Source organism: Asanoa siamensis (assembly GCF_016862555.1).
GTDB classification, from domain to species: domain Bacteria; phylum Actinomycetota; class Actinomycetes; order Mycobacteriales; family Micromonosporaceae; genus Asanoa; species Asanoa siamensis.
Genome location: NZ_BONE01000055.1, coordinates 1 through 53,785, shown reverse-complemented (window position 1 = coordinate 53,785; position 53,785 = coordinate 1). Strand labels below are relative to the sequence as shown.

At 68.5% G+C, this 53,785-nt stretch carries 54 protein-coding genes; 41 read left to right on the top strand and 13 right to left on the bottom strand.

Annotation, left to right across the window (positions count from 1 at the left end; all coding sequences use genetic code 11):
* Positions 1-636: 636 nt before the first annotated feature.
* The 14 genes from Asi02nite_RS28625 to Asi02nite_RS28560 all read left to right on the top strand — a co-directional run bounded on the left by Asi02nite_RS28625 (position 637) and on the right by Asi02nite_RS28560 (position 11,971).
* Entirely contained in the window at positions 637-1,539 is a 903-nt protein-coding gene (locus Asi02nite_RS28625) for a hypothetical protein (RefSeq protein ID WP_203717090.1), read from the top strand.
* A gap of 896 nt (positions 1,540-2,435) precedes the next feature.
* Positions 2,436-3,038 carry a GTP cyclohydrolase I gene (folE, locus tag Asi02nite_RS28620; RefSeq protein WP_203717089.1) on the top strand — a complete coding sequence of 201 codons (603 nt, stop codon included), beginning with the start codon at positions 2,436-2,438 and terminating at the stop codon, positions 3,036-3,038.
* Positions 3,039-3,043: 5 nt separating this feature from the next.
* Positions 3,044-3,757, top strand: coding sequence for a 7-cyano-7-deazaguanine synthase QueC (queC, locus tag Asi02nite_RS28615; protein WP_203717088.1), 714 nt, complete (start codon positions 3,044-3,046; stop codon positions 3,755-3,757).
* The gene (locus tag Asi02nite_RS28610) at positions 3,758-4,138 is read left to right on the top strand and encodes a 6-pyruvoyl trahydropterin synthase family protein (RefSeq protein ID WP_203717087.1); all 381 of its coding nucleotides are present in this window, start codon (positions 3,758-3,760) and stop codon (positions 4,136-4,138) included.
* A gap of 5 nt (positions 4,139-4,143) precedes the next feature.
* The gene (locus Asi02nite_RS28605; protein WP_239127188.1) at positions 4,144-4,851 is read left to right on the top strand and encodes a 7-carboxy-7-deazaguanine synthase QueE; all 708 of its coding nucleotides are present in this window, start codon (positions 4,144-4,146) and stop codon (positions 4,849-4,851) included.
* 160 nt (positions 4,852-5,011) lie between these two features.
* A complete protein-coding gene (locus Asi02nite_RS28600) occupies positions 5,012-5,800 on the top strand; it encodes a reverse transcriptase family protein (RefSeq protein WP_203717085.1) in 789 nt (262 codons plus the stop codon).
* 15 nt (positions 5,801-5,815) lie between these two features.
* Positions 5,816-6,379 (top strand): formylglycine-generating enzyme family protein, encoded by a 564-nt coding sequence (locus Asi02nite_RS28595; protein WP_203717083.1) that lies wholly within the window; start codon positions 5,816-5,818, stop codon positions 6,377-6,379.
* Positions 6,376-6,840 carry a hypothetical protein gene (locus Asi02nite_RS28590; RefSeq protein WP_203717076.1) on the top strand — a complete coding sequence of 155 codons (465 nt, stop codon included), beginning with the start codon at positions 6,376-6,378 and terminating at the stop codon, positions 6,838-6,840. The genes Asi02nite_RS28595 and Asi02nite_RS28590 overlap by 4 nt, the downstream gene beginning before the upstream one ends.
* 3 nt (positions 6,841-6,843) lie before the next feature.
* Positions 6,844-7,884, top strand: coding sequence for a glycosyltransferase family 2 protein (locus Asi02nite_RS28585; protein WP_203717074.1), 1,041 nt, complete (start codon positions 6,844-6,846; stop codon positions 7,882-7,884).
* On the top strand, positions 7,881-8,813 hold the full coding sequence (locus Asi02nite_RS28580; RefSeq protein WP_203717072.1) for a radical SAM protein: 933 nt from the start codon (positions 7,881-7,883) through the stop codon (positions 8,811-8,813). Before Asi02nite_RS28585 ends, Asi02nite_RS28580 begins: the two co-directional genes overlap by 4 nt.
* Entirely contained in the window at positions 8,810-9,391 is a 582-nt protein-coding gene (locus tag Asi02nite_RS28575) for a phosphoribosyltransferase (RefSeq protein WP_203717070.1), read from the top strand. Before Asi02nite_RS28580 ends, Asi02nite_RS28575 begins: the two co-directional genes overlap by 4 nt.
* Positions 9,388-10,488 (top strand): glycosyltransferase family 4 protein, encoded by a 1,101-nt coding sequence (locus tag Asi02nite_RS28570; RefSeq protein ID WP_203717068.1) that lies wholly within the window; start codon positions 9,388-9,390, stop codon positions 10,486-10,488. The genes Asi02nite_RS28575 and Asi02nite_RS28570 overlap by 4 nt, the downstream gene beginning before the upstream one ends.
* The gene (locus Asi02nite_RS28565) at positions 10,488-11,360 is read left to right on the top strand and encodes a 5'-3' exonuclease (protein WP_203717066.1); all 873 of its coding nucleotides are present in this window, start codon (positions 10,488-10,490) and stop codon (positions 11,358-11,360) included. The genes Asi02nite_RS28570 and Asi02nite_RS28565 overlap by 1 nt, the downstream gene beginning before the upstream one ends.
* On the top strand, positions 11,354-11,971 hold the full coding sequence (locus Asi02nite_RS28560) for a PIG-L deacetylase family protein (protein ID WP_203717064.1): 618 nt from the start codon (positions 11,354-11,356) through the stop codon (positions 11,969-11,971). Before Asi02nite_RS28565 ends, Asi02nite_RS28560 begins: the two co-directional genes overlap by 7 nt.
* A 324-nt stretch (positions 11,972-12,295) precedes the next feature.
* Here the strand turns inward: Asi02nite_RS28560 and Asi02nite_RS28555 are convergent, their stop codons facing one another.
* Positions 12,296-13,999 (bottom strand): AIPR family protein, encoded by a 1,704-nt coding sequence (locus Asi02nite_RS28555; RefSeq protein WP_203717062.1) that lies wholly within the window; start codon positions 13,997-13,999, stop codon positions 12,296-12,298.
* A 196-nt stretch (positions 14,000-14,195) separates the two neighbouring features.
* On the opposite strand from Asi02nite_RS28555, the gene Asi02nite_RS28550 reads away from it, so the two are divergent.
* The 3 genes from Asi02nite_RS28550 to Asi02nite_RS28540 all read left to right on the top strand — a co-directional run bounded on the left by Asi02nite_RS28550 (position 14,196) and on the right by Asi02nite_RS28540 (position 17,860).
* Entirely contained in the window at positions 14,196-15,917 is a 1,722-nt protein-coding gene (locus Asi02nite_RS28550) for an N-6 DNA methylase (RefSeq protein WP_203717060.1), read from the top strand.
* A 61-nt stretch (positions 15,918-15,978) separates the two neighbouring features.
* A complete protein-coding gene (locus tag Asi02nite_RS28545; RefSeq protein ID WP_203717058.1) occupies positions 15,979-16,824 on the top strand; it encodes a hypothetical protein in 846 nt (281 codons plus the stop codon).
* Positions 16,825-17,236: 412 nt separating this feature from the next.
* Complete coding sequence (locus Asi02nite_RS28540) at positions 17,237-17,860, top strand: hypothetical protein (protein WP_203717056.1); 624 nt, start codon at positions 17,237-17,239, stop codon at positions 17,858-17,860.
* Between the two features lie 116 nt (positions 17,861-17,976).
* Here the strand turns inward: Asi02nite_RS28540 and Asi02nite_RS28535 are convergent, their stop codons facing one another.
* The gene (locus Asi02nite_RS28535) at positions 17,977-19,722 is read right to left on the bottom strand and encodes a hypothetical protein (RefSeq protein ID WP_203717054.1); all 1,746 of its coding nucleotides are present in this window, start codon (positions 19,720-19,722) and stop codon (positions 17,977-17,979) included.
* 593 nt (positions 19,723-20,315) lie between these two features.
* Here Asi02nite_RS28535 and Asi02nite_RS28530 point away from each other — a divergent pair.
* The gene (locus Asi02nite_RS28530) at positions 20,316-21,656 is read left to right on the top strand and encodes a hypothetical protein (protein ID WP_203717052.1); all 1,341 of its coding nucleotides are present in this window, start codon (positions 20,316-20,318) and stop codon (positions 21,654-21,656) included.
* Between the two features lie 64 nt (positions 21,657-21,720).
* On the opposite strand, the gene Asi02nite_RS28525 is transcribed toward Asi02nite_RS28530, so the two are convergent.
* Genes Asi02nite_RS28525 through Asi02nite_RS28510 form a run of 4 tightly spaced genes read right to left on the bottom strand, consistent with a single transcriptional unit; the run spans position 21,721 to position 24,413 of the window.
* A complete protein-coding gene (locus Asi02nite_RS28525) occupies positions 21,721-23,193 on the bottom strand; it encodes a hypothetical protein (RefSeq protein ID WP_203717050.1) in 1,473 nt (490 codons plus the stop codon).
* Positions 23,183-23,674 carry a hypothetical protein gene (locus tag Asi02nite_RS28520; protein WP_203717048.1) on the bottom strand — a complete coding sequence of 164 codons (492 nt, stop codon included), beginning with the start codon at positions 23,672-23,674 and terminating at the stop codon, positions 23,183-23,185. Before Asi02nite_RS28520 ends, Asi02nite_RS28525 begins: the two co-directional genes overlap by 11 nt.
* Positions 23,671-24,132: a hypothetical protein gene (locus tag Asi02nite_RS28515; protein WP_203717046.1), complete on the bottom strand. Its 462-nt coding sequence runs from the start codon at positions 24,130-24,132 to the stop codon at positions 23,671-23,673. Before Asi02nite_RS28515 ends, Asi02nite_RS28520 begins: the two co-directional genes overlap by 4 nt.
* A complete protein-coding gene (locus Asi02nite_RS28510) occupies positions 24,129-24,413 on the bottom strand; it encodes a hypothetical protein (RefSeq protein ID WP_203717044.1) in 285 nt (94 codons plus the stop codon). The genes Asi02nite_RS28515 and Asi02nite_RS28510 overlap by 4 nt, the downstream gene beginning before the upstream one ends.
* 128 nt (positions 24,414-24,541) lie before the next feature.
* On the opposite strand from Asi02nite_RS28510, the gene Asi02nite_RS28505 reads away from it, so the two are divergent.
* The 8 genes from Asi02nite_RS28505 (at position 24,542) to Asi02nite_RS28470 (ending at position 31,294) form a co-directional block, all read left to right on the top strand.
* A complete protein-coding gene (locus Asi02nite_RS28505) occupies positions 24,542-24,913 on the top strand; it encodes a helix-turn-helix domain-containing protein (RefSeq protein WP_203717042.1) in 372 nt (123 codons plus the stop codon).
* 8 nt (positions 24,914-24,921) lie between these two features.
* Positions 24,922-25,842, top strand: a complete 921-nt coding sequence (locus tag Asi02nite_RS28500; protein ID WP_203717040.1) for a hypothetical protein — start codon at positions 24,922-24,924, stop codon at positions 25,840-25,842.
* Between the two features lie 297 nt (positions 25,843-26,139).
* Positions 26,140-26,610, top strand: coding sequence for an Hsp20/alpha crystallin family protein (locus Asi02nite_RS28495; protein ID WP_203717038.1), 471 nt, complete (start codon positions 26,140-26,142; stop codon positions 26,608-26,610).
* An 11-nt stretch (positions 26,611-26,621) separates the two neighbouring features.
* Positions 26,622-27,161 (top strand): type 1 glutamine amidotransferase domain-containing protein, encoded by a 540-nt coding sequence (locus Asi02nite_RS28490; protein WP_203717095.1) that lies wholly within the window; start codon positions 26,622-26,624, stop codon positions 27,159-27,161.
* Positions 27,162-27,233: 72 nt separating this feature from the next.
* Positions 27,234-28,853: an MDR family MFS transporter gene (locus Asi02nite_RS28485; protein WP_203717036.1), complete on the top strand. Its 1,620-nt coding sequence runs from the start codon at positions 27,234-27,236 to the stop codon at positions 28,851-28,853.
* Between the two features lie 39 nt (positions 28,854-28,892).
* Entirely contained in the window at positions 28,893-30,512 is a 1,620-nt protein-coding gene (locus Asi02nite_RS28480; protein ID WP_203717034.1) for a fatty acid--CoA ligase, read from the top strand.
* 36 nt (positions 30,513-30,548) lie between these two features.
* Positions 30,549-30,800 carry a type II toxin-antitoxin system TacA family antitoxin gene (locus Asi02nite_RS28475; protein WP_203717032.1) on the top strand — a complete coding sequence of 84 codons (252 nt, stop codon included), beginning with the start codon at positions 30,549-30,551 and terminating at the stop codon, positions 30,798-30,800.
* Positions 30,797-31,294, top strand: coding sequence for a GNAT family N-acetyltransferase (locus Asi02nite_RS28470; RefSeq protein ID WP_203717031.1), 498 nt, complete (start codon positions 30,797-30,799; stop codon positions 31,292-31,294). The genes Asi02nite_RS28475 and Asi02nite_RS28470 overlap by 4 nt, the downstream gene beginning before the upstream one ends.
* Positions 31,295-31,459: 165 nt before the next feature.
* On the opposite strand, the gene ku is transcribed toward Asi02nite_RS28470, so the two are convergent.
* Positions 31,460-32,431: a non-homologous end joining protein Ku gene (gene ku / locus Asi02nite_RS28465; RefSeq protein WP_203717029.1), complete on the bottom strand. Its 972-nt coding sequence runs from the start codon at positions 32,429-32,431 to the stop codon at positions 31,460-31,462.
* A 114-nt stretch (positions 32,432-32,545) separates the two neighbouring features.
* On the opposite strand from ku, the gene ligD (Asi02nite_RS28460) reads away from it, so the two are divergent.
* Together ligD (Asi02nite_RS28460) and ligD (Asi02nite_RS28455) are read left to right on the top strand one after the other, a co-directional pair.
* Positions 32,546-33,490 carry a non-homologous end-joining DNA ligase gene (gene ligD, locus Asi02nite_RS28460; RefSeq protein WP_203717027.1) on the top strand — a complete coding sequence of 315 codons (945 nt, stop codon included), beginning with the start codon at positions 32,546-32,548 and terminating at the stop codon, positions 33,488-33,490.
* Positions 33,483-34,448: a non-homologous end-joining DNA ligase gene (gene ligD, locus Asi02nite_RS28455; RefSeq protein ID WP_203717025.1), complete on the top strand. Its 966-nt coding sequence runs from the start codon at positions 33,483-33,485 to the stop codon at positions 34,446-34,448. The genes ligD (Asi02nite_RS28460) and ligD (Asi02nite_RS28455) overlap by 8 nt, the downstream gene beginning before the upstream one ends.
* Here ligD (Asi02nite_RS28455) and Asi02nite_RS28450 read toward each other — a convergent pair.
* Complete coding sequence (locus Asi02nite_RS28450) at positions 34,445-36,085, bottom strand: DNA repair helicase XPB (protein ID WP_203717024.1); 1,641 nt, start codon at positions 36,083-36,085, stop codon at positions 34,445-34,447. The two genes, ligD (Asi02nite_RS28455) and Asi02nite_RS28450, sit on opposite strands and share 4 nt — an antisense overlap.
* Positions 36,086-36,213: 128 nt before the next feature.
* Here Asi02nite_RS28450 and Asi02nite_RS28445 point away from each other — a divergent pair, with 128 nt between their 5' ends.
* The 4 genes from Asi02nite_RS28445 (at position 36,214) to Asi02nite_RS28430 (ending at position 40,061) form a co-directional block, all read left to right on the top strand.
* Positions 36,214-37,074 carry a L,D-transpeptidase family protein gene (locus Asi02nite_RS28445; RefSeq protein WP_203717022.1) on the top strand — a complete coding sequence of 287 codons (861 nt, stop codon included), beginning with the start codon at positions 36,214-36,216 and terminating at the stop codon, positions 37,072-37,074.
* Between the two features lie 31 nt (positions 37,075-37,105).
* A complete protein-coding gene (locus Asi02nite_RS28440; RefSeq protein ID WP_203717020.1) occupies positions 37,106-37,324 on the top strand; it encodes a hypothetical protein in 219 nt (72 codons plus the stop codon).
* Positions 37,325-37,394: 70 nt separating this feature from the next.
* Positions 37,395-38,165 carry an ABC transporter ATP-binding protein gene (locus tag Asi02nite_RS28435; RefSeq protein WP_239127187.1) on the top strand — a complete coding sequence of 257 codons (771 nt, stop codon included), beginning with the start codon at positions 37,395-37,397 and terminating at the stop codon, positions 38,163-38,165.
* A gap of 3 nt (positions 38,166-38,168) precedes the next feature.
* Positions 38,169-40,061 carry an FtsX-like permease family protein gene (locus Asi02nite_RS28430; RefSeq protein ID WP_203717018.1) on the top strand — a complete coding sequence of 631 codons (1,893 nt, stop codon included), beginning with the start codon at positions 38,169-38,171 and terminating at the stop codon, positions 40,059-40,061.
* A gap of 146 nt (positions 40,062-40,207) precedes the next feature.
* Here the strand turns inward: Asi02nite_RS28430 and Asi02nite_RS28425 are convergent, their stop codons facing one another.
* The gene (locus Asi02nite_RS28425) at positions 40,208-42,619 is read right to left on the bottom strand and encodes a helicase-associated domain-containing protein (protein ID WP_203717017.1); all 2,412 of its coding nucleotides are present in this window, start codon (positions 42,617-42,619) and stop codon (positions 40,208-40,210) included.
* Positions 42,620-42,678: 59 nt separating this feature from the next.
* Here Asi02nite_RS28425 and Asi02nite_RS28420 point away from each other — a divergent pair, with 59 nt between their 5' ends.
* Entirely contained in the window at positions 42,679-43,290 is a 612-nt protein-coding gene (locus Asi02nite_RS28420) for an HAD family hydrolase (RefSeq protein ID WP_275410398.1), read from the top strand.
* A gap of 37 nt (positions 43,291-43,327) precedes the next feature.
* Positions 43,328-43,714 carry a cold-shock protein gene (locus Asi02nite_RS28415; protein ID WP_203717016.1) on the top strand — a complete coding sequence of 129 codons (387 nt, stop codon included), beginning with the start codon at positions 43,328-43,330 and terminating at the stop codon, positions 43,712-43,714.
* Here Asi02nite_RS28415 and Asi02nite_RS28410 read toward each other — a convergent pair.
* From Asi02nite_RS28410 to Asi02nite_RS28400, 3 genes are read right to left on the bottom strand one after another with little or no spacing between them, the layout of a single operon-like run.
* Positions 43,675-44,508 carry a 1,4-dihydroxy-6-naphtoate synthase gene (locus Asi02nite_RS28410; RefSeq protein ID WP_203717015.1) on the bottom strand — a complete coding sequence of 278 codons (834 nt, stop codon included), beginning with the start codon at positions 44,506-44,508 and terminating at the stop codon, positions 43,675-43,677. The genes Asi02nite_RS28415 and Asi02nite_RS28410 overlap by 40 nt on opposite strands.
* A 5-nt stretch (positions 44,509-44,513) precedes the next feature.
* On the bottom strand, positions 44,514-45,143 hold the full coding sequence (locus Asi02nite_RS28405; protein ID WP_203717092.1) for a futalosine hydrolase: 630 nt from the start codon (positions 45,141-45,143) through the stop codon (positions 44,514-44,516).
* Entirely contained in the window at positions 45,140-46,804 is a 1,665-nt protein-coding gene (locus tag Asi02nite_RS28400) for an MFS transporter (RefSeq protein WP_203717014.1), read from the bottom strand. The genes Asi02nite_RS28405 and Asi02nite_RS28400 overlap by 4 nt, the downstream gene beginning before the upstream one ends.
* Before the next feature lie 45 nt (positions 46,805-46,849).
* Here Asi02nite_RS28400 and Asi02nite_RS28395 point away from each other — a divergent pair, with 45 nt between their 5' ends.
* Entirely contained in the window at positions 46,850-47,626 is a 777-nt protein-coding gene (locus tag Asi02nite_RS28395) for a DUF3027 domain-containing protein (protein ID WP_373312342.1), read from the top strand.
* On the opposite strand, the gene Asi02nite_RS28390 is transcribed toward Asi02nite_RS28395, so the two are convergent.
* Positions 47,590-47,859, bottom strand: coding sequence for a DUF2530 domain-containing protein (locus tag Asi02nite_RS28390; protein ID WP_203717012.1), 270 nt, complete (start codon positions 47,857-47,859; stop codon positions 47,590-47,592). The genes Asi02nite_RS28395 and Asi02nite_RS28390 overlap by 37 nt on opposite strands.
* A 163-nt stretch (positions 47,860-48,022) precedes the next feature.
* On the opposite strand from Asi02nite_RS28390, the gene Asi02nite_RS28385 reads away from it, so the two are divergent.
* The 6 genes from Asi02nite_RS28385 to thpR all read left to right on the top strand — a co-directional run bounded on the left by Asi02nite_RS28385 (position 48,023) and on the right by thpR (position 53,481).
* Positions 48,023-49,495 carry an NCS2 family permease gene (locus tag Asi02nite_RS28385; protein ID WP_203717011.1) on the top strand — a complete coding sequence of 491 codons (1,473 nt, stop codon included), beginning with the start codon at positions 48,023-48,025 and terminating at the stop codon, positions 49,493-49,495.
* 53 nt (positions 49,496-49,548) lie between these two features.
* Positions 49,549-49,998 (top strand): MarR family winged helix-turn-helix transcriptional regulator, encoded by a 450-nt coding sequence (locus Asi02nite_RS28380; RefSeq protein ID WP_203717009.1) that lies wholly within the window; start codon positions 49,549-49,551, stop codon positions 49,996-49,998.
* A gap of 231 nt (positions 49,999-50,229) precedes the next feature.
* A complete protein-coding gene (locus Asi02nite_RS28375; protein ID WP_203717008.1) occupies positions 50,230-51,525 on the top strand; it encodes an MFS transporter in 1,296 nt (431 codons plus the stop codon).
* Positions 51,526-51,557: 32 nt separating this feature from the next.
* On the top strand, positions 51,558-52,304 hold the full coding sequence (locus Asi02nite_RS28370) for a maleylpyruvate isomerase family mycothiol-dependent enzyme (RefSeq protein WP_203717007.1): 747 nt from the start codon (positions 51,558-51,560) through the stop codon (positions 52,302-52,304).
* Between the two features lie 98 nt (positions 52,305-52,402).
* The gene (locus tag Asi02nite_RS28365) at positions 52,403-52,903 is read left to right on the top strand and encodes a hypothetical protein (RefSeq protein ID WP_239127184.1); all 501 of its coding nucleotides are present in this window, start codon (positions 52,403-52,405) and stop codon (positions 52,901-52,903) included.
* Complete coding sequence (gene thpR, locus Asi02nite_RS28360) at positions 52,900-53,481, top strand: RNA 2',3'-cyclic phosphodiesterase (protein WP_203717005.1); 582 nt, start codon at positions 52,900-52,902, stop codon at positions 53,479-53,481. The genes Asi02nite_RS28365 and thpR overlap by 4 nt, the downstream gene beginning before the upstream one ends.
* Positions 53,482-53,785 lie beyond the last annotated feature (304 nt).

The window sequence follows — 53,785 nt, the reverse complement described above, 5'->3', positions numbered from 1 at the left end:
GTCGCGGGCCGCGCAGCCCCCACCGCGCGCCCGTGCTCCGGGCCGGAACCCGAGGGCCTGGACCGGCACCACACGCTCGTGTCACCTCCACGGCACGGACGTGCGGCGCCGACAGTGTGGTGCGCCGCCGCCCACAAACGCCCCCCACGGCGGCGCACCACACCCCCCACGCCCGACTACCGCGCTCCCGGGCAGGGCACGCCCGTCGTCCCGGGCCATGACCACCGCCCGACCGGGGCCGATCACCGCGAGCCGAACACTGAACCGGCGTCGCCGAAGCGGTGTGTGGCAAGGCAAGGACCGCACGTGCCCCACACATCGCTCGAACCCGGCCAGGTGTTGTGGATCGACCGGCCCGCGAGTGTCCAGTTCGCCCAACGCCCGTTCGCGTTTCTGCTCCTCGGCGTTCATCGGTGGAGCACCTACACCAATTGGCGTTGGTTAGACGGTTGGGAGTTGTCCCCGCAGGGCCGCATCGTGCAGCGGCGGTCGATCTTCGTCCAGATCGCCGGCCTCCAACCAGCGCCCGCCAACCACCTTCGTCCGGAACCACGGGAGGTCATGGCAGCGATCACCTGGCCGAGAACCGAACCTGACGCACCCCGGCGCACCCGATAACGGCGGAAGGGCACGCGGATGACCACCACTACCGGCGAACCCGCCACCCACACACATTCCCATCCGACCACCAGCAGGAAGGTGATCGCAGCCGCGGATCTCGCAGCCGCCCAGGATGGCCCGGCCGCGATCACACCGCCTGGGCCTGGGCAGTCGTACTGCGACATCGAAGCGCTGCCCGACGGTGTGCGGGTCAGATGCCGCCGTGTGCCCCTCGAACCCGGAATCGTCCTCACCCACGACCAGTGGGTCGAACTTCGCAGCAGGCTTGTCAGAGGCGAATTACCCGATTTCGCCGTCGAACTCCGGAACTCCTGGGTCACTCGAATCGCCCCACCCGGGCAAGAACACCACGCGCTTTACCTGTGGCGCGACGAGATCGCCGCGCTCGCCCACGAACTGCGAACGGGGCACCGAGCCCAGGCCGCCCACACCACGGAACGATCCATTGCCGATGGCGCGGCAGAGGGTCGGACGCCCCGGCGATGGGGGTCGTCGCCGGCCGCCGCAGCGGCTCCCACGCCGCGCGTCAATGTCACGCACGCCGTGACGGATAAGCCGGCGCCTGACGGGCCAAGCCATCAGGACGCAGGCCCGGCGGCGTTGAACCTTTCGCTGGCGCAGGCCGAGTTGCTCACCGCGATCGACACCCACACACACGCCAGGATCGTCGACCGAATCGTCCGAGTCGGCGGGCGCCGCTACTCCATGCGCGACCTGTACACGCTACGCACCGCCAAACTCATCAAGCCATCTCGAGACGGACGCGGCCTACGCGACCGCAAACGCTTCGAAATCACCGAACGCGGCGCCGCCGAAGCCCGCCACCGCACCGCCCATATCGGACATGCCACCAGCCCACCAACCGAGGCCGGCAGTAATGCCAACCAGAGATCGTCCACGGACGGGACGGGCCGATGATCACTAGACGCACCCCCACGACAATCCGCCCGAGAGCCGGCGGCTGGGGCGTCCACCGCGAAGGCCGCGAATGCACCGTCACCTCCCTGACGCCCAACGAATCATCCATCCGTCTCAGCCGCGAACAGTTCGTGGAACTCACCTGGGCAACTCTCGCGAGAACGTGGCCGGCATACGTCCACTGGTCACCGGACCAATCGTGGGCAGCTGTGCACTCCGCCATCGACGGCGCGGTGCTCTGGTGCGACCAGGCCCAGATGAACATCGTCCGCACCCAAATCATCGACCACGTCCGCGACGCCCTCACCCGAGCGCACGAGCAAGAACGACGGCGGATACTCCGCCACCGCCTCCGGTCAACCCTCCGTCGTCATCCAGCCAACATCCAGAAGCGGCCGCCTTGACCCCGAGGCGCCTGCCAGAACCGTCGCCAGCGAGCCGCTAAATGGCGTCGCCGTCGATTCGCCGAAGTGCAACTGGCCGCGAAGTGGGCAGGGACCGCCACGACGGTTGCGGGTTTCAAGCCCTTGGCCGAGATGGCTTGGCGGACGGACCGAGAAACTCGATCCTGGCGACTGTCAACGCTGATGTCGATGCGGGTAGTGGCCTGCTCATCGACTGGCTCTTCGCCGACGACGCGATGGCGTGCCACGTAATCGCGGACACCTACCGGGCCCCACATCCCAGACCTGGCGAGCCGAGGTCCTCAGACCATTGGCTACTGACGGCCGCGTTCAGCTCTGCAGACCACCTGAACTACATCTCTTCAGCGAGGCGCGCCCAACGGCCTTCCCCTGAGCGCCACCGAACCCTGCCACACGGGTTGCAGCGCCAGACGTGAACCCATAACGGACTCCGCAGCGCTACCGCTCGGACCTTCACAGGAGGAGCCCCACATGACCGTCGCTCAAACCGAGGCACCCACAGACGTCGCGGCACCGGACGCTTCCGGAGTCGATGGCGCTGTCGCATCGGCGGAGTCATTGCTATCCATGCTCGGCATCGACTACGACACGGAACACACACGTCGCACGGCAGAACGAATGGTCGCGTCCTACCGGGAGTTGCTGACCCCTCGGCCGTTTGAGGCCACCACATTTCCCAATGACGAGCAGCACCTCGATTGGGTCATTAGCCGGGCGGTGCCGTTCGCCTCGTTGTGCGCACACCACATGCTCCCCTTCATCGGCACTGCCACCGTCGGTTACCAGCCAGGAGCGCGACTGCTGGGCTTGTCGAAGCTCGCTCGTGTCGTGGAGATGTTCGCCTGCCGTCTGCAAGTTCAGGAGGATCTAACTCAGCAGATTGCCGGCTGGCTGGATGAGACGTTGCCCGACCACGGCGGGGCAGGAGTTGTCATCACCGCCGAGCATCTGTGCATGACTCTGCGAGGGGCAGCGGCTCGGGGCGCGACAACGGTCACCACGGCCTGGCGCGGCGAACTCGCCCGCAGTGCATCACTCCGGGCGGAGTTCCTTGCTCTGGCAGCGGACCGGTGACCGCCATGACCGAATACCACGACCTGGTGAGACCGAAGGTCACGCATGCGGTGACGATCCTCTCCGGCGGACTCGACAGCACGGTCCTGGCCTACCTGCTGCACCGCAGCGGAACCCGATTGACCCTGCTGTCCTTCGACTACGGCCAACGACACCGCACCGAGCTGTCCTACGCCCGCCGGACTGCCAGGGCACTGGGCGCCGAACACCATGTGGTCGACCTGAGTGGCGTTTTACCGCTACTTACCGGCTCGGCGCTGACCGACCGCACGGTCGACGTTCCCGACGGCCACTACACCGACGAGGCGATGCGGGCGACCGTCGTGCCGAACCGCAACGCCATCATGCTCGATATCGCGGTGGCACGAGCGGTCTCGGCCGGCGCGGATGCGGTGGCGTTCGGCGCTCACGCAGGTGACCATCCGATCTATCCCGACTGCCGACCGGTGTTCGTGCAGGCGTTCGAGCAGATGGCGGTGACCGCGAACGAGGGGTTTGCCGATCCGCGGTTTCGGGTCTTGGCACCGTTCATGGCGGAGGCCAAGTCCGACATCGTCAGGGTCGGAGCACAACTGCGCGTGCCGTTCTCCGACACCTGGTCCTGTTACAAGGGCGGTGGGGTGCATTGCGGCACCTGCGGGACGTGCGTGGAACGCCGAGAAGCGTTCGAGCACGCCCGAATCCTCGATCCGACCGAGTACGGTGCGGGGGTGGGGTAGGTGTATCGGATTGGCAAGGAATTCCGGTTCGAGGCCGCGCATTCATTGCCCGGCCTGCCAGAGGGCCACAAGTGCGGCCGGCAGCATGGGCACAGCTACACCGTCGAGGTCACGCTGGTAACAGCCAGCGAGCTGGCCGATCCGGGATTCGTGGTCGACTTCGCCGGACTGGCCGGGCTCGGCGCCTATCTCAACGAGTCCTTCGACCACCGCGACCTGAACGCGGTGCTTGACGTGCCGGCGACCAGCGAGAATCTGGCCCGCCACCTCTATTGCTGGTGCGTCGAACATCTCGACCTGCCCGCCGCCGTTGCGGTGGAACGAGTTCGGGTGTCGGAGACAGCGTCGACGTTCGCCGAGTTCGCGCCAGCTCTGTCATGACCCCGTTGACCGTCCAGAGCCCGCCGGTGCTGGTCGCGGAGGTGTTCGGGCCGACGTTGCAGGGGGAAGGGCCGAGCTGCGGCCAACAGGCGTTGTTCGTGCGGTTGTCGCGCTGCAACCTGTCCTGCCCTGGCTGCGATACTCCCTTCACCTGGGACAGGTCGCGGTATGACCTTCGAGAGCACACGCGGCGCTACTCCGCGGCATCACTCGTTTCCTGGGTGTTGGAGCACCCGACGCCGCTGGTGGTGATCAGTGGTGGCGAGCCGCTCCTCCAGCAGGACCGCATCTTTCCCGTGGTGGCCGCGTTGACGGCTGCGGGACGGCGGGTCGAGATCGAAACGAACGGCGCCGTGACTCCGTCGCCTGAGCTCGTGGCTCAGGTCGCGGCGTTCAACGTCTCACCCAAGCTGGCAGCTTTCGCCAGCGAGCGGGATGCCGACCGTCGGATCAATCCGGCCGCGTTATCGACGCTGGTCACCTCTGGGAAAGCCGTGTTCAAGTTTGTGGCCAGTGGGGTTGCCGATCTTGAGGAGGTCAGCGACCTGGTGACGCGGTTCGAGCTGGCCCCGGTGTGGGTGATGCCCGAAGGTTCGACCAGCGAGGTCATCGTGTCCCGGATGCGGGAACTGGCGGATGCGGTGGTGGCCCGTGGCTGGAACCTCACGACGCGGCTGCACGTGCTGCTGTGGGAGGACGCTCGTGGCCGCTGACATCGTCTCGCCGGGTGGGCTTGGACGGGGCCGTCGTTCCCGCCGTACCGGGCCGCGCGTGTGGGGTAGCGGCCCTTCAGAGGTGCGGTTTGGCGGGATCGTTCCTGCCGTCCAAGCACCCTCCACGATAGAGCATCGTCCGCCGGCCGCGCACTCCCTGATGCCGTACCTCGTCGACCTTCGGCACCTGATGACTGCCGCACGGCTGTGCATGCGTCGTGCAGCAGCTCCCGGCGTTGACGGGCTCACCTGGGCCGGCTACCGGCAGGGGCTACGTGACCGGCTAACCATCCTCGCCGAGCGGCTCCGGTCCGGCGAATGGACACCCCACCCGTCCCGCGAGGTCGGCATCACCTCGTTCGCCGGCAAGGTGTTCACCGCGGCGATCCCCACGGTCGAGGACCGCATCGTGCACCGAGCGATTCGGCTCGCACTCGAACCGATTCTAGAACACCGCGTGCTGCGCGACTGGGTGTCGGCGTACCGGCCCGGTCGCAATCGAATCACCGCATTGCGCCAAGCCGATGAACATGTCCGTGCGGGACGAGCGTGGCTCGCGGACATCGACGTCGCTGGAGCCTCGGCCGGCGGTGACACAGAGCAGTTCGTCGGCTGGCTCGCCGAGCACGTCACGGACGGGACATTCCTCGCGGTGTTCCGCCGTGCCCTGCTCGGGCTCCCCACGCCCCTGGTGCCCGGTAGTGGACTGTGGCCGGTGCTTTTCCACCTGCGACTCTCGCAGGTCGACACGATCCTCGACGGCCGACCGTTGATCCGGTTCGCCGACAACTACATCGCCTTCACCCGCAGCCGAAGCCATGCCGCCGAAGCGTTCGACGCGATCACCGCCGCGCTCGCCCATGTCGACCTGGCACCGAACGCACGCAAGAGCAGCATCCGGCCACCGCACCTCGCCAACCCGGAAGACCTTTTCCTCATCGACGGATGAAAGAGGTGTTGCCTAATGCCCGAATCCGCAGCCGAGACGGTCTGCTGGGTGTTCGTTCCCGGCGGGACCTGCCGCTATGGCGACGCCGCCAAACCCCGCGCGGTCGCTGACCTGCTCGTCGCTCAGACAACGCTGACGCTGCCTCAGCCAGGTCAAGGCGCTCTGCCGGTCACGGCCATCGATCACGCGGAGGCCGAGGGCCTGGCGGCCGAGATCGGCGGGCGGTTGCCCACGTCGGTCGAGTGGGAGTGGATAGCCGCGGGGCCAGATCGCCGACCGTACCCATGGGGCGAGCAATCCTGGACGCCCGACAGAGCGGTGCTGACCGCCGAGGGCTGTACGCCGCCCCGGCCGCAACCGGTCGGCCAGCATCCTGCCGGAGCCACCCCGCACGGTGTGCTCGACCTCGCGGGCAACGTCTGGGAATGGACGGCGAGCCGGGTCATGGGCGGCGGCCACATCATCCGCGGCGGGTCGTACGCCTCCAGACCGCTCTACGCCCGGACAACGTTCCTCAACGCCGCGCCCGCTGAACGTCGCAGCCCCGGCATCTCCGTTCGGCCGGTGAGAACCGCATGAGCCGACAACCCGCCGACCCCACCCGACACCTGGTCCTCGTCGGCTGCTCGGCCGAGAAGACTCCAACGCAACAAACCCTGGCCGCAATCGACCTCTACGACGGTGGATGCATACCGCCATTGCGGGTGCGCCTGGGTCAGGAACCCCGGCTCCGCGCACGCGTGCGGTTCCTCTCCGCACAACACGGCCTGATCACGGCCGACACCCCGCTGCGCACCTACGACCGGCCCCTCGACCCGGCCCGCGCCGCCGAGCTGCGCCCAACGGTGTGGGATCGGCTGCAAACCGAGCTGCTAGAGACCGGCATGCCAACCGACATTCTCGTCATGGCCGAGCCGCTCTACCTCGTCCTCATCGCCGATCTGCTCGCGGCCCCTGAACGGCCGCGCGTGCACTGGATCCCGGACCACGCCCACGGTTGGCCACACGCCGCCGCCATCCTCGACCACTGGAAGTGGTAGCCCATGGCCAAGCCCCTCGCGCAAGTCATCGCCGCCCAGGACAACGACCACACCACCATCACCCGCGACTTCCAAGAGCGCACCGGGCTCGACTGGCACGCGCCCACCCCGGCCCACCTCGCGACTGACAGCCGGCTCAGCGTCGTGATACCAACTCGCAACAACACCCACAGCCTGCCGACGGTCCTCGACGCGCTCGCCGCACAGACCACAGCTACCGAGGTCGACGTCGAGGTGATCGTCGTGGACGACGCGTCCACAGACAGCACACCGCAGATCATCGCGGAGCATCCGGCCGTTGATCGAGCAGTACGGCTCGCCAGCCACATCGGCGGTCCAGCGGCCCGCAACGTCGGCGCGTACCTGGCCAGCGGAGACACGCTGGTCCACATGGACGCGGACATGGTCCTGACCAACCACGTTCTCGCCGACATCGCCGTCCGCGCCCGCCCTGATGCGGTACTGGTCGGCTTCCGGCACAACCTGACGCACCCTCTCGGCACCGACAATCGACCGATCCTTCCCACCGGGGAGCCGGATTTGGAAGCCGACCACCGTGTGCGATGGAGAGCGCCCGCCGGTGTGCCGATGTTCTACTCGGGCCAGGTCTACGACACCGAGTTCATCGGTCACCCGCTCGATGACACCCGCGACTTCATCGACCTGGGCAACGGCCGCACCTATCACGACTGGGACCTGCCGCGCATGGTCGTGACCGCGCTCGTGGCCGTACCCCACGCCGCCTTCACGGCGGTCGGCGGTTTCCACCCCGGTTTCAGCGCCGAGGGGTGGGGCTGCGAGGACACGTACCTCGGGGCCGCCCTCATCGGCCAGGGCTGCAAGGTCATCCCGCTGCGGCAGGCCCGAGGATGGCACCTGGACCCGCCCGACGCCGACACCGCGTGGAAAGCCAAGTTCGCGACATTCCCACCCCGAGTTGCCCTGCTGCGGCACCTGCTGACCCAGCCCGCGCCGACCGCCGGAGAGGAAGACCTGACCCGCCGGGCCACGGCCCTTATCCGAGAGGCGACCACGCTGACATGAGACGCGCCTTCGCCGCCAACTGCTGCTTGGTCCACGACCCCGCCACCGGGATGACCCACCGCGCCCCCGACCCGCAACCCAATGGTCGCCTCGAGCTGGACGACACGATCGTCCTCTCCTGGCCGGTTGTGGCACCGGCCGACCTGGACCGCCGCACACCCGCGAGCGTGTGCTGGTCGCCGATCGTGCGGTGCAATCTGCACTGCCCTCAGTGCCTCGATGACACCACCGTGTCGGAACTCTCCGCCGTCGAGCGTCACCGGATCGCCGGCGTACTGGCGGACGCTGACATTCTCGGCGTCGACATCTCCGGCGGCGAGCCGCTGCTACTGCGCGACCTGACACAGCTTCTGTCGATCATCCGCAATGGTCGGCGCAGTGTCGTCTCGGTGACGACCAACGGATGGCATCTTACCCGCCGCGCGCCAGAGCTAGCCCCCTACCTGGATGCGATCCGAGTCAGTATCGATGGCCCTGACCAGGCACGTCACGACGCCATCCGAGGCATCGGCAGCTTCGCCCGAGCTGTCAACGGCATCCGCGCCGCAATCGCCGAGGGCATCCCCGTCCAGATCCAGGCCGTGCTCATGCGCCGAACCGCCGGAGACCTCCAGGACCTGGTCGACCTGGCGCACAGCATCGGCGCGGGCGGCTTCACGGCCTTGCAGATGCTGCCCATCGGGGCCGGCGCAGCCCTTCCCACAGAGATGCTTTCCGACGACCACGCTCGGCAGTTGCTCGCCGCGCTCCGAGTGCCGACAGGACTGCGCGTCAGGTTGCGCACCCGGACCACGGCGGGCAACTTCACCGTCATCCGGGCCGACGGACGGGTATGGCGCAACACCCCTACCGCACTGAGTATCGGCGGGCTCCACCCTTTGCTCGGGGTTACAGATCTCGTCCTGACCACCAGGGACGGCACAGCATGACCGACGACATCGCCACGACCCCGAGACGGTTCCGCCACGATCGCCTCCTCGTCATGACCCTGCCCGCATACGAGCAATCCATTCAACTACTCGCCGCCGCTGCCGAGACCCGGTTCGCACCAATCAGCGCGATCATCGCCATCGCCAACGGCGGGCTCGCCCCCGCCAGTGGAATCGCAGGCGTTCTTAACCTCCCGAACTACCGCCTCACCGCGAAACACAACCCCACCGACGCGATCTACACCGAGGCCACCGGCCATGTCACGCACGACCTGAGCACCCTGTCCGCCGAGCTCAACGGCCACCAGCTCAGCGGCACCGTCCTGCTCGTCGACGACATCTGTGGCAGCGGAGCAACCTTCGCCTCCGTGCTACCCGCGCTAGATCCCTACCTGCGGCGCGACGCTGTCGTGCGGACCGTGGCACTGTGCCGCAACGCTGGCACCAGCCTCGATCCGGACCTGTGGGCATGGACGGTGGACGACTGGGTCTGCTTCCCCTGGGAACCAACCACGGCCGCACCACCCGCAGCCACAATCGAGGAGCTGCCAATCCTCGAGCAACTGGAACCGGCATGACCACCGTCGCGTTCATCCTGGTGTCCTGGCGGCCCGACGTCCCCGCCGGCATGGAGCGTGCCGTTGCCGCGCACGCCGCCGGGCTCGTGGCGGCCGGACACAAAGCCGTCATCGTCACCGCCGATCCAACCGCACCACGCTCCTACCGCGGCGCGACCGTGGCTATCCTCAGCACGCTCACTGGGGCCTTCCCCTGCGATGACGACACCCTCCGGGCTGCGATCCACAACAGCACCGACGCGATACGAGAGCAGCTCGTCACCATCTTCGCCCGTGAACGCGTCGAGGCCGCAGTCTACGTTGACTCGCTCTGGGGGCTGGGCAGCATCATGCCCGCGCACCAAAAAGTCCGAAACATCCTCGCGGCACACGTTGTCGGCCACCACACCGACCTTCACACCGCGCTCGCCCTCGAACCCGCGGCGGTCATCGCCCCATCCGCGACGGTTCTAGCGCAGGCCGCCGAACGCGGCTACCACAGCGCCGATTGGACGATCGTCCCGAACACGCTGCTTGCCGACCCCGCACCGCAACCGCAACGCGTCCGCGACCAACTTCACCAACACGGCCCCATTCGCGTGCTCGCCCGACTCGGCCCGGAAAAAGGCGTCGCCGCCCTGCTCGCGCCCCGCAACCAACTCGACCGTCCCATCGAGGTGGCGTTGGCCTCGGCCCCATTCGAGAAGGCCACCGGCAGCCAAGACGAGGTGCTTCGCCGATGTCAGGCACTCGCCGCCAAAGCGCCCGGCGTCACCATCCGAGCCGGCTTGAACTGGGACGACGTGCTGCCCTGGCTCAGCGCAGCGAGCATCGTCATTGTGCCCTCCCACGCCGAGACCTTCGGCCTCGTCGCGCTCGAGGCCATGGCCGCCGGAACACCGGTCATCGCACACGATGTCGGAAACCTACCGGACCTCATCCGCGACGGCGGGGCCATCGTGCCCCGCAGCCAGGGCTCGGCTGCCCTCTGGCGCGCCTCCCGTCAACTGCTGAACGACGCGGTAAAGTACCGACGAACATCACGGGCCGCGTACTACCGCTCGCGGGACTATTGGCCCGCCCTTGTCGCTAACCAACTGTTAAAGGTGGTGAGCTGATGGGCGGTAGAGTCCTGCCCTCCGCGCCGCAAACGCCCCCGCTGCTCCTTGTTGACGGGCACAACCTCCTCTGGGGAGCGACCTTCGGGTTCCCCGCCGAAATCCGATCCCGCGACAAGACCCGCCTGCTCACCGGTCTGTTCGGATTCTTCGCTCTCCTGCGCGTCGCCATCCGAGAAGATCTGTCCGAACCACCCGAAGTCATCGTCGTGTTTGATGGCCAGTACGGCAGCACCGACCGCCAACTGATCGACCCTTCATACAAGGCCCAACGCCCCACCGACGCTGCCGCACTCGCCCCGATCCAGTTCCTACCCGACGTCAAACGCGGTCTCGACCACTGCGGCATCACCTGGACCGAACTCGACCACGCAGAAGCCGACGACGTCATCGCCGCCCTCGTCCACACCACCCCACCCTCGCGGCAAATCCTGCTCATGTCCCGAGACCGCGACTACTACCAACTCGTGACCGACCGCGTCAGCGTCCTCAATACCAAAATGCGCTCCGGCCACCGCCACATCGGCCCCGCCGAGGTCTACGCCCGATACCAAGTCACCCCAACACAATGGGCCGACTACCGCGCCCTGACCGGAGACCCCGCAGACAACATCCCCGGCGTTCGCGGCATCGGGGCCAAAACCGCCGCCGCCCTCCTCGCCGACGGACTCACCCTCGACAAGCTCCATGAAGCAGGTCGTCTCACCAGCGGCCGAGGAAAGGCCGTCCGAGACCAGTTCGAGCTCGCGCTCAAATGGCGCGACATGATCCGCCTCGACCACACCACTGCCGTGGCCGTTGTTCCGACGCAGCGAGCCAGCCCGGACCTTCCGCGTCCAGCCGACGTTGTCGAGGCCCTCGATCTATGGTGACCTCACCCGTCCTGCTGACTGTGATGGCCCACCCCGACGACGCCGAACTCTGGGCGGGCGGCACGATCGCCCGCCACATCCAGACTGGCGGGACAGCCACAATCGCCGTCCCAAAGCTTGACCCGACCCGGACCGCTGAGGCCACAGCCGGAGCGCGGATCCTCGGCGCGGACCTCTACCTCCTTGACCAACTGACGGCCGCTGCCATCAGCACACTGCTGACCGAGGTCCGGCCCGACATCGTCATCACACACTCGACCGACGACATCCACCCCGAGCATCGCCGGTGCGCCGAACGCGTCCTCGCCGCGCTACCCGAAATGGTCATCGCCACCGGGCACCCAAGCCGGGCCTACCACTGCGACGGCTACAACAACCTCGGCCAACGTGGTGTACCACTCGACCTCCCCACCATCATCGACATCACTGACCAATGGCAGATTAAGATCGCCGCGCTGCAATCTCACAATTCGCAACCGATTCGCAACCACTTTGGGCCAATGGCCGAAAGTCTGGCGCGGTTGCACGGACTACGGATCGGTAAGTCTCACGCCGAAGCGTTTCACGTTCTGCCCATTCTGGGACGCGTGCCTGCTGCAAGCGGTCTCTAAGCTTGAGCTTTAACCTGCGGTGGGGTGGTATCGACCCCGGCTGATCATGCGGACAGCCCTTGATTGATCATTTCTTTTGTCTAGGGAGAAGATCTCAAACCAAGGGCTGTCTGGTGATCAGTGTGCACGACACCGATCGGGCCGGAGCGGTTGGGCGGCTGGCCGGGTTCCGGCGGGCGTTTCACCGTTGTCTGACCGCGCGGGCGGATGCGACGCCGGCATGAAGCAGGCCGACACCTCGGCGAATTCATGCCAGCTGGCCGCACCGTGCGGCGGTGTCCGCGTCGGCACCGTCTCGGCTTGCGCCTCCGCATATTACCGGATTCAATCGGAATCTCGCGCAGTGGTCTGTGACGGAATGTTGAACAAGATTGTTGCATCGCGCTTAGCCTGGCGTCGCGACTGCCGCAAAACGTCGTATTCGAGGCCGGTCACGCCGCTTTGGCTTTTGAACACCACCTTCGGATCGAACTCGCTTCCTCGCTCTTGCTCTTGTTCTCCCACGTAGAAGTTGACTGAGTCGACCACCTCCTCCGCAATCGAGGTAAGGGCCGCCCGGACTTCGCCCTCCAGATCCGGGAGCCAGTTTTCGGGCGTTTCGATGAAGTCGGTTCCAAGCTCGGTCTCACGTAGAACTTGCGTGATCAAGTGAACTAACGTGAATCGGATGGACGCAAAGCTAGACCGGAGATCGTCGCGAAGGCGCGCTCTTTCGGTGCTAGAGACAGAGTCAATCAGATCTACCAAATACAGTTTCGATGGAGTGATCGAGCGGTTAAAGATACGACGGTAGTCCTGGTCGAAAAGGCGGACCTTGCGAACTGCCGCCCATGGCTCGCGCAGGTATGCAGCCATGATGAGCTGGGCTGCTTCAGTGTTATCGAGGATACGGTCGGCAGCGATGTTCTCTCCGACTCGTGTCCGCAGGGCGAATGTAGACCCGTATTGGGCACGGACCGACTTCTGGAGGTCTCGCATCACGACGTCACTAGAGCGCTGGTCGCGCATTGTGACAGGGTTCTGGTTGTTTGAGCGAAAGGTAATCTTGTCAGCAACGGAGCTGTCGTCATGTACTTCGACGACCTTCACCAAGACAAGTAACTTGTCGGTGAGGACCTTGCTGTTTTCGAACAGGGTAACCAGGGATTGGCAGCCGTTGACGACACCGACTCTATCGAGAGTGAGTACCGATCCCTCGACCGCCAGGCGCTCGGTGAGGATGGTCAATCCGTTGTGGTAGGCGGGAAACAATTCATGTTCGTCGGCCTTGCGGACGGTCTCGCGGAGGTCTTTGTTTATACGCGTGCGGCCAGCGAAGAGCCGGACGTTACGGCTGAAGAGTGTGTAATCAGAAATGCCAGGGAGGGCGTCCACGAGTTGCTGCGCTGGCACGACAGCCACAGAGAGTTGCTCTTCCGCTGTCAGGGACACGGTAGTAGGCGTTGTGACGGCGGTGAGCCGTACAGTCTCTGGACGAAGTTCAGCTCGCCGCGCGCGATCGGCGACGTAGGCGAGCCGGTCACGGTCCCACACGTCTAGCTCCGGCTCCGCGGTCTTACGAGCCGCTACGAAGTCGGCCCCGGCGGCATCAAGGTGTGCATTTGTCACGAAAACTAAGCGGACCAAATGTGAGCCATCTTCAATCTTCCTGTGCACCTCCTGACGGACAAGAAGGTTACGAAGTTCAGCGTTAGGCTTCGCGGCCAAGAGTCCGTCAACGGCGGCGGCCGACGCAAAGTAGTCGGCAGCGCCGACCAAGGACCGCAAGTCGTTGTCCCCCTGAGTCTTTACCGCCGTCTCACGCCACTTGCCTTGAAAGATCGTAATTTCCGCCAGGTCATCGTCCACGACAAGAGCATCGATCCCCTTGTCACCGCCACCATCGCAGATGGCCTCGGCAAGATCTTCGGGCTCGAGACGCCAGACGGTGGTGAGGAACCACGCAAGCATCGCCGCGGACATCGTCCGGGTACCGACTCGGAACGGCGCCACTTCATCGGTGAGCAGGTCATATGCACTGTCGGGCAAGGCTTTCCTCGCGTTCCGTCGACCGGGCATCAGCGGTGCACTGCACGAGTCAGGATACTGAGGCGCGAATGCTAGTCCGGGTTCCGCTGTTTTAGGCGATTCGTAGGGCACTGGAAAATATGGATAAATGTAGACGTTTGGTGCGACACGCTCCCCTGGGCGGCGCAAGCGAGAGTTACGCCGGTATGATTTGCTAGTGATCCGGCCTGGCGATAGCGCGCCTCTACGTAAGGAGCGTGGAGCGTTCTTCACGCCCCTGGCTATCGCGGATTATCTGGCTGAATGGGCGGTGCGCGGTGAGATGGGCTCGGCTCGAGCGCCTTCAGCCGAGGGGTCCAGAGATATCCGCGTGCTGGACCCGACATGCGGGGAGGCTGTTTTTCTCCTTGCGGCAGGCCGGAGGTTGCGGGGTAAGGTTCCTGCCGATGGCGAGTTGGGCCGGCACTTGTTCGGCGTTGATCTTCACCAAACCTCACTCGATTGGGCCCGGCAGCTGCTGCGCGATGAGGGCATGGATGCCCAACTCGTTAAAGCCGACTTCTTCGATGTTCCGACGCCTGATCAACTAGGCTCGACGTTGCCGTTGATGGACGCGGTTATCGGCAATCCACCCTTCGTGCGATATCAGAAGCATGGCGCCGAGGCTCAGGCGAAGGCTAGGCAGGCCGCGTTGCGTCAGGGCGTTCGCTTGTCGGGCTTGGCGTCGTCCTGGGCACCACTTCTCGTTCATGCATGCGCTTTCCTTAAGCCCGAAGGCCGGTTGGCGATGGTACTGCCGGCCGAGTTGCTGACGGTGGGCTATGCCGAACCGATTCGCGTCTGGCTGCGTAATCGCTTCGAGCAGGTCCATCTGGTTCTATTCGATCGCCTTCAGTTCGACGACGCCGTTGAAAAGGTCGTTCTAGTACTGGCGGCGGGCAGCGGGGGCTGCGACTCCTTCTCGCTGTACTACTTCGATGATGCCGAGGATCTTGGTCGCGTCCGGACGATGGAGAACTTGACTGCCGCGCTAACCGGCGGCGGCAAGTGGACCGATCTCCTACTCCCAAACAGGCAGCGCCGGATCTTCAAAAAAATCAACGACGAGCATATGATTCCGCTTTCGCGGTACGGTAGCCCGGAGCTCGGCACCGTAACCGGTGCTAATTCATTCTTCGCCCTCACCGATGCCACTGCAAACGAATTTGGCCTAACTGAGATGGCCGGTCAACTGCGGAAGATCGTTCCCCCTGGGTCCAAGCATCTGAAAGGGCTTTCATTCTCGCAGCCCCAATGGCGGAGGCTTCGCGATGCTGGCGAAGCGGTCTGGCTTCTGTGTCCGGACCCGGACGACGATTCCCCAGAGTTGCGGTCCTACATCAAGCATGGCAAAGACCTAGGGGTCGACCAAGCGTACAAGTGTAGGATTCGGACACCGTGGTGGCGGCCTCCTGCTGTGAGCCCGCCCGACCTGTTCTTCACCTACATGAGTCATCGCTACCCGCGCATGGTGACGAACTCCATCGGCTGCACGTTCTTGAACTCGATGCACGGAATCCGGCTTCGCGAGGAGGCGCCCGCATCGGCAAGGTTCGCACTGCCGCTGCTGGCATTCAATAGCGTGACGATGCTCGGCGCGGAGATTTTTGGTCGGTCCTACGGCGGCGGAATCCTCAAGATGGAGCCCAGCGAAGCGGCTGTCCTGCCAGTGCCGAATTTCAAGGCGATGCAGCAGGCGTGGGCCATCCTGGCAGATGATCGTCACCGCATCGATCGGCAACTGCAGGGCGGACGATGGACCAATGTCGTCAAACGAGTCGATGAGGCTCTGTTGCTTGAAGTGCTCAAGCTTCCCTCCGATGATGTGGCCCAGGTCCAGGAAGCCGCTCGCACGTTGCGCTCGAGAAGAATGGGTGCGGAAGACGCAGCGACCGTCTAGCCTTCTCATGGCCGACGGAACGGTTGCATCCCCACGCTCTGCATTCGGAGGGCACCACCAGGTGAGCAGTGCACAGACGCTGGAGGACGAGGCCGGCCACCCCGGCGACATGTGGTCCGATCTGAAGAACAAGATCCAGGACGACGTCATGATCCAGTTTTCGGCTGTTGAGGGGCAGTTTCTCGCTATCCTCTGGTGCCTAGATCGTTACCGCGCGGCAGGGGTCCCGCCGCGCGGCATGGGAGACCAGGGCAAGGATCCCGCAACTCGGTTGAACGCTGTATACCGTTCCAAGGGCCACTGGTGGGCAGAGCTGATTTCGCTGTTGGTGGAGAATCGCACATCGTCCAGGCTGGAAGCGCGGGTCCGGGTCCGCGGCTTCTCGCAGGATCACACCATCGACGTTGCATGGCCTTCTGGCACGCCGCCGCTCGCGGCTCCGCGAATCTGCTTGCTCACACGCATGAGCGGCGCCGCCCAGCAGGGCGATATCCCCGAGCGCAAGGCGATGGCGGATTGGGTGACACGTCGGAAGGAGCTCAAGTTCGCTGCCACCGACCTGAAACTTTCCCAGCACGACCCGGCACGTCCGATGGGCACATGGGACCAATGGCGCCGTGTGCAGCCGCCGAAGGTCTACCTGTTGTGGGGCGCGCGCTTGGGCGCCAAGGCGCGATTGGCCACGATCGCCGAGGAAGCGTCGGAACTCCACGACACGTACCTCGACGGCGTCGGCGTCTTCGCCTACGCGGCGGCTCCTGACGATCGGAAGTATCAGCCGCTTGCCCCGGCTGCCGCGTCGGGTTGGACAACGGTCGACACGGTTCTCGATACATTGGCGACTGCGATCACCGAGGCTGAGCCCGCCGGTCATCGGGCTGACCAGGACAGCGAAAATGAGGCATGATTCGTCTGCCTGGCCGATCCTGTCTTGACGCGGAGAAGCGTGTCGGCGCTTCGATAAGTTGCCGGCTTAGCTTTCGGAACGATGAACTCATCAGGTCACAGCCCAAGCCTCGCAGAGGAGCGCTTTGAGCAGGCAAGATGCCTTTAGCGCGTATGACGCGGTTCTTGCGGAGGCCGCTCCGAACGACCCATGGGCGCATACCAGGGGAGACGAGCCCCGTTACCTCCCAGACTTCGGTCTCCTAGGGAACTTGCTCTCCATTCCCGTTCGAGGTAACGAGGCATCCGAGAGCGGGAGGTTCGCCAAGGGAATCGACGCCTGGCTCGCTCACGAATTGCGGCGGTGCGGGTTCGACGGGGACGAGGTCTGGCCACGTGCCACTCGTCCGCGCGTCCTACCAAGGGAGATCTCTATGCTCCTAAGTAAGCTACCTCGCGCCCTAGCAGATGACCTGCGTCGAAGGCTGCCGCAAATATCGGCAGTTGGGCCGGCGGACGCCAAGGTGCTTGGCCGGGCCTACTACAAGCAGGTCGATGTGTGCATCTCACGGTGGGATAGAGGGCCCGAACTCTTGATCAGCACAAAGGCCCAACTGTCCTCTTTCGGTAAGAACTTGCCAAATCGGTTCGAGGAGGCATACGGCGACGCTGCAAACTTGCGCGGCCGGTATCCGCTCGCCGCTGTCGGCTTCTTCTTCGTCCAACGAGCGACGATCCTGGCTGAGGAGCCGGATGCTTACGAGCGCACCGTCGACATGATCCGCAAGCTCCGGGGGCTAGGTGAAGCAAACGGATACACCGCGACTGGCCTTGCGTTGGTCGACTGGACGACGGACTCACCAGACGGTGCAGTAGTAAAGGTAGACACCGACGCTGTGCCGCCAGACATCGGACCTGCGCAGTTCTTGGCGACGATGGTCGAGCACGTCCTCGCAGTCACGCCCGTGGTCCACCACGTCGCAGTCCGATCTCGCCTCGAACGTCGAGGCATCCCGGTCGCCGAGGAGGAGCCCGATAGCCCAGAGGCCGGCTCGTGAGCGGAATGGCAGCCCCCGAGGTATTTCACTGTTGGGGGTCGCAACCGAACACTGTCGTGCTGCCGCGTACCACTCCGCTGGATTGACGAGCCAATTGCCGAGGACGATCCGGCTTGTCAGGGAGCGTGGGTCTCGATGTGCAGCACCTGGGCGGCCAGATGTCGCACGTCGTCCTCGTCGCTGTGATCGTCATCCGGGTCGGCCGGTTGCAGCTCCGGGTGTCGGCGTCGGATCTCGGCCGCGACGACTGCCGCTGGAAACCACCGTGGCGGTCTCTTGATGTGGACGTTGATGCCGACCACTCGGCTGAAATCGTGGTGGTCGTGCTGTTCGGACTGTTCGCTGACGCCGAGCAGGATCGCGTCGAGGAGTTCTGGCCGGCGGGTTATGGCGGAGGCGAGGCGGTCGCGGACCTCGTCGTCGGTGCTGATCGACGCCGTTCCTGACAACAGCGCCCTTACGTGGTGCCGGTTGTCGACCCAGAGCGCCTGGTCGGTCCAGTCGGCGTCTAGCAGTAGCCGCGTCACGTGCTCACGTGCTTTCCCTTCTAGATCCGCCCGCTCCTTCTTCTGCGCGACGAACATGAGCTGCTGCGTCAGCCTTACGGCGATGGCGAGTGGCTCCTGCGCAGCCGCATCGTCGATGAGACTGGCGAACGTCGCGTCGTCGGCGTTGCGGGCGACCTTGGACGCCAATGCGGCCGTCGTTTCTAGATCGAGATGGAGGAACATCAGAAGCGGTGGTAGGGCCACGGCGAACTGCGCCGCGTGCAGGAGTTCGGCGTACAGGTCGGGGTCGTACTGGCGCCCGGTGACCCGCGCCCAGGGACGAGAACGGTCCAGGAGTTGCGAGTGCTCCCGGAGCAGCCGCTGTAGGTCGGTCTCGACAGGTTCGGGCGACGGTTCCGGCGGTTCAGGAGGCTGCTCCGCCTGCTGGCCCCGCCAAACCGCGCTCAACGCTTCCGACGCCCGGACCAACTCTGCGATCGCATCGGCGTGCACCTGGTCATCGTTCTCGGGCGGCCGGCCGGGCCATCTGCCAGCGGCGACCAGCACTGCCGATGCGGCAGTCTCAACCCAGTCGCACCAGGCCGCGACCCGCGTGACGGCAGCGCGTACGGCATGCAGTTCGGCCACCAGCGTCGCTGCCAGCGGGCTAAGGGATTTCACAACCTGATCAAGCGCTTCATCGAGCCGCCGCGCGTACGGCACCGTCTCCATGTGGGATGGCTCGATCGGCGGCAGCGGCTCCCCCGTGGTGGCGTTCCAGGGACGGGGCATGCTCCGGTGGACGCGCGTGCGCATCGCATGCCACGACGCTGCTGCTTCAAAAGGGACACGACGCTGCTGACGAGCCGTCTCCACTAGGTGCCCGACGGCGCGGGCGGCTGCGGTCACGCTGGAGGCGGCAGCGATGGCGGTGCCGTAGTCGTCCGGTCGGAACGAGGCGTCGCTGACCTGCTGGGCCTCATCCTCCGTCAGTGGCCAAGCCTTCTGGATCTTGGCGTGCTCATCGAGCTGCGTTCGCTTCCACCCGTGCAAGAGCTCCACGGAGTAGTGCTCCGGCGTTGCATCGATCTCGCGGGCGTGGTCAAGGCAAAGCGGGATGAGGTTGGACGCGCTTCTGTTCTCCGCCTCGGTCATGTCCGCATCCCACCGCGGGCCGCCTTCGCTGCGCGCGCAGATATGGGCCACTTCGCTGTTGAGCAGCGTCTCGCCGGTGTCGTTGTTCATCGTGTAGAGCGGCTTGCCGCAGCCAGGCTTACCGCACCTGAACGCCGTCCCGTACAGCTCGCGAACCGTCTTCAGATCCGGCTTCCTGTGCGAAATAGGTTTGGGCTTCGTCGCCGTGCCTTCCGTCACCGCACTATTGTGCATCGCCGCCCATTGATCGGACCGTCTCGTGGCGGTTGGGTACGACCCTCGGTGCGGCGCCCTAGCCTTGGCTGGGTGAAGTGAGTCGGGTGAAGCGACTAGACCTGACTGTGTAGTGGTCTAGTCCCGCCTTGCCTTCGCGACCCCCCGGCCAGGATGACGGCTCTGATGTACCAACCGATCTTGCCGAACTCGACGCAGCAGCAAGCTCTCGCGCACCGATCCGTTCCAGTTTGGTCGGCAACCGCGCACGCTGAGGACTAACGACCTCTCGCAGAGCCGTCGCTCCCTCGCACTGCGGGAGCACCCGCACGTGCCACGTGACCTTGGCCGCGAGCGGTCGCTGCCTTGAACGACCGACTGCTCGTCTCCAGAAGTCACCGGTGCCGGCGCCTAGCGAGCCTGACGGGCCTCGCGACTCAGCCTGGCCAAGCAGCCGTTGACCTAAGTCCGCAGTGACTCGGCAAGCCGCTACCAAAGACCTCCATCACGTGTCCGGTGTGGTCTGCAGCGAAACAGTTCGCCTGCCGGAGGTGCCGGCTCTATTCTGCTCGGTTCACCACACTAAGGAAGGCGCTGGAGTGATCATCAAGACGCTCGATGAGCTACGCCAACCAGACGACCGCACGCTGCGGTTTACCCCCGTGGGGTTGGGCCTGGGCGTGCAGATGCGCGCCCAGGACGCCGCCGAGTACCAGCAACAGGTCGCATCCCAGTTGGAGCTCGATCCGCGCGTCGTCGAGGGGACGCGGCAGAGCTTCGAGCACCTGCGGACTGTCTACGCCTATGGTGTGTTGTGCTACGAGGTGTACACGCTGGTGCACGATCACGCCCTGCTGGTGATCGAACAGGCGCTGCGGGACCGGTTCGTTGACTTCCACCGGGGCACTGTGACGTTCGTCGACGACGCGGGTGTCGATCATCAGGTGGCCGTTTCGAGGTACGACCAGGTGCAGGATTTTCTTCGTGGTCGCCGCTCGCGCCCTCGGCGCGGCTGGTGGCTCAGCCTTTCGGGCGGGAGCTCGATGGCGTTCAACGGCGGGATGCTCGGTGATCTGTGGGCTTGGGCGCGGAAGGTTGGGCTGCTGCGTGGGCAGCGTAACCGCGGTATCGAGCAGGCGTTGTCGAACCTGCGCAACTTTGTTGCCCACCCCACCGCCTACCACCTCATCGGTCCGGTGGAGGCAGCGGGCACGCTTCGCGACCTGGCCGAGATCATTAACCAGCTGTGGGGCGTGCCTACCCCTGGAGGACGGCTCTATCCGTCGCCGCTCCGGCGCGAGGTCGTCGTGATGGCTTGGACGACCGATGGTAGCGAGACGTGCACCGCGGTCGCCGCCGATGCCTTCGCCGAATTTGTCGATCCCGATGACCGCCCTTGGGAATGTGTCGTCCTGCGCGCCGTCTTCCGCCCGGACGAGCGGGTCAGCGACCCCGAGCTGCGCCACTACGACTCCCGCGTAGAAGTTACCCACTACCCGGCCGACCTGCTCTGGGGGCCAGGAAAGATTACCGACGCCGCCGCGTGGTTCGCCCAACACGAGCCCGAGCCGGACGAGTGCGACTACCTCGACCGGACCTTCTTGATTCGCCACGACGGGACGGACCTCTGCCTACCGATGCGTCCGTCGGTGGCCGCCGCCTTGGCAGACCAGGACCGCGCGGGCACCTGGTACGCGGTCAAGGCCGACCACCCCAACGACGCATACCACCACGTTCGCAACCTCGTCACCCGCGCGGGGTGCCAGCGGAACGGACCGTGCGGTGAGTGCCACGCGGAGAACTTGGGTGCAGGCACCTACAGTGTCGCCCTGGTCCAGGCCGGACATCACGCAGCTTCGGCCGCGACTCTGCCGAACGATGTCACGGCGCCTCACGCATATCCGCGCGTTCAACATGTTGCCGTACCGACTAGGAGGTAGTCCACAGCGTGCTTGGCAGAGACGGCCGCGTGGACAGGTCTCTGGATCGGAGGTGTTGACTGGTTCAGTGAGCAAGAGGAGCCGCTGCGCTCCGTCGATAGGTTCGGACTTGATTGATGGTGGTGGCGCGGCTGACGCAGATGCAGCCTGGCCGGATGCGCATGGTTTCAGTAGTCGCCTGGTGAGGTCCGATCAGGCTGTCGTACTGGACGAGGTTGCCAGGGACGTCGAGATTGAGCTGGCTAGCGATGAGGCGTCCGACGGCTAGGCATGCTGCCTGCATGGAGACGAAAGGGATGGATGGCATGTAGCCGTCGGCGTTGAGGTCGGTCAGCCCAGTGGCGCGGGCGAGTCCACACATCCGACTGCCGACGTGGGGCGCAAGCCGTGCCCGTTGTGCGGGTAGCAGTCCTGTGAGGTGGGCTTCTTGGAGGATGGCTTCGCCGTTGGCGAGAAGGTGGGCAGAGAGGCCCAGCATGTCGGCGACCGCTTGCACCCCAGAGGGCTCGTCTGTCCGAACTGGAAAGTGGCAGGCCATGCAGGGGTCGATGCCGTGACGGTGGTCATGGAGTCCGAGCATGGTGTCGCCGGTGGCGGCATCGATCAGACGGTCGGGCCAGAGTCGTTGTGCGCTCCGGCGGGCGTCCGGGGTGTCGAGGGCGGTGAGCACGGTTGGGTGCCATGGGGCTTGGCCGGCGTCGATGCGCTGAACTACGGCGTCGATGTCGTCGTTGCATGGGGTGACGTCGAAGCGGCTGAGGGTTCGTTTCGCGAGGTCGGTCTTCCACGGTTTGGTTCTGGTGTCCTTGTCGCCGCCGAGGGAGTAGGTTCCCCGGTTCTCTAGAGCGAAGTGCTGCCGATCGACGGCGAGGAGGACTCCTTCGGCGTTGAGTTCGCTGATGATGAGGACGATGGCGGTGCCGATCGCGCCGATGCCGACGAGAGTGAGAGCAAGGCGCGTCACGTCATCGAGTGCCGGGCTTCGGGTCAGGTTGGTGGATAGCGTGACGGGGCAGAAGCGTAGGTGGCGGTGTATGACCCTACGGTCGTCAACCACGGCGGCGGTGTGCTTGAAGATCTCGGCGGCGGCGAGCGCGCTGGCATAGATCGCGCCCAGCGCGTTGCCGGGTTGTGTGGGCCGGATGCGTGCCGTGGGGGTCGAGGCAATGTGGGCGCCGCATCCCTCGGGTACGACTCGGATCGTGTGGCCGGGTGCTTCGGCACCGACGTGTACTCGGATGCTTGTGTCTGGGTTGCTGGTCGCGACGCGTATGGGTCGGGTCGGATCGATCGCGGCCGTGGCGGCGTCGATCGTGTCGATCAGGGTGGTCGGGAGGCGGTTGTTTACCAGGACCAGGTTGCCCGGTCCTCGACGCAGCGTGGTGGTCAGGACGCGTGCGACGAGGGCGGCGTTGGGCATGTCCGGGTCGATAGTGATCATGATTGTGGCTTCATCGAGCCGGAGGGCTAGTTCGTTAGCGGTTACGGCCGTCACCCCTTCGGCGAGGCGCTGGGCGCGAGAGTGTTCAGTACGCATGGATACCGTCCTCGTCGAAGCGGATTAGATGGGCGTTGCCGGTGCTGGGCCGGGCTGGCGTGATGGTCTCCCAGGCGGTGTCGCGGAAGGTCCACCAGCCCCAGGCGGCGGGATCGCCCGGCGGAGAGGCGAAGCGGGGAATCACCACGGAGGTGAAGCCGTCAACTCGGAGGCCGTGCGTGGCGTCGGTGCGAGACAGGAACGCGGTTGTTTCGTGCGAGTGGAATTGCGCGGGCGCGTGTAGGTCGTGGCCGTCGGCGTAGTCGAACAGACGGCCGAGAGCCCGCGCGCTGATTTGCAGCATTTTGCGATGCCGAATGATCCCGGTGGTCCCGGTGAACGCCACGACCGTGATCGTCGGATCGCCAACAGGCGTCAGGAGGAATCCACCAGTCTCTACCCGGAGCCGCCCGAGCGCGCCCGTCTCGGAGGCGATCGCAGCTACGGCCGCGGACGGGATGATCAGGGTTGAGTCGCTCACGCGAACCTGCTTTCGTACTCGTTGTCAAGGTGGTACTGGACAAGCTCCACGACCCAGAGGAACGGGTTGCCGGTGCTGGGCCACGCTGTTGAGCCCTGGTTCCATTCCGGGTGTGTGGCGAAGCCTTCGCGGCACATCGGCCGGCAAATGTCGAGGCTCTGCGGTCGGTAGCCGACAACTACCGGCCAGGCCGTCGGCGCCGTGAGCGAGCCGCGGACCGAAGTGGCGAACTTGATCGACGGTGGCTCGTACGGGTAGGTGAACCATTCGAAGCGCGCGAAGTAGGTCTCGTCTGGGTGGGTGCGCGGCCGGACTGTCGCCCAGTACACGGCCGCGTCACCCTTCCCGTCCCCGAGCCGGTCGTCGCGATCGATCCCGCCAGCGTGACTGGTGAGGAAAGAAACGACGTCGGCCTCGTCACGTACGAGGTTCAGTTGCGACTCGAGGTCGAGGCTCATCCCTGAGTGATCTTCTTGACCAAGGTGAATTTCACGTGGCGGGCGTCGCCGGCGACATCGTCGAGGGTGGCGTCACCGGCCGCGTCCTGGCCGTCGAATGCCAGGACATAGACGAATTGCGGGTCGTCAACCACGCGGAAGTGCTTCTTCGCGGCGGCCAGAACCGTCGCGATGGTCGTACCGCCCGGTTCGGTGGCGGTGTAGGGGCCGCGCGGGCTGACCGCGAACGTCACCTTCACGGTCTTGGTGTCCTTCTTGCTGGATGTCTCAAGCTGAGTCATTGTTCTTCTCCTAGAGAGGACGAACACTACTATAGAAGAAGTACACGGAGATCGAGTCCGTGTCAACCGAGGTGGTGGCGTCCACTACGGTAGAACCGTTGCTGACCGAGGCCGAGGAGGGCAGATGCGTGACCGACTCCGCGCCCGCACACAATGAGCTAGGAAGGCGACTACGCAGAGCGCGTGACCGCAGGAACATGCCGCTCAGCGCGGTGTCGACCGCGGCTGACATCTCGACTGCATACCTGCAAAAACTTGAATCCGGCGGGGTCAAACAGCCATCGCCCAACATCCTCTTCCAGCTCGCGGAAGCGCTTGACCTGGACTACGCAGAGTTGATGCGTCTGGCAGGTTACGTCGTCCCGAATCGAGTCGACGAGACCGAACGCCGTCGCAACGAGCTCACCTACGCGCTGAGTAGTGAAGAACTCACCGAGGATGAGGCCGAAGAGCTATCGAAGTATCTCGATTGGTACCGGACGCGTAACCCCAACAGTTAGGGGGATCCATGCTCCGCGACACTCCGGACGGCCCCGCCATCCGGAAGGCGACAGACCGGCTGCTGCGCGCGGCATCGGCGAGTGGCCGCTTCCCCACGCCGGTCGACGACATTGTCGCCGCCGCCGGCCTGACCCAACCCGCCCACTCGATGCTCTCGGAACTGGTCGTTGAGAAGGCCCCAGCGCACATCCAACGAGCCATGCGCAAACTCAAGGGCAAGGTTCATGCCCTCCTGGACCGCGAGGCGCGGGAGATCCACATCGACCCTTCGATTCAGAACCAAGCGAAGATCGATTACAGGAAGCTACACGAGGTCGTCCATGACGCTCTGCCATGGCAGAAGGCGCTCGCGTACGCGGACGACGCCGCCAGTTTCGCTCCCTCGGTGCGCAGAACCTTCGAGTGGCAAGCGAACCAGGGCGCCGCAGAACTCCTCTTCCAAGGCGACGTCTTCGCGGACATGGCCGACGACTACCGCGTCGGGATGGCCACTGTTCTGGAACTCGCTTCGATCGTCGGCTCCTCTGGCCACGCCGCCTTTGTTCGATACGTCGAAACCCACCGAGCCACGGTCGCCGGCGTGGTCCTAGACCTGTCTCCGTGCGGCACAAACCCGCTTCGCTATCGCCGACGTGAGGTTGTCTACTCAGCCAAGTGGCAGAAACGCTTTGGAGATGCCGCCGGCTGGCCCCACCAGTTGGAGGCACGGCCCTACTTGTTCATCGAGTCGATCCCACCCGCACGGAGAGGAAACGACGCTGTCCCAGGAACCCTAGCCCTCCCGGACCTGCGTAACGAATCGGTTACGCTAGCTACCGAGGTGTACTGCAACCAGTACAAGAACTTTGCTCTTATCTGGCTGCCCCGTCGAGAGCTGTTCCGACGAGCCCGAATCATCGCTCCACGACGCGTCTCCCTCGAAGTGTGAAGTCCACGCCATCCCCGTGGTGGGCTGGTTGGAAGCACGGATCTGCGGCCTGACGGCTCGGGGGTCCCCATCGACCAGATGTCGCCCCCGTTTAACCCCCCGAAAACCCCTGCCAAAGGCCGACTATCGGTGACAAGTGATGATCACCCTGTCTTGGCGTTTCCGCAGCTCAACGACGGGCAATGAAAAGCGACGACATGGTCAAGCATCCACCGTTCGAAGAGCGTAGGTCGACGGTTCGATTCCGTCAGGCGGCTCCAATGTTTCGCCACCCGGGCGCCGGGTAGCGCTGGTTATATGAACAGTCCCGAGCGGCGTTGGGATCCCTTCGCAGAACTGCAGTCGTTGCGTGCCGAGATCAGTCGGCTGGTGGGATCCGGGTTCGGCAACCGCGGCGCGTCCGGCGACATCGATCTCGACCAGACCGACGAGGCCTTCACCGTGACCGCCCGCCTGCCGGGTGTCGCGCCGGAGGAGGTGGCGCTCGACGTCGACGTGCGCGAGGTCGTCGTGCGGGCCCGCACCGCGCCGCAGGAGGGCGCCCGGCGGGCCTTCGAATATCGCGTCGTGCTGCCCGCCGACGTCGACCCCGACCGGGTTGACGCGACCATGGACCACGGCCTGCTGACCGTCACCCTGCCCCGGGTGGTCAAGGCCGGTCGCCGCACGATCACCCTCGGGCCGCAGGGGTCGCTGGAAGGCACGCCGCCGTCGCCGGCCGATCCGGACGCCGCCCGCGAGATGCACAGCCCCGACACCCACAGCTGAGAGGAAGGACCATCACCATGGGCCTCGATGGCAAGCGGATAGCGTTCCTGGCCACCGACGGGGTCGAGGAGGCCGAGTACGTCGAGCCCCGCGACGCGGTGGAGAAGGCCGGCGGCACCGCCGAGCTGATCTCGATCAAATCCGGTGAGATCCAGTCGATGGACCACACCGAGAAGTCCCGGACGTACGCGGTGGATCGTGAGGTCGCCGGCGCGAACGCGGCCGACTACGACGCGCTCGTGCTGCCCGGCGGTGTGCAGAACCCCGACAAGCTGCGGATGGACGAGGACGCGGTGGCGTTCGTGAAGGCGTTCGCCGACGCCGGCAAGCCGATCGGCGTGATCTGCCACGGCCCGTGGACGTTGGTCGAGGCCGGCGTGCTCCAGGGCCGCACGCTCACCTCGTACCCCAGCCTGCGCACCGACATCGTCAACGCCGGCGCCGACTGGGTCGACGAGGAGGTGCACGTCGACGGCAACCTGATCTCCAGCCGGAACCCGGGCGACATCCCCGCCTTCAACAAGACGATCGTGGAGAGGTTCGCCGGCTAGCGCTCATCGGGGGAGGTGTTTCACTGCACAATCCGTGGCAGATGCAGGTTCTTCCGGAGAAGAATTTGCGCAATGAGCACCGCCCCCGCCACCACCCCCACCCGACCCCAGCTCACGCATCGTCAGATCCTGCTGCTCATGTCGGGCCTCATGCTCGGCATGCTCCTCGCGGCCCTGGACCAGACGATCGTGGGAACCGCGCTGCCGACGATCGTCGGTGAGCTCGGTGGCATCAACCACTACTCGTGGGTGGTGACGGGTTACCTGCTCGCCTCGACGGCCTCGACGCCGCTGTACGGCAAGATCTCCGACCTGATCGGGCGCCGGCCGGTCTTCCTGTTCTCGATCGGCACCTTCCTGGTCGGCTCGCTCCTGGCCGGCCTGTCGCAGAACATGACCGAGCTGATCTTCACCCGGGCCATCCAGGGCCTGGGTGCCGGCGGCCTGATGACGCTGGCCTTCACGATCATCGGTGACGTCGTCTCGCCCCGCGAGCGCGGCCGCTACCAGGGCCTGTTCGGCGCGGTGTTCGGCCTGGCCTCGGTCGCGGGTCCGCTGGCCGGCGGCTACTTCGCCGAGACCAACTGGCGCTGGATCTTCTACATCAACGTGCCGCTGGCGATCATCGCGATCGTCGTCGCGTACAAGGTGATGCGGTTGATCCCGTTCAAGAAGCGCGAGCACAAGATCGACTGGCTGGGCGCGATCCTGCTGGTGATCGGCGTCAGCGCCCTGCTGCTCGCCCTGAGCTGGGGCGGCACCGAGTACGCCTGGGGCTCCGGCACGATCATCGCCCTGTTCGCGGTCGGCGCCGTCTTCTCGGTGCTCTTCCTCCTCCAGGAAAGCCGGGCGGCCGAGCCGATCCTGCCGCTGCACCTGTTCCGCCGGCCGACGTTCGCGCTGGCCAACGGCGCCGGTTTCATCCTCGGCCTGGCGATGTTCGGGTCGATCATCTTCATCCCGCTCTACCTGCAGATCGTCAAGGGCTCCTCGCCGACCGAGAGCGGCCTGCTGATGCTGCCGATGATGGCCGGCATCATCGTCACCTCGGTGCTGGTCGGCCGGGCGATGAGCCGGATCGGCCGCTACAAGTGGTTCCCGGTGGTCGGGGCGGCGCTGCTCGGCGTCGGCATCCTGCTGTTCACCCAACTCGGCGTCGGCACGTCCCTCGGCGTCGCGTTCATCTTCATGATCGTGATCGGCGTCGGCCTCGGTGCCTCCATGCAGTCGTTGGTCATGGCCGTGCAGAACACGGTCGACCTGCGGGACCTGGGCGCGGGTACGAGCGCCGCGACGTTCTTCCGGTCGCTGGGCGGCTCGTTCGGCGTGGCGATCCTCGGCACGATCCTGAGCAGCCGGTTGGCCACCGAGACGGCCGCCCGGGTGCCCGGTGCGGTCGGCCAGCTCAGCCCGGAGCAGGCCGCGGGCGTCCAGTCATCCCTGGGTACGGGCAGCATCTCGATCAACGAGCCGTCGAAGATCCTCGCGCTGCCCGACGTGGTGCGCAACGCGATCCAGGTGTCGTTCGTCGACTCGCTGCACACCGTGTTCCTGGTCGCCGGGCTCGTCGCGCTCGTGGCCGTGGTGCTCACCGTGCTGATGCCCGACCGGGAGCTGCGCGGTGCCGCGACGCCGGAGCAGCGGACGCCGACGCCCGAGGAGATGGAAGCCCGCGCCGAAACTCTGATCTGACCTGTGGCCGGGTGTGAGCTGCGCCACTAGGTTGATGCTATGCGCAGCACGATGATGGACGCCCCCCTGCTCGTCTCCCGCATCCTCGAGCACGGCGCGACCGTGCACGGTGCCGCCGAGGTGGTGACGTGGACAGGCGCCGAACCCAGGCGGATGACGTACGCCGAGGTCGGCGCCGCCGCGGCCCAGCTCGCCCACGCCCTGCGTGACGAGCTGGGCGTGACCGGCGACCAGCGCGTCGGCACCTTCATGTGGAACAACGGCGAGCACCTGGTCGCCTACTTCGCGGTGCCGAGCATGGGCGCGGTGCTGCACACGCTCAACATCCGGCTGTTCCCCGACCAGGTGTCCTACATCGCCAACCACGCGCAGGATCGCGTGGTCATCGTCGACACGACGCTGATCCCGTTGCTGGCCAAGGTGCTGCCGCAGATGTCCACTGTGGAGCATGTGGTGGTGGTCGGGGGCGGCGACCCCGCGCCGCTGGCGGGCCGGGTGACGATCCACCACTGGGACGAGCTGCTGGCGGGGCGGCCGACGACGTACGACTGGCCGCTCGTCGACGAACGCGACGCGGCCGCGCTCTGCTACACGTCGGGCACGACGGGCAACCCGAAGGGCGTCGCGTACTCGCACCGGTCCATCTGGCTGCACTCCATGGAGGTGTGCATGCCGGAGGCGTTCGGCCTGGCCTCCACCGACCGCGAGCTGGCCATCGTGCCGATGTTCCACGCGATGTCGTGGGGCATCCCGTTCGCCGCGTTCATGTCCGGCGCGTCGCTGATCATGCCGGACCGGTTCCTCCAGGGTGAGCCGATCGCGGCCATGATCAAGGCGCTGCAGCCCACCAAGGCCGGCGCGGTGCCGACGATCTGGAACGACGTGCTCGGCCACCTGGAGCCCGGGTCGGCTCTGCGCGAGGCCATCGTCGGCGGCTCGGCGTGCCCGCCCGCGTTGATGGACGCGTACGCGGAGCGGTTCGGCATCGAGATCGTGCACGCCTGGGGCATGACCGAGATGTCGCCGCTCGGCTCGGTGTCGCGGCCGCCGGCCGGGGTGACCGGCGAGGCGTTGCTGCCCTATCGCGACAGCCAGGGCCGTTTCCCGGCGGGGGTCCAGGCCCGGATCATCGGCCCGCTGGGCGAGCAGGTCCCGGCCGACGGCGAGTCGGTGGGCGAGTTGGAGGTCCGCGGCCCGTGGGTGACCGCCCACTACCTGGGCGAGGACGAGCCCGACCCGGAGAAGTTCCGCGACGGCTGGCTGCGCACGGGCGACGTGGGCACCCTGTCGCCGGACGGCTATCTGACGCTGACCGACCGCGCGAAGGACGTCATCAAGTCCGGCGGCGAGTGGATCTCGTCGGTCGAGCTGGAAAATGTGCTGATGGCGCACCCGGCGGTGCTGGAGGCCTGCGTGGTCGGGGTCCCCGACGACCGCTGGGACGAACGCCCGCTGGCCACGGTGGTCCTCCGCCCGGACGCGACCGCGACCCCCGACGAGCTGCGCGCGTTCCTGGCCGACCGGGTGCCGAGGTGGCAGTTGCCGGAGCGCTGGAGCTTCATCGAGGCGGTCCCGAAGACCTCGGTGGGCAAGTTCGACAAGAAGCGGGTACGCGCGGACTACGCCGACGGTGCCCTGGAGGTCAGCACCCTGGAGTGACGTGAGGGGTTGCGCTCCTGTGCAAGGGTTTCCCGCATGAGCGAGCGGTTGCACCTGCGCGTCGAGCCCGGGCAGAAAGCGCTGCTCGAGGCGGCGAGCGAGGCCACCGGCACGTCGCTGGAGACGTTCGTGGTGTCCGCAGCCACCGAGGCCGCGGCCACCATGCTCGCCGACCCGCGGCTGTTCCTGCTGGACGAGGCCGGCTGGCGGGTCTTCGACGACGCGCTCGCCCGCCCGGCGGTGGCCGTCTGGGGCCCGCCCGAGCTGCTCGACCCCGACCGCCGGTGAGCGTCGCGGTGCCGCTGACCGCGGCGCACCCGGTCGGCGGCTTCGACTGCGGATCGGCCGGGCAGTCACGGTGGCTGGTCGAGCAGGCGCTGCTGCAGCAACGGGCCGGCCGGTGCCGGGTCTACGTGGTCCCGGGGGCGCAGCGGGTGGTGGGCTACTACGCGCTGGCGGCGGGCAGCGTCGCACCGGCGTCGGTGCCGCGGCGGCTGGCCCGGGACCGGGCCCGCTTTCGCCACCCGGTGCTGATGGTGACGCGCCTCGGCGTGGACAGGTCGGTACGCCGCACGGGCCTGGGACGAGCCCTGGTAGCGGACGCACTGCACAGGATCGCGGCGGCGGCGGAGCCGACAGGCATCCGCGCGGCGCTGCTCCGCTGCGACTCGATCGCGGCCCGCGACTTCTACCTGCACCTGGCGGCGTTCGAGCCGAGCCCCACCAACCCGATGCACCTGCTGCTATCGGTCAAGGACCTCCACCTCGCCCTGCGGCGCTGAATCGCTCGGGCGTGCGGTTCAACCGGCAAGTGACGGTAGCCTGCCTTGCCCGCTGCTGACCTACCTCGCCGCATAGGCCGCAGCTTCGCGCAGGCTTCGGCCGCGGTCGACGCATTACGAGTGCGTCGGTCCCCGGATTACACGCGCGTCGGCCCCTCCGCCGGCCTAGGCGGACTTGCGGGTCGTCTTCTTCGCTGCCGTCTTTTTCGCGGGCTCCGCCTTCTTGGCCGCCGCCTTCTTCGCCGGGGTCGCCTTCTTCGCCGCCGGCTCGGCCTTCTTCGTGGCCGACTTCTTCGCCGCCGTGATCGGGGTGGCCGGGCGGGCCTCGCCCTCGTCCTCCTCGTCGGCCGGGGCCTCGCCGCGCGCCGCGCGGGCGCGTTCGACCGAGGCCTTCAGCGCCGCCATCAGGTCGACCGCCGCCGACGGGGCCTCCTCGGCCTCCTCCGGGGCGACGATTTCCCGGCCCTCGACCTTCGCGTCGATGACCTCCTGGAGCGCCGCGCGGTAGTCGTCGGTGAAGGCGTCCGGGACGAAGTTGCCCGCCATCGAGTCGATCAGCGAGCTGGCCATCGCGAGCTCCGGCGGGCGTACCGAGATGTCCTCGTCCAGGAACCCGAAGTCGGCCTTGCGGATCTCGTCGGGCCACAACATGGTGTTGAGCAGCAGCACGCCGTCGCGGACCCGCAGGGTCGCGAGTTGCTCCCGCTGGCGCAGGGCGACCTTGACGATCGCCACCCGGTCGGAGTCGGACAAGGCGTCCCTGAGCAGGACATACGGCTTGGTCGCCGTGCCCTCGGGCTCCATGAAATAGGCCTTGTTGTAGAGGATCGGGTCGACCTGGTCGGCCGGCACGAACTCCAGCACGTCGATCGCCCGCGACGTCGTGAGTGGCAGGTCGGCGAAGTCCTCGTCACTGAGGATGACCATCTCGCCGCCGCCGATGTCGTAGCCCTTGGCGATGTCGTCGTAGGTGACCTCTTCGCCGCAGACCGAGCAGGTGCGCTTGTAGCGGATCCGGCCGCCGTCGTCCCGGTGCACCTGGTGGAACCGGATGTCCTTTTCCTCGGTCGCCGAATAGAGCCGAACCGCGATCGACACTAGGCCGAACGATACGGCGCCCTTCCAGATTGCGCGCATGTCGCTCCCATCGTGCTCCGGAACCCCCGCCGCCGGATAGCAGCCCAGTCACGGACCATGCTCGCACCGTTGCCATGCTTCTGACCAGCGCGGCTTGCCCCTAAGGTAAAGGGCGTGCCGGGGGCACCGATCAAACCGATGCTGGCCACCACGGGTGAGCTGCCGGCCGGTGGCGACTGGATTTACGAGTTCAAATGGGACGGCGTACGCGCGATCGCCGATATCTCCGACGGGAATCGGCGGTTGTGGGCACGCTCCGGCGCGGAGATCACCGCCGCCTATCCGGAGCTCGCCGGGCTCGCCGACGCCACCGGCGACGCGCTGTTCGACGGCGAGGTCGTCGTGTTCGATCAACAGGGCATTCCGTCGTTCACGCAGCTCGCCGAGCGAATGCACGTGCGCGACAAGGCCCGCGCCGCGCGGCTGGCCGCCACTCTCCCGATCACCTACATGATCTTCGACCTGCTCCGCCTCGACGGCGAGGATCTCACCGGGCTCCCGCTCACGCAGCGCCGCGCGGCGCTCGACGGCCTCGGGCTGGGCGCACCCCGCTGGGCCGTCCCGCCCACCTTCACCGACGGCGAGGCGACGCTGGCCGCCGCGGAGGAATACCACTTGGAGGGCGTGGTCGCCAAGCGCGCCGGGTCGATCTACCGCGCGGGGCTCCGTACCCCCGACTGGGTCAAGGTCAAGTTGGAGAGCACCGCCGAGTTCGTGATCGGCGGCTGGCGCCCCGGGGTCCGTAAGATCGGCGGACTGCTGGTCGGCACGCCGACCGACGGCGGCCTCGCGTTCCGGGGCCGGGTCGGTGGCGGGATCAGCGCCGCGGCGGAGCGGGCGCTGCTCACGGTGCTCGAGCCGCGCGTCACGAAGGCCAGCCCGTTCGTCACCGGTGACCAATCCGTGCCGCGCGAGGATGCCCGCGGCGCAATCTGGGTAAAGCCTGACATCGTGCTAGAAGTGCGATATGGCCAGCGGACACCCGACGGACGCCTCCGGTTCCCGCGGTACCTCCGCCTGCGCCCCGACCTGACGGCGGAGGACGTGACGGATGGTTAAGCAGAGCCGGATCCGGGTCGACGTCGAGGGCCAGGAGGTGGAGCTGTCCAATCTGGACAAGGTGCTCTTTCCCGCGGCCGGGTTCACCAAGGGCGAGGTGATCCACTACTACACCCAGATGGGGCCCTATCTCCTGCCGCACCTGCGGGACCGCGCGCTGACCCGGATCCGCTACCCCAACGGCGTCGACGGGCCCAGCTTCTTCGAGAAGAATGCGCCCGCCGGCACCCCGAAGTTCGTGCGGCTCAAGCGGTTGCCCACGCCCGGCTCCAGTCAGGGCCGGGAGACGATCGACTTCGTGGTCTGCGACGACCTCGCCACGCTGGTCTGGGTGGCCAACATGGCCGGCCTGGAGCTGCACACTCCACAGTGGCGCATCGGGCGGAGCAAGGAGCCCAAGCCGGACCTGCTGGTCGTCGACCTCGACCCGGGTGCGCCTGCCGGCCTCGCCGAGTGCGCCGAGGTGGCGGCGCTGCTGCGGGAGCGGCTGGCCCAGGACGGCATCGACAGCTACCCCAAGACGTCGGGCAAGAAGGGCATGCAGCTCTGCTGCCCGATCGCCGGCACGCAGCCGGCCGACATCGTCACCGGCTACGCGAAGGTGATCGCCGAGGAGCTGGAGAAGGCCCATCCCAAAGTGATCACCTCGAAGATGGCCAAGAACCTGCGCCCCGGCAAGGTGTTCATCGACTGGAGCCAGAACAACGCCGCCAAGACCACGGTCGCGCCCTACTCGCTGCGCGCGCAGCCGACACCGACCGTCTCCACGCCGCTGACCTGGGACGAGATCGAGGACGGCGCGGTACGCCAGTTCACGGCGAGCGAGGTGCTCGAACGCGTCGAAGAGTTCGGCGACCTGCTGGCCCCACTGCTGGAGAAGGGCCCACGGGTGCCCAACAGCCCGCCGGCGACGGGCCCCCGGGTCCCCGAGCGCCCGTCGGCCGGCCGCACGCGTTAGGCGAGCACGTCGTCGGCGTCCACAATGGTGTACGCGTAGCCCTGCTCGGCCAGGAATCGCTGCCGGTGCGCGGCATATTCCGTGTCGATCGTGTCCCGGGACACCACCGTGTAGAAGTGCGCCTGCCGCCCGTCGGACTTCGGTCGCAGCACCCGACCCAACCGCTGCGCCTCCTCCTGGCGTGACCCGAACGTGCCCGACACCTGGATCGCCACCGCCGCCTCGGGCAGGTCGATCGAGAAGTTGCCGACCTTCGAGATGACCAGCGTCGGGATCTCGCCGGACCGGAACGCGTCGAACAGCCGCTCGCGCTCCTTGTTGGTGGTGGCGCCCTGCACGATCGGCGCGTCGAGGTAGTCGCCGATCTGGTGCAACTGCTCGATGTAGGCCCCGATCACCAGCGTCTGCTCGCCGCGGTGCTTCTCGACCAGGGCGCGCACGACCGGCAGCTTGGTGCGCGCCGTCGCCGCCGCGCGGTAGCGCTCGTCGGTCTCCGCCGTCGCGTACGCCATGCGCTCCTCGTCGGTGAGGGTGACCCGCACCTCGATGCACTCGGCCGGCGCGATCCAGCCCTGGGCCTCGATGTCCTTCCACGGCGCGTCGTAGCGCTTCGGGCCGATCAGCGAGAACACGTCGCCCTCGCGGCCGTCCTCGCGGACCAGCGTCGCGGTCAGCCCGAGCCGGCGGCGGGCCTGCAGGTCGGCGGTGAACCGGAAGATCGGCGCGGGCAGCAGGTGCACCTCGTCGTAGATGACCAGCCCCCAGTCGCGGGCGCCGAACAGGTCGAGGTGGGCGAACTGGCCGTTGCGCCGGGTGGTCAGCACCTGGTAGGTCGCGATGGTGACCGGGCGGATCTCCTTGCGCTCGCCCGAGTATTCGCCGATCTCCTCCTCGGTCAGCGACGTCCGCGCGATCAACTCGCGCTTCCACTGCCGGCCCGCGACCGTGTTGGTGACCAGGATCAGCGTGGTCGCCTTGGCCTCGGCCATCGCGGCCGCGCCGACCAGCGTCTTGCCGGCGCCGCAGGGCAGCACGACGACGCCGGAGCCGCCGGCCCAGAACGACTGGACGGCCTCCTCCTGGTAGGAGCGCAGGTGCCAGCCGTCCTGGGCGAGGCCGATCTCGTGCGCCTCGCCGTCGACGTACCCGGCCAGGTCTTCCGCCGGCCAGCCGAGCTTGAGCAGCGCCTGCTTGAGCCGGCCGCGCTCGGAGGGGTGCACCGCGATGGTGTCGTCGTCGATCTTGTTGCCGAGCATGCCGGCCAGCTTCTTGCTCTTGGCCACCTCGATCAGCACCACCCGGTCGGTGGCCTGCAGCACGAGGCCGTGGGTGGGGTGGTTGAGCAGGCGCAGCCGGCCGTAGCGGTCCATCGTCTCGGCGACGTCGACCAGCAGCGAGTGCGGCACCGGGTAGCGGGAGAACTTGATCAGCGCGTCCACCACGCCCTCGGCGTCGTGGCCGGCGGCCCGGGCGTTCCACAGGCCCAGCGGGGTGAGCCGGTAGGTGTGTACGTGTTCCGGTGAGCGTTCGAGCTCGGCGAACGGCGCGATGGCCATCCGGCAGGCGACCGTGTCTGGGTGGTCGACCTCGAGCAACAGGGTCTTGTCGGACTGGACGATCAACGGGCCGTCGTTCACGCGGGCACTCCCCGGAATGGCTGGAAGGCGACCCTCCAGTGTTGCACGGAAGAAATCGCCGGGCGATCCGCAACCAACGAAGGTTCCCGCACGTCTATGAAACGACGACAGCTCTGGGGAGGGCCTCGATGCACGGTGTGCGCGCAACGACCATGCGTCTCGTCACTGTCGCTGTCGTCGCGGTGGTCGGTGCCGGCGCGTGTTCGTTCGCGCCGTCGCAGTCGCCGGTGGCGGGTGGGGATCCGGTGCCGGTCAGTGCGACGGGCGCAACGGGGGCGAGCGGCCCGCCGGACCCGACTGCCACGCCTACGCCGGCCCCAATTCCGGAGAAAACCACCCAAAAGCCGAAGCCGCCGCCGGCCAAGCCCAAGACGAAGCCCAAGCCCAAGCCGGCGGGCTGCCCCACGGGTGAGCGGCAGCGCGAGGTGGAGACGGCCCTTACCGATCTTGGCTCGTTCGGCACGCTCACCGTCGACGGCAAGCAGTCGGCTTCCGACTGCGCGGCGATCAAGCGCTTCCAGCAGCGGTTCGGCATCTCGCCCGCCGAGGGCCGGGCCGGCCCGACCACGGCGAGCGTCGCGAAGCGGCTGGCGGCGACCGACCCGCGTAAGTGCAAGGCGGGCAAGGGCCTGACCTTCTGCGTCGACCTGACCAACCAGACCGTGCTCGCGATCCGCGACGGCAAGGTCATCCTCGGGCCGACGGTGACCCGCACGGGGATGGCCGGCGGCTACCAGACGCCCGCCGGCAACTACAAGATCAACTTCCGCAACATCAAGGAATGGTCGGACCCGTACGAGGTCTGGCTGCCGTACTGGCAGCACTTCGTGGCCGGGATGGGCTTCCACGAGACGACCACCTACATCCACAACGGCGCGATCGGCTCGCACGGCTGCGTCAACCTGCTCCCGTCCGACGCCCGCAAACTGTGGAGCCTGGGCAAGAACGGCACACCGGTCCACGTGTACGGGCGGCGCCCCGGCACCTAGCGGGCCGGCTGCGCGGGTGTCACTCTGGTGTATGGACATCGATGAGTCGGAGCGCGTGGTCGAGCCCGTTTCCCGGCTCGCCGTCGTGTCGTACGCGTTGCTGGTCGTGTTCCTGATCGCCTGGTTCTTCTATGGCTGGCTCGTGCTGCGCCAGGGCCTGATCGCCTCGATCGGCGAGTCGGCGGGCACCGGCTTCGCCACCCTGGTCGTCATCTCGATCATCGGCAGCATTCGGCGAGCCAAGGGTTAGGCCAGCCCTACCGGCAAGATGCCGGGACGCGTGACTGATTTCGGGCGTTTCCGCCGGTGGAATTGTCTGCGTGGACACACAGACGACACGAGTGCCGGCGGACTCGCCGGTCGCGGCCGCGCCGGCGGTCGAGCTGCAGGGAGTTTCCCGGGTGTACGGCAAGCAGGCCGCTGCCGTGCGCGCTCTGGACAATGTGGACATCAGCTTCCCGGCCGGCTCCTGGACAGCGGTGATGGGGCCGTCCGGGTCGGGCAAGTCGACGCTGCTGCACTGCGCCGCCGGGCTCGAGACGGTCAGCTCCGGGCAGGTGCGGATCGCGGGCCACGACATCACCGGCGCCTCGGACGCCGAGCTGACCCGGCTGCGCCGTACCGGCGTCGGTTTCGTCTTCCAGAGTTTCAACCTGATCGGCGCCCTGACGGCCGAGCAGAACGTGGCGATGCCGCTGCGGCTGGCGGGGCGGCGCCCGAAGCGTCGCGAGGTACGCGAGGTGCTCGCCGCCGTCGGCCTCGCCGACCGGGTGCGGCACCGGCCCGCCGAGCTGTCCGGCGGCCAGCAGCAGCGCGTCGCGATCGCCCGCGCGATGGTCACCCGGCCCGCCGTGCTCTTCGCCGACGAGCCGACCGGGGCGCTGGACACCAAGTCTGCGCGGGTCGTGCTGCGGATGCTGCGCGAGATGGTCGACACCCGCGCCCAGACGATCGTCATGGTCACCCACGACCCGGCCGCCGCGGCGAGCGCCGACCGGGTGGTCTTCCTCGGCGACGGGCGCGTCGTCGACGCCCTGGACCGGCCGACCACCCGCGAGGTCGCCGACCGGCTCGCCCGCTGGGAGGGCTGAGCGATGCTGCTGCTGGCATTGCGTACGTTCCGCGACCGCTGGCCGGTCTTCGTCGGCGCGATCGTCACCGTCTGCCTGGGTGTGGCGCTGGTGCAGTCGTCGCTGCTGACGCTGGTGTCGGCGGCCACGGCCAAGGTGCCGCCCGGGCTGTCCGCGGCCGAGGCGCGGGCGACGGGCGACGGGTACGCCGCCGCGATCACGCTGCTCGGCATGACGCTGGGCCTGGCCTTCTTCGTCGCGATCTTCGTGGTCAGCTCGACGTTCGCGTTCACCGTGGCGCAGCGCCGCCGCGACCTCGCCCTGCTCCGGATGACCGGCGCCGGCCGAGGTCAGGTGCGCACGCTGCTGGTCGGTGAGGCCTTGCTGCTGGGCATCATCGGCTCCGCGCTGGGGATCGCGCTCGGCCTGCCCGTCATGCGGCTGCAGGGCACGATGCTGACCACGTTCGAACTCGCGCCGCCCGGGTTCACGGGGGAATGGCGGTCCTGGATCGTCTACGTCTCCGCGGGTACGGGCATCGGCGTCGCGGTGCTCGGCGTGCTGACCGCGTCGCGGCGGGCGTCCCGGGTGCGGCCGCTGGAGGCGCTGCGTGACCTGGGCGGGGCCGCGCGGGTGATGACGGCGTCCCGGTGGGTGATCGGCCTGATCTTCCTGGCCGGCAGCATCGCGCTGCTGATCCTGGTGCCGGCCGTGGGCGGTGAGGCGGCCCTGCCGCTCTCGATCAACGCCACGTTCACGCTGGTGACCGCGTTCGCGCTGTTCGCACCGCTGGTCGTACCCGTGGTGGCGGCTCCGTTCGGTGCCCTGTTCCGCGGTCGGCTCGGGGTGCTGGCGCACGCCAACCTGCGCAACGGCGTGCGGCGCAGCGCGTCGACGGCGGCGCCGATCATGGTGCTGGTCGCGTTCGTCGTGGGCATGGCCGGCATGACCGGGACGATGAGCGAGGCGGGGCGGCTGGAGACGGTTCGGGACCTGCGGGCCGATCTGGTGCTCGACACCCCCGGGTCGGCGCTCGACCGGGTGGTGGGCGCGCCGGGGGTGACCGCGGTGTCCGAGGAGGCGCCGGTCAGCTTCGACATCGCGGAGACGGGGGATCCCGACGGCCTGGAGTGGGAGTCGACGAGCGGGATCGCGGTCGACCCGGCGGCGTACGCGGTCACCCACAGGGTGGCGCCGACGGCCGGCGACGTGGCCGACCTGCGGGGGGCGACGATCGCGCTGACCCCGAGCGCGGCGAGCGGGTTCCGGGTGGGTGACCTCGTGCCGGTGCGTCTCGCGGGTGGCCCGGCTTCGCTGCGGGTGGTCGCGCTGCTGCCGGACACCCTGGTCGGCCCGGCGGCGCTGCTGCCGGCCGACCTGATGCCGGACGGCCCGCGCCGCTACGTGGTGCGGACGAGCGACCCGGCGGCGGCCGGCGCGGCCTTGGCGGGGGTCGGCCAGGTGTCGACGACCGCGCAGTTCATCGCGGAGGCCAACAGCGAGCAACAGAAGATCAGCACGAACATCATGGTGGCGCTGCTGGGCATGGCGATGGTCTACACGGTGATCGCAATGATCAACGCGGTGGTCATCGCGGCCTCGGACCGCCGCGCGGAGTTCGCGGCGGCGCGGGTCACGGGCTTGACCCGCGGCCAGGTGGTAGCGGCGGCGCTGGCGGAGTCGCTGGCCGTGGTGGCGATCGGGGTGCTGCTCGGCGCGGTCTCGGCGATCGGCACGATCTTCGGAATGGCCTCGGCGGTCCGCGACATGGTGGGGGTCGGGGTGGTCACGGTGCCGTGGTCGATGATCGGCGCGGTGGTGGTGTTGGCGACGGTTGTGGTGGGTTTGACCAGCGTGCTGACGTCGTTGTCGGCGACCCGCACGCCGGCGATCCGGTTGGTCGCGGCCCGCGACTAGGCCGTCCTTGCGTGCATAGCCCGGATGCCGGTGACGGCATCCGGGCTCGCGCCTCTCCGGACACCGCTCGGCCGGTGGGTTGGGGTGGGCGCCCACCCCGTCGGCGACGGCTGCGGACCACTCGCCGGCCAGTACGGCGGCACCGCCTAGTCCAAGACCGCCGCCGTGATGCGGTGTAGGGCGAACGTGTGCAGCATCTCCGTGCGCTCGTCCTCGGCCCGCAGATACCCCGCGCCGATCGAGACCGGGCGGACCAGGCGTGACGTCGTCGAGCCGTGCGCGTCGACGTACCCGACCCAGACCAGCGCCTTGTCCCGGATCGCCTGCTGCAGCACCGCCAACGCCTGCGTGTGGGTCTGCACCGCCACCGGCCCGCTGCCGTTGCCCGGTCGCACCGCGGCCGGCGCCCGCCGCGCCGTGCGGGCCGCCGCGTCGCCGCGCCGGATCTGCTCGACGATGCCGAGCAGCCGCGGCGGCGTGAGCTGCACCCCCGCGATCGCGTCCACCGGCCCCGCCGCGCCCAGCCGGGCCAACCCCGTGCCGCGCGCGGGCGCCCGGCGGACCTTCGCCCGCCCCCGTACCGTCGCACCGGTCGCGTCCTCGGGCACCGGCGCGTACCCGGCCTCCCGCAGTTCCTGCAGCATCCGCGCGCTCGCCATCGGGGTGACCAGCACCGTCGGCGCCAGCCTGCGCAGCACCAGCCCCGCCAGCCGGCGGTCGGCCAGCACTTCCGCGACCAGCGCCTCGTCGTCGCTGCGCAGGTAGGACCCGGCGCCCCCGACGCGGAGGCCGCCGTGGCGGCGGGCCACGTCGTCGATCAGGTAGGTCAGGGCCTGGGGCACCGGCGTACGCGACCGGCGGCGGAACAGGGCGTGCAGGTCGTCGGCGGCGAAGCCGGTGTCCAGCGCGTGCCGGACGGCCTCCGGCGTCACCCGGTAGACGCTCGCCCCGCCGGCCGACTCGGGCTCGGCCACGACCTCCAGCTCGGCGGCCAGGTCGGGCTCCGGCGGGCCGGGCACCACGACGCTGAGGTCGGCCTGCAGCAGGAAGTGGTCGACGGGCGCGGGCAGCAGGGCGTCGAGCACCGCGACCGCGCTCGGCGGGTCGTCGGGTGACACCCCGGGCGTACGCGTGCCCAGCGGATCGGCCGCCGCCCGCTCGTCGTGGCCCAGCTCGGCGGCGTCGTCGGCGAGCAGCGCCCGGCCCTGCGCCGTCAGCGCGCCCAGGCCGGTGACGCCGAGCAGCGCCGCCTCGGTCAGCACCTCGCGGTAGGCGCTCTCCCGGCCGCGGGTGCGCCGCGGCGCCGCCCAGTCGAGCCGGGCGAGCAGCTCGTCGGCGCTCGGCGCGATCCCGGGCTTCTGCTCGGCCAGGATGCCCAGCACGGCCCGCCGGGCGGCCGGCGCGCCGGACCGCTCGACCTCGGGCGCCAGCACGGTGATCGGGCGGTCCCGCTCGTCGCGCTGGTTGACCAGGCCCGGCTGGCGGGTCATGGTCAGCCACGCGGTGGCGAGGTCGGTCCAGCGGCGCGCGATCGACGAGGCGCGCCACGCGTCGAAGCGGGCGGTCGGCAGCACCTGGGTCTCCGGGGCGGGCCGGCCGACCGGCGCCGCGTGCGCCTCGGCCTCGCCGGTGAGCCCGGCGGCGTACGCGGCCTCCAGCAGGGTCGCCGCCGTGGCCTCGTCGACGCCGGCCGACCGGGCCAGCCGGCGTAGCTCGCGGACCCCGAGGCCGCCGGAGCGCAGCACCGCGGCGGGTTCGGCCTCCAAGGCCAACAAGAGCGACTCGGCGTGCCGGACGGCGTCCATCGCCTGGCCCGCGCCGGCCGAGTCGGCGGCCTTGGGCTCGCGGGAGGTCGCGTCGACGGCCGGTGGCGCGGGGTGCAGCGGGCCGAGCGGGCCGGTGTCGCGGCGCAGCAGCAGCCCGACCTCCCGGGGCAGCTCGAAGCCGCCGCTGGGCACGGCCACGAGCAGCGCGTTGTCGACCAGCCAGCGGACGGGCGAGCCGGCCTCGCCGCCACCGGCCAGGGTGCCGACGGGCGGGCCGGCCGCGAGCCGGTCGAGCACCGCGCGGGCCTGCGGCGGGGCGGCGAGCACCGTGCGGCGCAGCCGGGCCGGGTCGGCGACGAGCTCGGCGGCGGGGGCGTCGAGCAGGGCGGCGGGCCGCCCGAGCCCGGCCGGGTACGGGGAGCTGACCTCGTCCACCCCGGTGGCCACGGAGAGCGCGTTCTCGGGGCCGTAGAGCACGAACCGGGCACGGAGCCGGTCGACCGCCGCGCGGACGGCCGCCCGGTCGGCGCCGGCGGCCAGCGTGTGGATCGCCTCCAGGCTCGTGGTGCCGTCGGAGGCCGCCCGGCTCAGCCGCGCCGCGTCGAGGATCTCCAGCGTGAACCGGTCGAAGCCGTCGAGCACGCGGGCGATCGACATCCGTGACTGGGCACGCAGCGCCAGGGCGGCCAGGTCGGACGGCACCGGGACGACCAGATCCGGACGCATGCGCAGCAAAGCCGCGAGCGCCTCGTCGGGGAGCGACCGGAGTTGGTCGACGAGCATGGTGGTCATCGCCTTCCCACGCTATACGCCGAGGCCCGCGCCGCCGAGCGTGTGCGACCATCGGGCAGGTGATCAACGTCGGGTTCGACTTCGATATGACCCTCGCCGACACCCGCCCCGGCATCGCGGCGACCTTCCGCGAGCTCACCGCCGTCACGGGCACCTATGTGGACGAGCAGGCCGCCATCGCGCGGCTGGGCCCGCCGCTGCGGACCGAGCTCGCCTACTGGTTCCCGCCGGAGGAGATCGAGTCGGCGGTCACCACCTACCGCGCCCTGTACGAGCGCCACGCGATCGAGCCGACCGTCCTGCTGCCGGGTGCCCGGGCGGCCGTCGAGGCCGTACGCGCGGGAAGTGGTCGTGTGGTGGTCGTCACGTCGAAGCTCGGTCGGCTGGCCGAACTGCACCTGCGCCACCTGGGCCTGGATGTCGACGCGGTGGCGGGCGACCTCTTCGCGGAGGGCAAGGCGGCGGCGATCACCGAGCACGACTGCGGGGTGTACGTGGGTGACCACGTCGCCGACATGGTCGCCGCGCGTACGGCCGGGGTGCCCGGTGTTGCCGTGACGACCGGCCCCTGCTCCCCCGAAGAGTTGACCGCGGCCGGCGCCCGGTTGGTTCTACCCGATCTCCGGGAATTCCCGGCGGCGCTTCCGGGTCTGGTCCAGCTAGCCTTGTGACGTCAGTTAGTCGGGTACGAATGTCAGTGAGGTTGCAGTGCCGACCGGTCGAGTGAAGTGGTTCGACGCGACCAAGGGATACGGGTTCGTCACCAGTGACGAGGGTGGCGACGTCTTCCTGCCCAAGGCCGCGTTGCCGGCTGGTGTCACCGACCTCAAGGGCGGTCAGCGGATCGAGTTCGGCCTGGTCGACAGCCGCAAGGGCGCCCAGGCGATGGGCGTCAAGCTGATCGACGCCCCGCCGTCGATGACCGAGCTGCGCCGCCGCCCCGCCGACGAGCTGCAGAGCATGGTCGAAGACATGATCAAGGTGCTCGAGGCCCGGGTGCAGCCTGACCTGCGCCGCGGTCGCTTCCCCGACAAGAAGACCTCGCAGCAGGTCGCTCAACTACTCCACGCGGTCGCCCGCGAGCTGGAGATCTGAGGCACCAGCCCCGCGGCGGCGGCCCGGCCGAGCAGGGCGTCGATGGCCTGGCGGCCCTCGGTGCCCAGGTCCTCGGTGAACTCGTTCACGTAGAGGCCGATGTGCTGGTCGACCACGTCCTGCTCCATCTCCTGGGCGTGGGCGAGCACGTAGTCGCGGCTGGCCGACGGGTCGGCCCAGGCCTGGCGCACCGAGGCGCGGATCCACTCCGTGGCGGCCGCCGGGTCGACGGTGCCGCGCTTGGCGAGGATCGCGCCCAGCGGGATCGGCAGGCCGGTGTCGCCCTCCCACCACTCGCCGAGATCGACCAGGGCGGTCAGGCCGTGCCGGGGATAGGTGAACCGCGCCTCGTGGATGACCAGGCCCGCGTCGTACCGGCCCGCCGCCACCGCCGGCATGATCTCGTGGAACGGGACGACTTCGATCGCGGCCGGTCGCTGGCCCTGCGCCCAGAGCCGGAAGAGCAGGTAGGCGGTGGTGCGGTCGCCGGGCACCGCGACCCGGGCGCCGTCGAGGTCGCGCGGGCCGTCCTGCCGGGTCAGCACCAGCGGGCCGCAACCGCGCCCCAGCGCGCCGCCGCACGGCAGCAACTCGTAGTCGTCCAGCAGCCAGGGCAGTGCGGCGTAACTGACCTTCACCAGGTCGTACGCGCCGGTCTCCGCCGCCGTGTTGGTGACGTCGACGTCCGCGAAGGTGACCTCGACCGGTGGCGCGCCAGGCACCAGCCCGTGGGCGAGCGCGTGGAACACGAAGGTGTCGTTGGGGCACGGCGAGAAGGCCAGCGAGAGCGCCATACGGGTCACGCTAGCCCCAGGGTTTCCCCCACCTCGGTGAGGGCGGCCAGCGCCGCCGGGATCCGCCAGGCCGCCCGATCGCGCGGACCGATCACATTGGAGACGGTCCTGACCTCGGCGAACGGCAGTCCGGCGGCCGCGCACGCGACGCCGTAGCCCTCCATGCCCTCGGCCACCGCGTCGGGGAACCGAGTGGCGAGCGCCTCGGTCGACGCGGCCGTGCCCGTGACGGTGCTCACGGTCAGCACGGTGCCCACGGCGGCGCCGGGCAGGGCGGCGCGCAAGGTCTTCACCAGACCCGCGTCGGCCTCGACCACGGCCGTGCCGAAGCCGAGATCGTCGATCGGCAGGAAGCCGTCGGGGCTCTCCGCGCCGAGATCAGCCGCGACGCTGCGGGTGGCGATCGCCGTGCCGCCGACCTCGACGCGCCCGGCGAAGCCGCCGCCGATGCCCAGACAGACCACGCCGGTGTACGGGCGACCGCCGGCTTCGGCCACGGCGAGCAACCGGGCGGTGCCGGCGGCGGCCGCGGCGGGACCGACCCCGACGGCGGCGACGGTGAGCCGGCCGTCGACGCCGGCCCGGACGGCCGCGGCCTCGGGTTCGACGGCCGTGACCAGGAGCAACCCGGTCACGCCGGCGGGCCCGCGGTGTCGCGCCACGGGTCCTCGCCGGGCCCGTCGACCGGGTTGCTGGGCCGGTAGACGTGGTAGCCCGGCGGTGCCACGACGGTGGTGCTGCCGCTCTCGGCCGGTTCGGCCCGCTCCTCCTCGGGCCGCGACCGGCGCCACCAGCGCCGGCCCCCGGCACGGGGCATCTCGGCGGTGGGCGCCTCGGCCCGCGGCGCGGGCGGGGTCTGCGGGGCCGGCCGTCGCGGTTCGGTCGGCATCGGGCGGGTGGGCGGCTCGTCGAGCGCCTCCTCGACCACCGCGTCACCCACGTCGAACCGGCCGTGCAGCCGCTCCTTGCGCAGCTTGCCGGCGACCATCACCCCGCGCAGCGCCGCCAGCGCCATCAGGGCGGCCAGCAGGCCCACGCCGACCCGGCCGGTGACCGGCACCAGGCCCAGCCCGCCGCCGGCCACGAAGGCCAGCATCAGCACGGTCTCGGAGTGTGCGAACGCGCTGGCCCGCAGCCGCTCCGGCACCCGTTCCTGGATCGTCGCGTCGTTGGCCAGCTTCGCGATGCCGCTCATCACGGCCGTGACAAGGCAGAGCAGGGCCACCATGGCCAGCGAGAAGCCGATCGTGGTGAGCACCGCGAGGCCCGCCGTGATGACCAGGCCGCTGGACTGCAGGGCCACCGGCCGGTGTATTCGCAGCCGGGTGCCGACGGCGGTGGCCAGGAACGTGCCGACGCCGAGCGCGGCGCCCATCACGCTCAGCGCGAAGCCGTCGCTGATGTCGCGGCCGAACAGGGTCGTGTCGAGATAGCCGCCCTTCACCGCGAACGCGAGGAAGAGCAGGAGGAAGCCGTAGAACAGCCGGAGGGTGGCGCTGCCGATCAGGGTCGCGATCACCAGCCGGCCGGAGAGCGGCCGGTCGCCGTTGCGGCGCAGGGCGCCGAAGACGGCCGCTATCGGCCGCGGCACCTGCTCCGGCGGGTCGGAGTCGGCCCGGCCGGGCAGCCGCAGCGAGATCACCATGCCGACCAGGAAGATCACGGCGGCGATCCGCAGCGGCCATTGCGGGCCGATGGCGAACGCGGCGACACCGATCGGGGCGGCTATCGCACCGGCCACCGTGCCGTAGATGCTCGCCCGGGCACCCGCCTGGGACAGGCCGAGCCCTTCCGGCAACAGCCGGGGGACGGCCGCCGATCTGGCCACGCCGTACGCCCGGGAAAGGGCGAGGACGCCGAACGCGGCCGGATAGAGCGCGAGTGAGTCGGTGTTGTCGGCCACCGCCCAGACCAGGAAGGCCCGGCCGAGGAACGTGGCCGCCAGGGCCCACCGCCGGCCGTGCCGGAAGTGGTCGAGCAGCGGCCCGACCACCGGCGCCAGCAACGCGAACGGGATCATGGTGACGAGCAGGTAGAGCGCGACCTTGGTGCGCGCCTCGCCGAGGGGGACGTCGAAGAAGATCGTGCCGGCCAGGCCGATCGTGATCAGCGTGTCGCCGGCGCAGGAGGCGGCGTGCAGGTCGAACAGCCGCATCATGCCGGTTTCGCCCCGGGCGCCCTTGGATCGGGCGGTTCCGACGCCGCGTCGCACACCCCGACTGACCAGGCGGCCACCCTTGACGGTCGTGCCGAGAAAACGGCCGAGCGTCGACGCGGTGCGGCTTATCAGCGGCATGCGCCCCATCCTCTCCCATCCCGGTGTCGGCGGCCCACACGCGTAGTGAAGAATGTCAGGGTGACCAGGAGTGCCGCCGTGCGATCCGCGAAGCTCGACCAGGTCTGTGCCGCGGCCGTCGACCTCGCCCGGTCGGCGGTCACCGAGGTCGACGCGGCGGAGGTCGGCGCCCACCTCGATGCGGTTGCTGAGGGCGAGCGGCTGGTCACCCACTACTTTGCCTGCGAAATGCCCGGATACCGCGGTTGGCGCTGGGCCGTCACTGTGACTCGGGTCTCCCGCAGCAAGCACGTGACGGTCTGCGACACCGTGCTGCTGCCCGGGCCCGACGCGCTGCTCGCCCCGGGCTGGGTGCCCTGGCAGGACCGCCTGCAGCCCGGTGACCTGGGCGTCGGCGACCTGCTGCTGACCCCGGCCGACGACGACCGGCTGGTCCCCGGCTACACGCTCTCCGACGACCCGGCGGTCGACGACGTCGCCTGGGAGCTGGGCCTCGGCCGCCCCCGGGTCATGTCGAAAGAGGGCCGGGAAGAGACGGCGCAGCGCTGGTACGACGGCGACCACGGTCCCGACGCGGCCATCTCCACCGCCGCCCCGTCGGCCGCCCGCTGCGTGAGCTGCGGTTTCTACCTACCGCTGGCCGGCTCGCTGCGTCAGTCGTTCGGGGTGTGCGGCAACATGTTCGCCCCCGACGACGGCCGGGCGGTCAGCTCCGACCACGGCTGCGGCGCCCACTCCGAGGCGCTGGCCGAGAGCGCCTCGCCCGCGGACGAGCTGCCGACCGTCTACGACGACGGCGAGGTCGAGTCGGTCGACGACTGAGCCGCGGCCGCGCGCCGCCGGCGCCGGTTGGCGTCGTGGCGCAGCATGACGGCCAGGCCCGGGAAACCGAGCACGAACCCGGCAAGGCAGGTCCAGAGCCAGTTTTCGCGCCCGTCGCGGAAAAAGGCGAGCACCACGAGGCCGATAACGGCCCAAATGATGATCCCGCCCACCGCGAACGGCACCATCGGCGGGTCTAGCGGTGCGACGCGCGGTTGTTGCTGGTCAGCCACTCGAAAAGGGTAACCAGGAAGATCTTTCGGTGGAACACCGCCTGTGGCAGTATGCCCAGGTCACATCGATGATCTCCGTGGGGATCCCGATCATGAGCGAGCGGAGCGCGCGCGGCAGTCTCAGTCGAGGGCCGGCAGGCGACGCGTCGCGAGAGGCAACGGCATGACGGCACCGACCACGACGCAGGCGACGACGCCCGGCGAGCCGCGCAGCGGGTTCGACCGCTACTTCTCCATCAGCGCCCGCGGGTCCACCGTCGGGCGGGAGATCCGCGGCGGGTTCGCGACGTTCTTCACCATGGCGTACATCGTCGTGTTGAACCCGCTGATCCTCGGCAGCGCGACCGACGCCACCGGCGCCCACCTCGCCATCGCCGCGATCGCCGCCGCGACCGCGCTGGTCGCCGGAGTGATGACGATCCTGATGGGCGTCGTGGCCCGCTTCCCGCTCGCGCTGGCGGCCGGCCTCGGCGTCAACGCCATGGTCGCGTACGAGATCGCCCCGCAGATGACCTGGGCCGACGCGATGGGTCTGGTGGTCATCGAGGGTCTGCTGATCGCCGTACTCGTGCTCACCGGTCTGCGGGAGAGCATCTTCCGCTCGGTGCCGACCCAGCTCAAGGCGGCCATCGGCGTCGGCATCGGGCTGTTCCTGACGATCATCGGGCTGGTCGACGCGGGCTTCGTGCGGCGCATCCCCGACATCGCCGGCACCACGGTGCCGGTGGGGCTGGGCATCAACGGCCGGCTGATCACCTGGCCGGCGCTCGTGTTCGTGTTCGCCCTGCTGCTGACGATCGTGCTGTTCGTGCGCCGGGTCCGCGGGGCCATCCTGATCGGCATCCTGTCGGCGACCGTGCTCGCGATCATCGTCGAGGCGATCGGCAAGATCGGCCCGTCGTTCGTGGACGGCAAGCCCAACCCGAGCGGCTGGTCGCTGAACGTACCGGCGCTGCCGGACAAGATCGTCGACGTGCCCGACCTGTCGCTGCTGGGCAAGTTCAACGTGTTCGACTCGTGGGAGCGCGCCGGCGTGCTGGTCGTGCTCATGCTGATCTTCACCCTGCTGATCACCGACTTCTTCGACACGATGGGCACGATGGTCGCGGTGGGCCAGGAGGGCGGGCTGCTCGACCAGGACGGCATGCCCCCGCGTACCCGGGAGATCCTGCTCGTCGACTCGGTCGCGGCCGCCGCCGGCGGCGCGGCCAGCGTGTCCAGCAACACGTCCTACATCGAGAGCGCGTCGGGTGTCGCCGAGGGGGCCCGGACCGGCGTGGCCAACCTCGTCACCGGCGGCCTGTTCCTGCTCGCGATGTTCATCGCCCCGCTGGTCACGGTGGTGCCGTTCGAGGCGGCGTCGGCCGCGCTGGTGATCGTCGGCTTCCTGATGATGACCGCGGTGCGCGGCATCGACTGGACCGACTACGAGATCGCCGTGCCAGCGTTTCTGACGATCGTGCTGATGCCGTTCACCTACTCGATCTCCGTCGGCATCGGGGCCGGGATCATCTCGTACGTGGTGATCAAGCTCGCCGTCGGCAAGGCACGTGCGGTTCACCCCATCTTGTACGCCGTCGCGGCACTGTTCGTGGTCTACTTCCTGCGTGGCCCGATCGAGACGCTGATCTCGTGACCAGGGCCATACTTCGTAGTTGTTAGCCGGGCTCATTAGTTAAGCTAAGGATCGTGACGGAGCAGGTGGTGGCGGCGAAGCGCGTCTCGGTGACGCAACTGGCCTCATCGCTGCGCGACGCGATCACCCGGTTCAACCGGCGGGTCAGGCAGACCCGTCCGGTCGGCGACCTGACGGTTACCCAACTCTCCGCGCTGACCAGCCTGCAACTGGCCGGCGCGCTGTCCCCCCGGGAACTGGCCGACGCCGAACGAGTCCAGCCGCCGACGATGACCAAGATCGTGGCCAAGCTGGAAGAGCGCGGGCTGGTGCAACGCACCCCGCACCCGACCGACGGGCGCCAGGTCATCCTGGCCGCCACCGAGGCGGGTCGGGCGATCCTTGCCCAGCACGAGCGGGCCCGTGACGAGTGGTTGGCCCCTCGCCTCGCCGCACTCACCCCGGAGGAGCGCGAGACGCTTCGCCGGGCCGCGGAGATCCTGCAAAAGGTCGCGCGCGCCTGAACCGGCCCGCGCCCGCTTCGTCCCAGGTCCGATCCGACGGATCAGCAAGGCCTGCGACGGGCCCAGGCGCCGCCTGGCGGCGTCCCGGGATCACCCGGATACGACACCGGTATCCGGGCAATCCCGGGCCACCACCAGACGACTCCTGGACTCCGTCTCGGCTCGCCCTGATCCGTCGGATCGGCCCTGGTGGATGACGCGTACGCGGATCTCTTAGGAGGCGCAACACCCTTGCGGGCCCGGCTCAACACCACGTTCCAGTCCCTCCAGGTGAGGAACTACCGGCTCTTCGCGCTCGGTCAGCTCGTGAAGCTGATCGGCGTCTGGATGATGTTCACCACGCAGGACTGGCTCGTCTTCCTGTTGGGTGGCACCGCGGCGCAACTCGGCATCGTCACGGCCCTGCAGTTCACGCCGGTGCTGGCGCTCACGCTGCTGTCCGGGCGGCTCGCCGACCGCTACGACAAGCGCAGGATCCTGTTCGTCGCGAACGCGGCCTGGACGTTGCTGTGCGTGCTGTTCAGCGTGCTGGTGGTCAGCGGGGCCGTGGAGCTGTGGCACGTCTACGTGTTCGCGTTCCTGCTGGGCGTGGCCTCCGCCGTCGAGACGCCGGTGCGGCAGTCCTTCGTCTCGGAGCTGGTGGAGACCCGGCTGCTGCCGAACGCGCTGGGGCTCTCGGCCGCGACCTTCAACAGCGCCCGGGTGATCGGGCCGTCCCTCGCCGGTGTCGCGATCGCGCTGTTCGACGTGGGCCCGGTGTTCGTACTCAGCGCGGTCCTGGCCATTGCTCCTCTCGTGTGTCTGTTCCGGATGCGGCCCGGGGAGCTCTATCGTCCGGAGGTGGCGCCGGCCGGTGCGCGGGAGCCGGCGCGGGTCGTCGACGGTCTGCGGTATGTCCGTCAACGGCAGGACCTGCTGCTCCCCATGGTGCTGATGAGCATCCTGGCCTTCACGCTCTTCAACTTCCCGGTGACGCTGCAGGCCCTGGCGAAGACCGGCTTCAACACCGGAGCGGCGTCGTTCGGCCTGTTCACCACCGCGGTCGGCCTGGGCGCGTTGGTGGGTGCGCTCGTCGGGGGTACGCGGCGCGCCCGGCCGTCGGTCTACACCGTGATCGGCTCGGCGATGGCGTTCAGCGGGCTCGCGATCGTGGTCGGCGTCCTGCCCCTGTACTGGCTGGTGGTCGTCGCCCTCGTACCCACCGGTTTCTTCATGGTCTTCTTCGCACAAGCGGCGAACCAGCGGATCCAACTGGGTACGGATGCCGCGTTCCGTGGGCGGGTTATGGCGCTTTGGGTTTTCGTGTTCATGGGGGTGAACCCGGTGTCCGGGCCGCTGGTCGGATGGCTCGCCGATCACGCCGGTGCCGGCCCCGCGATCTGGATGGGCGGCGTGGCCGCGCTGGCCGCGACGTCGGGCGCCCTGGTCGTGCAGTTGCGGCACAGCGGGAGCCGGCTGCGAATGCGCCTGCGGCCGGTGCCGCGGGTCCAGATCGTGCCGGCTGTCGCGGGCGCCGAACGGGCCTGAATCTGTCGTACCCGTCTGCTTGGCTGTCCGCCATGACCCGCGAGATGTTTCTCCGGTCCATCGAGGCCGATTTCGACGCACTGCGCGCGGCCGCCGTCGACCCCGCGGCGGCCGTGCCGTCCTGTCCGGGGTGGACGGTCGACGACCTGCTCGACCACGTGGCCCACGTCTACCTGCACAAGGTCGAGACGATGCGGCGCGGCGCGCTACCCGAGCGGTGGCCGCCGTCACCGACCGGCGAGCCGTCCCTGGTGTTGCTGGACCGGGCCTTCGCCGAGCTGCTGGCCGAGTTCGCGCGCCGGCCCGACGACGAGAAATGTCCGACGTGGCACGAGCCGGACCAGACCGTCGGCTTCTGGGTCCGCCGGATGGCGCAGGAGACGGTGATCCACCGAGTCGACGCCGAGCTGGCGGCGGGCAGGCCGATCACGCCGATCCCGGCCGAGCTGGCCGGCGACGGCATCGCCGAGGTGCTCGAGGTCTTCCTGTCCTTCGCGACGCGGCAGTGGCCGGAAGACTTCGGCGACCTGCTGACGGCTCCCAATGACCAGGCCGTGCTGGTCAGCGCCGCGGGCGCCCGCTGGCTGGTGCGCCTCGCGGGCGGCGCGGTCGAGGTGGTGCCGCCGACCGCTGGTCAGGCGATGGCCCAGGTGTCGGGCAGCCCGCACGACGTGCTGCTGTGGCTTTGGCGCCGGGTGGGCGACAGCGCGGTGCGGGTGGAGGGAGATGCCGCTGCGGTGGCCCGCCTCCGCGCCCTGCTGGAAGGAGCCACACAATGATCAGCACGAATGCGCCGACCCGCGAATGTGGCCGGTCGGTGCACCAAATGAAACCCAAATCGGTGGCGATCGCTGCCGGACGCGCATAGCGTCGAAGGGTGGCGATTCCGCACACACTCGTGCTGGCTGTGGCGATCCTGACCTTGTTGTGTCTGCCCGCCATCGTCGCCGCGATCGTGTGCGCCGACGAGCTGATCGAGCGCGCGGCCCGCGCGCTTCACCAGGCTCGGCTCGTGCGCCGCGAGCGCCGCGACATCAGCCGGCTCGACCGCTCGATGGGCGAGCTGTCCGTCGAGGTCGAGCTCCCGACGGCCGACGAGCCGGAACGCCCGACCATCGAGCAGATCGCCGCTGACCTGCAACGCCTGGGCCGCCAACGCCTGGGGGTGGCGCAACGCTCACAGGTGTGGCAGACGGCAGTGCTGCGCGCCTATGACGAGCAGCTCCGACTGGCCTGCTCGTGCCTGGGCGTGACCGAGCACCTGAGCGAGCTGGTGGGCGTCGACCTGGAGATCGAACGCGTCCGGGTGGAGGGCGAGCTGCAACTGGCCGGCATGACGCTCCCGACCGCGGACGCGGAACGCCGCGAGCAGCGGTGAGGCTGTTCGTCGCCGCCTACCCCGCACCGGAAGCGGTGGCCAACCTGGCCACGTTCGTGGCGTCGCTGCGGGTGGGCCGGGCGTTCGCGGCGGGCACCAACACGCGCCTCGCCCGCCCCGAGACCTATCACCTGACGCTCGCCTTCCTGGGAGATGTCGCCGACGAACGCCTGGCGGACGTGGAGACGGCGATCGGCCGAGGTGTGGACGGTTACGCGGCCCAGTCGTCCCGATCTGTCCCCGAGCTGGCGCTGGCCGGCGGCGGCCGCTTCGGTCGGGGTGCCTTCACCCTGATGTGGGTAGGCGTGACCGGCGACCTTGCCCCGATACGCTCACTACACAGATCGTTGCGCCGGGAACTGAAGCGCGCACGCTTCCCGTACGACGAGCGCCCCTGGAAGCCGCACCTGACGATCGCGAGACCGGGCGACCGCATCCCCCGCGTGGACCTGAACGAAGACCGAGAGTCCCTGAACACCTACGCGGGTCCGACGTGGCCGGTCACCGAGATCCTGCTGATGCGCAGCCACCTGGGCCCGAACCCGACCTACGAACGCCTGACCAACTGGCTCCTGTAACAAGAACTGGCCGGTCAGGTTCCCGTTTCCGGGCTTGTAGCTTGAGGGCCGGTTGGGTCCTGGATTTGTGTCCCCGTGAGCCGGTCGGGTTCTGTCCTGACCTGTCGGTTCGGGGCCGCATCTGCACCGTCCCGGACCCGTCGGTTTCGGGCCGGTCGGGTTCGGTCCGCATTTGTAACTTGCGGCACGGCTGGGTTCGGTCTCGGGCTTGTAGCTTCCGGGCGGGTTGGGTGCGGTCCGGACCTGTAGCTTGCGGGCCGCTTGGGCTCCGTCCTCGACCGTGGCTTTGCGGCCGGTTGGGCTA

What these genes read in the sequence shown, in the direction of transcription:
- Asi02nite_RS28625 (WP_203717090.1), top strand. Translation starts at nt 637, where the DNA reads ATGACCACCACTACCGGCGAACCCGCCACCCACACACATTCCCATCCG.
- folE (WP_203717089.1), top strand. Translation starts at nt 2,436, where the DNA reads ATGACCGTCGCTCAAACCGAGGCACCCACAGACGTCGCGGCACCGGAC.
- queC (WP_203717088.1), top strand. Translation starts at nt 3,044, where the DNA reads ATGACCGAATACCACGACCTGGTGAGACCGAAGGTCACGCATGCGGTG.
- Asi02nite_RS28600 (WP_203717085.1), top strand. Translation starts at nt 5,012, where the DNA reads ATGCCGTACCTCGTCGACCTTCGGCACCTGATGACTGCCGCACGGCTG.
- Asi02nite_RS28595 (WP_203717083.1), top strand. Translation starts at nt 5,816, where the DNA reads ATGCCCGAATCCGCAGCCGAGACGGTCTGCTGGGTGTTCGTTCCCGGC.
- Asi02nite_RS28590 (WP_203717076.1), top strand. Translation starts at nt 6,376, where the DNA reads ATGAGCCGACAACCCGCCGACCCCACCCGACACCTGGTCCTCGTCGGC.
- Asi02nite_RS28585 (WP_203717074.1), top strand. Translation starts at nt 6,844, where the DNA reads ATGGCCAAGCCCCTCGCGCAAGTCATCGCCGCCCAGGACAACGACCAC.
- Asi02nite_RS28580 (WP_203717072.1), top strand. Translation starts at nt 7,881, where the DNA reads ATGAGACGCGCCTTCGCCGCCAACTGCTGCTTGGTCCACGACCCCGCC.
- Asi02nite_RS28575 (WP_203717070.1), top strand. Translation starts at nt 8,810, where the DNA reads ATGACCGACGACATCGCCACGACCCCGAGACGGTTCCGCCACGATCGC.
- Asi02nite_RS28570 (WP_203717068.1), top strand. Translation starts at nt 9,388, where the DNA reads ATGACCACCGTCGCGTTCATCCTGGTGTCCTGGCGGCCCGACGTCCCC.
- Asi02nite_RS28565 (WP_203717066.1), top strand. Translation starts at nt 10,488, where the DNA reads ATGGGCGGTAGAGTCCTGCCCTCCGCGCCGCAAACGCCCCCGCTGCTC.
- Asi02nite_RS28560 (WP_203717064.1), top strand. Translation starts at nt 11,354, where the DNA reads ATGGTGACCTCACCCGTCCTGCTGACTGTGATGGCCCACCCCGACGAC.
- Asi02nite_RS28540 (WP_203717056.1), top strand. Translation starts at nt 17,237, where the DNA reads ATGCTCCTAAGTAAGCTACCTCGCGCCCTAGCAGATGACCTGCGTCGA.
- Asi02nite_RS28525 (WP_203717050.1), bottom strand. Translation starts at nt 23,193, where the DNA reads ATGCGTACTGAACACTCTCGCGCCCAGCGCCTCGCCGAAGGGGTGACG.
- Asi02nite_RS28515 (WP_203717046.1), bottom strand. Translation starts at nt 24,132, where the DNA reads ATGAGCCTCGACCTCGAGTCGCAACTGAACCTCGTACGTGACGAGGCC.
- Asi02nite_RS28510 (WP_203717044.1), bottom strand. Translation starts at nt 24,413, where the DNA reads ATGACTCAGCTTGAGACATCCAGCAAGAAGGACACCAAGACCGTGAAG.
- Asi02nite_RS28500 (WP_203717040.1), top strand. Translation starts at nt 24,922, where the DNA reads ATGCTCCGCGACACTCCGGACGGCCCCGCCATCCGGAAGGCGACAGAC.
- Asi02nite_RS28495 (WP_203717038.1), top strand. Translation starts at nt 26,140, where the DNA reads ATGAACAGTCCCGAGCGGCGTTGGGATCCCTTCGCAGAACTGCAGTCG.
- Asi02nite_RS28485 (WP_203717036.1), top strand. Translation starts at nt 27,234, where the DNA reads ATGAGCACCGCCCCCGCCACCACCCCCACCCGACCCCAGCTCACGCAT.
- Asi02nite_RS28480 (WP_203717034.1), top strand. Translation starts at nt 28,893, where the DNA reads ATGCGCAGCACGATGATGGACGCCCCCCTGCTCGTCTCCCGCATCCTC.
- Asi02nite_RS28475 (WP_203717032.1), top strand. Translation starts at nt 30,549, where the DNA reads ATGAGCGAGCGGTTGCACCTGCGCGTCGAGCCCGGGCAGAAAGCGCTG.
- ku (WP_203717029.1), bottom strand. Translation starts at nt 32,431, where the DNA reads ATGCGCGCAATCTGGAAGGGCGCCGTATCGTTCGGCCTAGTGTCGATC.
- ligD (WP_203717025.1), top strand. Translation starts at nt 33,483, where the DNA reads ATGGTTAAGCAGAGCCGGATCCGGGTCGACGTCGAGGGCCAGGAGGTG.
- Asi02nite_RS28445 (WP_203717022.1), top strand. Translation starts at nt 36,214, where the DNA reads ATGCACGGTGTGCGCGCAACGACCATGCGTCTCGTCACTGTCGCTGTC.
- Asi02nite_RS28440 (WP_203717020.1), top strand. Translation starts at nt 37,106, where the DNA reads ATGGACATCGATGAGTCGGAGCGCGTGGTCGAGCCCGTTTCCCGGCTC.
- Asi02nite_RS28430 (WP_203717018.1), top strand. Translation starts at nt 38,169, where the DNA reads ATGCTGCTGCTGGCATTGCGTACGTTCCGCGACCGCTGGCCGGTCTTC.
- Asi02nite_RS28425 (WP_203717017.1), bottom strand. Translation starts at nt 42,619, where the DNA reads ATGACCACCATGCTCGTCGACCAACTCCGGTCGCTCCCCGACGAGGCG.
- Asi02nite_RS28410 (WP_203717015.1), bottom strand. Translation starts at nt 44,508, where the DNA reads ATGGCGCTCTCGCTGGCCTTCTCGCCGTGCCCCAACGACACCTTCGTG.
- Asi02nite_RS28400 (WP_203717014.1), bottom strand. Translation starts at nt 46,804, where the DNA reads ATGCCGCTGATAAGCCGCACCGCGTCGACGCTCGGCCGTTTTCTCGGC.
- Asi02nite_RS28385 (WP_203717011.1), top strand. Translation starts at nt 48,023, where the DNA reads ATGACGGCACCGACCACGACGCAGGCGACGACGCCCGGCGAGCCGCGC.
- Asi02nite_RS28370 (WP_203717007.1), top strand. Translation starts at nt 51,558, where the DNA reads ATGACCCGCGAGATGTTTCTCCGGTCCATCGAGGCCGATTTCGACGCA.